Source organism: Mesorhizobium sp. M0185, from assembly GCF_040322175.1.
Lineage (GTDB): Bacteria > Pseudomonadota > Alphaproteobacteria > Rhizobiales > Rhizobiaceae > Mesorhizobium.
On sequence record NZ_JAMYSY010000005.1, the window covers coordinates 171,059 to 215,200 of the forward strand.

Genomic DNA, 44,142 nt, shown 5'->3' on the forward strand with positions numbered 1-44,142 from the left:
CACCCGGCCGGAAATGTCGAAAACCGGCACCAGCACGCCGAACAAAAGGATCAGCACCAAACCCCACAGGAAATCGGGAATCGAGAGCGCCGCACCGCTGGCGATGTCGATGCCAGCTTCGACCGCGGTGCCGCGTTCGCGCGCGCCGAGGATCGCCGTCGTGCCGCCGATCGCCAGCGCCATCACAAGCGCGACGATCGCGAGTTCCAGCGTCGCCGGCAGGCGGTTGAAGACCAGGCCCAGAACATCCTGCCGGAGCGAAATCGAAGTGCCGAAATCGCCCCTGACGACACCTGCCAGCCAGATGAAAAATTGCTGGACGATGGTCTTGTCCAGCCCGTAAAGCGCGCGCAGACGCGCGATGTCGGCATCGGTTGCACCGGGCGGCAGCATCATCGCGATCGGATCGCCTGGCGCGACACGGATGACGACGAAGACGACGACGGCCACGCCGAACAGCGTGATCGCCATCGTCAGAAGACGGATCAGGAATCTTTGCAGCAGCATGGTCGCCCGTGGCGGAAAATGCGCGCCGTCATTCCGGACGGCGCGCGACAAGCCGAAGACTGTCTCAGGCCGGGCTCATCAGCGCCGGCAGAAGTGCGCCCGACACATGCTGCACGACATTGACGCCCTTGGCATGCACGATCGGCTGCGCATACTGGATCAGCGGCAGCACATAGGCCTGTTCGGCGATGTATTTGTCGACGGCCTTCCAGCCGGCAATGCGCTTGGCCTCGTCCTTCTCGCCCCATAGTGGATTGATCATGTCGATCAGATCCTGACTGTCCCACACCGAATGCGGGCTCGGGCCATACATGGCAAAACCGGTCGAGGTGGTCGGGTCGCCGATGGCGTTGCCCCAATTGTAGAAGGCCGCCGGCGCCAGCTTGTCGGCGGCGCGCAGCTCGTAGTGCTTGGCGATCTCGTAGACCTCGATCGTCGCCTCGATGCCGACCTTGCGCCACATGCCGACGATCGCCTGGATCATCTCGTAGTCCTTGGGCTTGAAGCCCTTGGTCGTCTGTATCGTGAACTTGACCGGCTTTTCCGGCGAATAGCCGGAGGCGGCCAGCAGTTCCTTGGCCTTGTCCGGATTGTGCTCCACCTTGATCGACGCATCGTAGGCCGCGTATTCCGGCGTCTCCAGCGTATCGATGGGCTGGCCGTAACCGCGCAGCAGCCGGTCGACCAAAAGCTTTTTGTCGACGGCCATCACCGCTGCCTGGCGCACGTTCTTGTCCAGCATCACGTCGATGTCGTTGAAGAAGATCATGCCGATGTCGGAAACGTTCTTGCACGAGCCGGCAAGTCCATCCTTGGCGATCAGGCGGTCATATTCCTCATAGGGGATTTCCAGCGTCACCTGCGAGGAACCGGACTCGATCTCGGCGACGCGGCTCGCCGCATCGGTGACGAACTTGATGGTTACGTTTTCGAAGGCCGGCTTGCCGCCCCAGTAGTTCGGGTTGGCCTTGAGCCGCAGGAAGGCGTTGCGCTCGAATTTGTCGACCATATAGGGCCCGGTGCCGATCGGGGCTTTCTCAAAACCCTCGGCGCCGACCTTTTCGTAATAGGTCTTCGGCATGATGTAGCCGGTCAGGAACGACATCCACTTGAAATACACCGGGTCGAATTGCACGACGTCGCCGGTGATCTTGTTGCCGTCGATCTTGAAGTTGTTGACGTTCTTCCAGACGAACTGGATCGGGTTGCCGGTCTTTTCATCGCCCGCCCGCTGCAGAGACCAGACCACGTCTTCGGCCGTGAATGGCGAGCCGTCATGCCAGGTGACGCCCTCGCGCACCGTCATCATGATCTTGCTGCGACCCTCGTTCCAGCCCCATTCGGTGAGCAGGCCGGGCGCGAAAGAAAGATCCGGCTTCTGCGGGATGAACTGGTCGAACACCGACTGGTACAGACCCTGGATGGTCGGGTTGACCGCCGAAGGCCCGGTGGTCGGGTCCCAGGACGGCAAATTGACATTGTAGGCGATGGTCAGTTCGCCGGCAGCCTTGGCGATTTGCGGCAGGCCGAGCGCCGTGGCGCCAAGTGCGGCCGCGCCATATCCGAGCAATTCTCGTCTGTTGATTGTCATGGTCGTTCCCCTGTTGCTTTTATGCGCGGTGTCGTTGTCAATCGGTGGGTTCAGGCTCCTTGGGCAACCGCGCCTTGTCCTCCTTCACCCTAGATGAAAAATGGAGCCTACCTCCCGCCAAGTTGTTGCGCGAGCATGAAGCCCGACGCCGCCCCGGTGCCGGCGCCGGGCCATGTTGCCGCCCCGGTCAGGTGCAGATTGCCGACCGGCGTGTTCCAGCCAGCGTAACCGCGCGCCGGCCGGAACAGGAAATTCTGCGCCAGATGATGGCTGCCGCAGATCTGGTCGCCGCCGACAAGGTTCGGGTTCTCGCGTTCGAGGTCGATGGGCGAGAACACGGCGCGGCCGAGGATCTTCCGACGAAGGCCGGGCGCATGGCGCTCGATAATGTCGAGGACGCGCTCGGCGTAGTGCTCCCTAGCCTCGTCCCAGTGAGCCGCCGCTATCGTGCCCGCCGCATCGCCTGCAATCTCGGCTGGCAGCATGCGCACCTGCACCCAAAGTACGTGCTTGCCGTCCGGCGCGCGCGAGGGATCGACGGCCGTCGGCTGGCCGACGACCAGCACCGGTTCGTCCGGCAGCACCCCTGACATCGCCTGCTGATAGGTCCGCGACATGGCATCGAGCGACGGCGACAGATGCACATAGGCGAACTGCCGAAGCTCGGCGCCGGCGCGCCAGTCCGGCAGGTCGTCGAGCGCCAGATGGATCATCAACGTCCCCGGCGCGTGGCGGAATTTTTTCACGGCCGTGTCGAAGCCGGTGTCGCCCGATCCGTTAGGCAACAGTTTCCCGGTCAGCGCCTTGGGCGCGACACCGGCGATGACGGCCTTGGTGGCTGTGTGGGTCTCGCCGGAAGCGAGCCGCACGCCGGTTGCTTTGCCGGCCGAAATCGTGATCTCGGCGACGTCAGCCCCAGTGACGATCTTGCCGCCGGCCGCCGTGAGCATGCCCGACAAAGCGCGGATGATGGTGTCGGCGCCGCCTCTGCCGAGCACCATGCCGAAGCACTGGTTGGCCATGGATTCGAGGTAAGGAAACACCGCGCCGCCGGCGATATCGGGGGCGAAGTCGAGATGCATGCCCCAGGGGGCGAGCGTTGCCCTGATATGCGGTGACTGGAAAGTCTCCTCGAGCCAGGCGCGGGGTGAGGAAAGCAGCAATCGACCGGTATCGAGCGCGCCGCCAATACCCTTCTTGCGCCACAGGTTCCAGGCGGTGCCGGCGAGCCCACGGCCGCTCATCGGCGAGCCCAGCAGCCGGAACAGATGCTCGGCCTCCGCCGGGAATGCCGCAACCAAACGGCGCCATGTCTGTGCGTCGGCGTCGGAAAAAGCGGCCATGCGCGAGGCGGTCTTCTCCAGGTCGCTGCTGACGCCGAACCAGCGACCGTCGGGGAAGGCGCTGGCAAAACAGTCGGCCACCGGCACGAATTCAAGCCCGTGGGTTTTCAATTCATTTGCATATTTCTTGTGAAAGGCCGAGCCGGCGAACAGGCTGAGATTCATCGCGCCGAAATCGTGCCGGAAGCCCGGAAGCGTCAATTCACGCGTCTGGACGGCGCCGCCGATTGCTGCATTGCGTTCGAAAACCGCTGTTTTCCAGCCCTTGAGCGCCAGATGCGCGGCGCATGCCAGACTGTTGTGGCCTGCCCCGACAAATATGGCGTCGAACTCGCTCACGCCCCGTCCCATTTCCTTTATGCTTAAAGATAATTGCAGATGCATATGTTTTCGTCTAGTAGGATATTAAGGGCCGCGAGAGCCTTCAGCACCATCGAGAAAGAGGGAACAGAGACCATGGACACACAACAACTTCTAGGCGAAGTCGCCGGCCAGCTGCTTTCAGGCGCCATCCAGGTGGTCGACCTGACGGCGCCGCTCGGGCCCAACACGCCACTGATCAAGCTGCCGCCGGAACTGGCGGTCGACACGCCGAAGATCGAGATCCACGCCATCTCCGCCTATGACAAGAATGGCCCGTGGTGGGCGTGGAACTGGCTCAAGCTCGGCGAGCATTCGGGCACGCATTTCGACGCACCCAACCACTGGATCACCGGCAAGGATTATCCGGACGGCGCCACCGACACCATTCCGGCGCAGAACTTCGTCGGCCCGGTCAACGTCATCGACTGTTCGAAGCAAGCGGCAGCCGATCACGATTTCCTGCTCACCGTCGATCACATCAAGGCATGGGAAGCCGAACATGGCGCTATCAACCCCGGCGAGTGGGTGGTGATGCGCACCGACTGGTATAAGCGCAACGGCTCGGAAGCCGAGTTCCTCAACGCCAATGAGACCGGACCGCACACGCCTGGCCCGACCGCCGAAGCCATCCAGTATCTGATTAGCAAGGACATCAAGGGCTGGGGCAGCGAGACGATCGGCACGGATGCTGGAAAAGCAGGGGGAATGGAGCCGCCGTTCCCGGCGCATAGCCTGATGCACAAGGCCAACCGCTACGGCCTCGCCAGCCTCTGCAACCTCGACCGGCTGCCGCCGAAAGGCGCGATCCTGATCGCGGCGCCGCTCAAGATCGAGCACGGCACCGGCAGCCCGATCCGCGCGTTGGCGTTGGTGCCAAGGCAATAGGGTAGCTGCGGTCTTCGGGAGAAGATCATGTGCGGAAGTGGCACTGTGGTGACGGAGTGGGAGCGGCAGCCTTGCAAAGCTGCGGCTCTACGGCGCCGTAGAGCGCCAATCTCTGCAATTGAACTCCTGCCGGCTAGGAGCACGCATCGATGAGCGCTCCCGATCACATCGTCGTCGGCAGCGGCATCAACGCGCTGGTCTGCGCGGCGATGCTTGGCGGCAAGGGGGCGAAGGTGCTGGTGCTCGAGCGCAACGACCGCATCGGCGGCTGCATGCGCACCGAAGAAATCACCGCGCCCGGCTTCATCCACGACGTGATGGCGACGACCTTTGTCCTGTTCATCACCTCGCCGGCCTATGCGGCGCTGGGCAAGGATCTGGCGCGGCACGGCCTGGAGTTTTGCAACACCTCCACGCCGACCGGTGTGCTGCGCCCGGACGGCAGCCATGCCGTCCTGCGCACCGATCGTATCGCCAATGTGGCGGCGATCAATGCGCTTGCCGCGGCCGACGGCGACCGGCACGCAAACGATGTCGGCGAGATCGAGCGCAACGCCGGTCTGCTGTTCGGACTGCTCGGTGGCAGCCTGTGGTCCTACCCGACGGCCAGGCTGCTGGCGGGTGAAGCCTGGCGGCGCGGCCCGCGTGGCCTTGCCGCCTTTCTCGGCAGCGCGCTGGTGCCGGCGCGCGGTTGGCTGGAAAGCACCTACCAGTCGGAAACCATGCGCGCGCTGTGGGCGCCCTGGGTGCTGCATGCCGGCCTCGGGCCTGAGGACGCGTTCTCCGGCCAGATCGCCAAGGTCATCGCCTTCGCGCTTGAGGCGGCCGGCGCGCCGATCGTCAAGGGCGGTGCCAGGAATCTGCTGGCCGCCTTCGAAGCCCTGATCAGGGAACGTGGCGGCGAAATCCGCACCGGCGCCGACGTCGCGGCTATTGTCCAAAGCGGAGGCCGCGCCGCCGGCGTGCGGCTGGCTTCGGGCGAAACGATCAACGTGAACAAGAGCGTCATCTGCTCGGTCACGCCAACCCAGCTCTACGAGCGGCTGCTCGGCGACGCGGCGCCGAAAGCCGACGTCGAGGCAGCGCAAAAATACCGCTACGGCAAGGGCAATTTCCAGATCCACTATGCCTTGGACAAGCCGCCGGCATGGCGCGGCGAGGGCCTGGACAAGGTCGCGCTGCTGCATCTGACGCCGGGGCTCGACGGCGTCTCGAAGGCCTGCAACGAAGCCGTGCGCGGCATGCTGCCGGAGGTGCCGACCATGTGCGTCGGCCAGCCGCACGCACTCGACCCATCGCGCTGCCCGGACGGCAAGGCGGTCCTGTGGCTGCAATTGCCCGAGGCGCCACGGCATATCAAGGGCGATGCCGCCGGCAAACTGCAGACACCGGTGGACGGCCACTGGACCGAGGCGCTGCGCGAGGCCTATGCCGACCGTGCCGAAGCGATCCTCGCCAGCCATATCGAAGGATTCAAGGACAGCATCATCGCACGCCGCGCCTGTTCGCCGGCCGACCTGGAAGCGATGAACATCAATCTGGTTGGCGGCGACCCCTATGGCGGTTCCTCGGCCATCGATCAGTCGTTCCTGTGGCGGCCGTTCAAGACGAGCCGCAATCACGCCACCGGGATCAAGGGCCTCTACCATATCGGCGCCTCGACCCACCCCGGCGCCGGGCTTGGCGGCGGCTCCGGTTTCCTGCTGGCGGGGAGGCTGTGATGGAACAGAAGGTTGAAAAGCGCCAGCGCATCTCGACCCTGGGCCAGATCGGCTTGCAGCAGTTCGCGCCCTATCTGATGAACCGCATCATGGGCCGCTACAACGCCACTTTGCGTGACAATTTCCGCAGGCAGGGCCTGACCATTCCGCAGGTGCGTACGCTGGCCGTGTTGTCGGTCACCGATGGCGTCACCGTCAACGATCTCTCGGTCTATACCGTCATCGAGCAGTCGACCTTGAGCCGGACGCTCGACACGCTGGAGGGGCAAGGGTTTGTGCGGCGCGAGCAGGGGGTCACCGACAGCCGTATCCGCCATGTGTTCCTGACCGACGATGGCCGCGCCGAGTTCGCGCGCGCCTGGCCGGCCATGCACGACGCTTTCGAGGCAATGTTCGACGATGTCGACGATGCCGAATACGCGGCGCTGATCGCGACATTGCAGAAGATGCTGAAGAACATTCGCAAGCACGACATCTGATCTTACGCGCCGCCATCGGGGCGGTAACGGAAGGAGCCCAAAATGGCCGAACGGTCTTTTGCCAAGGAAGTCGAAAAGCTCAGGCTCGGCACCGGCGAGGAGTTTTCCGGCGAAGGCATTCTCGCCATCACCAAGGCGCTGCTGCAATGCGGCGTCGGCTATGTCGGCGGCTATCAGGGCGCGCCGATCAGCCATTTGATGGACGTGCTGGCCGACGCGCAGGATATCCTGGGCGAGCTCGGCGTGCATTTCGAGGCGAGCGCCTCGGAAGCGACCGCCACCGCCATGCTGGCGGCATCGGTGCACTATCCGATCCGTGGCGCGGCCACCTTCAAGTCGACGGTCGGCACCAATGTCGCCTCCGACGCGCTCGCCAATCTCGCTTCCGGCGGCGTCACCGGCGGTGCATTGATCATCGTCGGCGAGGATTACGGCGAAGGCTCCTCGATCATGCAGGAGCGCAGCCACGCCTTTGCCATGAAGAGCCAGGTCTGGCTGCTCGACCCGCGACCGAACCTGCCGTCGATCGTCAAGGCGGTGGAGGACGGCTTCGAGCTGTCCGAGGTTTCCAACACGCCGGTCATGCTGCAGGTCCGTATTCGCTGCTGCCATGTCCACGGCCATTTCATCGCCAAGGACAACAAGCGCCCGGCAATGACTGTGGCCGATGCGCTCGAGGCGCCGCGCCGCGACACCGGCCGCATCGTGCTGCCGCCCGCGTCCTTCCTGCACGAGAAGGAAAAGGTGCAGAAACGCTGGCCGGCGGCGGTGGATTTCATCCGCACCAACAAGATCAACGAATTCTTCGGCCCGGAGCACGGCGCAGTCGGCATCGTCATGCAGGGCGGCATGTACAATTCCGTCATCCGGGCGCTGCAGCGGCTCGGCCTCGCCGACACCTATGGCGATACCGACGTGCCGCTCTATGTGCTCAACGCCGTCTATCCCTTAGTCGACGACGAGTTCCTGTCTTTCTGCGAAGGCAAGGACGCCGTTCTCGTCGTCGAGGAAGGCCAGCCCAACTACATCGAACAGGCCTTTGCCGCGATGCTGCACAAGGCCGGCCGCGGCACCAAGCTCGTCGGCAAGGAACATCTGCCTATGGCCGGCGAATATACCGGCCAGGTGATGCTCGACGGCATCGGATCGTTCCTGCGTTCCACCATCCCGCATCTGCTGCCAAGCGAGGTCCGCGCGCCGAACAAGATCGGCGACGGGCTCGACACCGCCGACCTGATCAACGTCGTTCCGGGCCGGCCGCCCGGCTTCTGCGTCGGCTGCCCGGAGCGGCCGATCTTCGCCGCCACCAAGCTGGTCGAACAGGAGTTGGGCAAGCACCACATCGCCTCCGACATCGGCTGTCATTTGTTCTCGATCATGCCGCCTTTCGAGCTCGGCGCCACCACCATGGGCTACGGGCTGGGACCGGCCTCGGCCTCGGCGTTCAATTCGCCCGATGCCAAGCGCCGCTCGATCTCCTTCGTCGGCGACGGCGGCTTCTGGCACAACGGCCTGACCTCCTCGGTCGGCAATGCCGTGTTCAACAAGAATGACGGCGTCATCGTCATCGTCGACAATTTCTATTCGGCCGCGACCGGAGGGCAGGACATCCTGTCGTCCCGCGCCGGCAACAAGACCAAGTCGACCAAGCACCCGATCACCGAGGCGGTGAAGGGCATGGGCGTCAAATGGCTGCGCCACATCGACCGCACCTACGACGTAACCAAGATGCAAGACACGCTGCGCGAGGCGCTGACGACGGACGAGAAGGGCCCGAAAGTCATTGTCGCCTCGTCCGAATGCATGCTCAACCGGCAGCGCCGCGAAAAGCCGCTGGTCGACAAGGCGATCAAGGGCGGGACGCGCATACTCAAGCCGAAATTCGGTGTCGACGAAGATATCTGCACCGGCGACCATGCCTGCATGCGGCTGTCCGGCTGTCCGTCGCTTTCGGTGAAGTCGCTCGACGATCCGTTGCGCGACGATCCGGTGGCGCATATCGACCAAAGCTGCGTCGGTTGCGGCAATTGCGGCGAGGTCGCCGATGCGGCGGTGCTCTGCCCGTCCTTCTACCGCGCCGATGTCGTGCACAATCCGAGCCGCTGGGACCGTTTCCTTGAAGCCGCGCGTCGCGCCACGATCGGTCTCTTGCAGCGGCGCCGTGAAAGCCGGCGCCTGATATTCGCCGATGCTTGACGCCGTTCCATCAACCCGTTCAAAGGCCGGCGCGCCGGACGACGAGCGCGTCATCAAGCTTGCCGTGCTGGCGGTCGGTGGCCAGGGCGGTGGCGTGCTGGCCGACTGGATCACCGACGTCGCCGAGCGAAACGGCTACGTCGCGCAATCGACCTCGGTCGCCGGCGTCGCCCAGCGCACCGGCGCCACCATCTATTATGTCGAAATGTGCCGCGACACCGGCCGCCTGCCGGTCTTCGCGCTGTCGCCGTCGCAGGGCGACGTCGACATCCTGATTGCCGCCGAGTTGATGGAGGCCGGCCGCGCCATCATCCGCGGCTTCGTCACGCCCGAGCGCACCACGCTGATCGCCTCGTCGCACCGCATCGCCGCGGTCTCGGAGAAGATCGAGCCCGGCGATGGCCGCGCCTCGTCCTCGAAGGTGCATGCCACGGCGGAAGCCGCGGCCAAGCGCTTCATCGCCTTCGATATGGAGAAGATCGCCGCCGACAATGGCTCGATGATCTCGGCCAGCCTGCTCGGTGCGCTGGCCGGCTCCGATGCCTTGCCGTTCAGTCGCGAAAGCTATGAGCAGGCGGTCAGTGCCGGCGGCCGTGGTGTCAACGCCAGCCTCGCCGCCTTCGGCGTCGCCTACGATCGGGCGCGCGGCATCGCGAGTGCGCCTTCGGGCGACAAGACTGCAGGGCCGGCGGCCGCTGAAACCGGCTCGGGCGCCGCGACAGAAGTCAGCGGCCCGGAAAGCCTGTTGAAGGGCTGGCAACAATTGGCGGCGCGCGTCGCCACGCTGCCTGTACCCATGCGCGACATGGCGCTTCGCGGCCTGAAAAAAGTGGCCGACTATCAGGACGTTGCTTATGGCGGCGAGTATCTCGATAGGCTCGACAAGGCAGTCGCGCTGGACGATGCCGAACACGACTACGCGCTGTCGATCGCCGCCGCCAAGCATCTGGCCAACGCGATGTGCTACGACGACATGATCCGCGTCGCCGACCTGAAGACGCGCTCTAGCCGCGACCGACGCGTACGCCGTGAGGTTGGCGTCAAGGACGGCTCGGTCCTGCAGGTGACCGAATATTTCCATCCGCGCATCGAGGAATTCTGCGGCACGCTGCCGGCTGGGCTCGGCAGCTACATCGAGGCGCGGCCGAAGCTCGCCGCCTTCCTCGACCGCCGCATCAACCGCGGCCGCCATATCCGCACCGACAGTTTTGCCGGCTTTGCCGCATTGTGGTTCATCGGCGGCCTGCGCCGCTGGCGCCGCCGGCTGCTGCGCCACAAGGTCGAGACCGCCCATCTCGAGCGCTGGTATGCGCTGGCGCTCGGCCATGTCGGCCAGGACTACGCGCTTGGCACGGAGATCCTCAACTGCCGCCGGCTGATCAAGGGCTACAGCGACACCCACGCCCGCGCCCAGTCGAAATTCGACCGGGTGCTGTCGGCGCTCGACCTGCTTAAGGGCCGTCCGGACGCCGCCGACTGGATCCGGCGCCTGCGCGAAGCCGCGCTGAAGGACGAGAAGGGCGACATGCTCGACGGCGCGCTGAAGACGGTGGCGTCGCTGGGCGACACCTCGCCGAGCTGAGGCGCTCGTTCGACCCGGCGACAACTCAGTCTGTCGTCCGTGTCGCCTTCGACGCGGCAGTCTGCACGGCAATTCTCAGGCCAATGATCTCGGCGATCGCCGCCTCCAGCACCAGGACGATCGTTTCCTTTGCCATATCATCGAAATTTTCGGCGACATAGCTCAGGTCGCTTAGGACATCGTCTTCCTTTTCCATTTTTCTCCCCCTGTTGAACGTCAGGCCGGAACCGCCGACGATGAGATGTTCGCCGTGAGTCAAGATCGCAGCGCGGAAAGCGGGCGTATTTCCTTGTTTAGCATTCAAGCCCAAATAAGTTTCTGCGGGGCGGGCCCTACGCAAGCGATTCTAAATGCTGGGAAATTGTTGGTGCCGCTTAGGTGACTCGAACACCTGACCCCATCATTACGAATGATGTGCTCTACCAACTGAGCTAAAGCGGCCCGGGAAGCCGAGCTTCCAAGCTGGGCTGCGTGATAGACCCAACCGGCCGCGAATTCAAGATGGCAGTCGCGATTTCAGGACGAGGCAATTCGTACCGCCTCCGGCCGGGCGCAAGGGCAGCCGCCGCGCGGATCTGCCGTTGGCCGCGTGATGCCGTCCCGTCCGCCACGTTGGCCGTGGCGGGAAAATCAGCGAAAAATGTTGATTCCTTTACCGAAAACCGCCGAAATGAGCTTTGTGCCCCTCGGCAAGGCAGAATGCGGCCGCTCGCTTGTTGATTGATTGGTCGCCTGCGGCTAACGATCATGGCAATGTGAGTGAAATTGCAGAGGGAATTCGCTTGGACGCGATCGAAAAAGCGATCCGCAATGCCTTCGAGAAAGGCAATGCCGACGACCGGGCGTTTCGCGAGCGGGTCTATCGATCGGCTTTCGCGGCACTCGACCGTGCCCTGCAGGCCAATCCAAACGTCACCGTGGAAGTCGCCATCAAGCGGCGCAAGGCGGTCCAGGCGAAGATCACCGAAATCGAATCGGAATTCCTGCCGGCGGTTGCCGACGTCGCCGCGCCGACCGACAGTTTGGAGGCAGCACCGGAGGTGGAGCCCCCGGCCGAAGCTGAAGCCGCGCCGTCGCCCGATGTCGTCGTTGACGGTCCGGCGCAGCCGCCCGAATCCGATGCGCCGCGGTCGCGCGTCCTGCCGGTCGTTCCCGACATCATGCCCGATGCGCCTGTTGCCGAGGCGCCGGTGATCGACATGGGGGCCTCGGTTCCGACCGAAGCCGACGCCGAAACCGACGACGCGGAAGTGACGCCCGACCGCGACGACCGGCGGGCGAGGCGGCGGCGCCTGCCGTTGACCGCGATCTTCTTCGGTGTGACGCTGCTCGCAGCCGCCGGCATCGGCCTTTATTTCGCCAACCAGACTGGCGTCTTCAAATCGGCGACCGAGCTCGACACGGCGCCGCCGGAAGCGCCGCCAACGGTCGACGGCGATGATTTCACGCCGGACGACACCGCTTCGCCGCCGAAGCAGGGCGAGGCGGACCAGGCGCACGACTGGATCAACGTCTTTTCGCCGGGTGACCCGACGCAGGTCAATGCACCGTCGGACGCCAAGGCCGACGTCATCCAGGACGAAAGCGGTTCCTTCCTGCGCATCCGCTCGGGGGCATCCGGCTCGGCCATCAGCTTCGACGTCGGACAAGGCGTGCTGGAAAAACTAGCCGGCAAGCATGCCACATTCGACATCATCGCGCGCTCCGAGGAGGGGCAGGAGACGCAGATTTCCGTCGATTGCAATTTCGGCGAACTCGGCGACTGCGGCCGCAAGCGCTATGCGGTCGGTCGCGAGCGCAATGAATATCTGTTCGACGTGCGCTTTCCCGACAAGCGTCCGGGTGCTGCCGGCACCATCGCCATCAATTCCGACTTCGACAAGCAGGGCAAGTCGGTCGACATCTACGAGATCCGCGTTTCAGTCGTTCCCTAAAGCACGTCGCGTTCGGACCGGCCTCATGCGACGCGCTTTAGGTTCTTATTTTGATGCATGTCGTTACCGCAAAACCGCTGCACACTTTTTGCGCGACATGCATTAACTATCGAGCAGCGCCTGCAGCGTCTCGATGCGGTCGGCTTCTGCCACCGGCTTGTCCCAGCGCAGCCGCGAAATGCGCGGAAAGCGCATGGCAACGCCGGATTTGTGCCGCGTCGAGCGGTTGAGCCCTTCGAAGGCTACCTCAAGCACCAGCCCGTTCCTGCGGTCGGCACGCACCGAGCGCACCGGGCCAAAGCGCTCGATCGTATTGTCGCGGACATATTTGTCGATCTGCCTCAGTTCTTCGTCGGTGAAGCCGAAATAGGCTTTTCCCACCGGCACCAGCTCTTCCGATCCTTCCGGCCCGGACCAGACGCCGAATGTGTAGTCGGAATAGAAGCTCGAGCGCTTGCCATGGCCGCGCTGGGCATACATCAGCACCGCGTCGACCGTGTGCGGATCGCGCTTCCATTTGAACCACGGGCCCTTCGGCCGCCCGGCCACATAGGGCGAATCCCAGCGCTTCAGCATGACGCCTTCGATGACCGGATGCAGCGGCTTGCGGCGCAATTCCTCGAGTGCCTGCCAGTTGGTGAATTCGACCAGCGGCGACAGATCGAAGCGGCTCGGATCGAGTGTCCTGACGAAGGCCTCGAGCCGGCCGCGCCGTTCGCGGAAGGGAAGTCCGCGCACATCCTCGTCACCAATCTGCAGCGCATCGTAGCAGCGCATGAAGGCGGGGTATTGCTGCTGGATCTTGGGTGACACGCTCTTGCGGTTCAGCCGCTGCTGCAGGTCCGAGAACGTGCCCGTCGCCTGCCTGGGGTCACCGACCAGAAGCTCGCCGTCGAGGGCGCCTGAAAAATCCATCGCCTCCGCAAGATCCGGAAAGGCGCCGGAGACATCGTCACCGGTGCGCGAATAGAGCCGGCGAATGCCGCCTTCGCAAACCGCCTGGACGCGGATACCGTCCCATTTCCATTCGGCCGCGTAGTCGGCCGGGTCGAGCTTTTCGAGGTCGCCGTCGCCGACGGCGTTCGACAGCATCACCGGCCTGAACAGCGCCAGCGCCGTCTTCCTGGGTTTTTCGGCCTTGCCTTCCAGCCAGGCGAACAGCCCGGTATAAGGCGGCGTCAGCCCGTGCCAGAGTTCCTCGATCTCGGCGATTTCGACCTTGCCGAAATCGGCCAGCGCCTGCTTGGCAAGCCGCGCCGAGACGCCGATGCGCAGGCCGCCGGTGACCAGCTTTATGATGGCAAAGCGCGCCGAAGTGCTGGCGCTGTCGAGCAGCCGGGCCAGCACCTGCGGCCCGTCGGAACGGCTCGCCGCCTGCAGCTTCGCCACCACCTCGGCCAGCGTCGGCGCGTGGCTCGCAATGTCGACCGGCGCTCGCGGCCAGACCAGCGACACGGTCTCGGCCAGGTCGCCGACATAGTCGTAGGAATAGCCGAACAGCACCGGATCCATGCGCTCGACGACCAGCGTCCGCAGCATCGCCGGCTTGATCGCGGCGATGGACAGATCGCCGGTGATGGCAGCCAGCGCCAGCCCGCGGTCCGGATCCTCGACGCTGCGGAAATAATCGGTCAAAAGCGTCAGCTTGCCGTTGCGCGACGGCGTCAGCACCAGCCGGTCGAGAAGCTCGGCGAAGCGGTTCATGAGCGGCGCGCCAATGGGAAAGGCTTGCGTTCTGTCGCGCCCCCCTCTGTCCTGCCGGACATCTCCCCCTCAAGGGGGGAGATTTGCTGTCGCGACTGCTTTCGCCAATTTCCAACGTTGCAGGATGAGCGGCAAAACCAAAGCTGCCGATCTCCCCCGTTGAGGGGGAGATGGCCGGCAGGCCAGAGGGGGGCGCCGTAGAGCGCCGTACCGGCGATTGCTGGATCCAAAAACACCATCAATCGCCCTCGTCCTCATAGCCGACGAGATGCAGCGGCCGGGCGGCAATGCCTTCGAGCTCGCACCAGCGCACCAGCGCCTCCTCGCGGCCATGCGTTACCCAGATTTCTTCGGCGCCGGTCTCCTTGATCGTTGCCGTCAACTCGTCCCAGTCGGAGTGATCGGAAATGATCAGCGGCAGTTCGACGCCGCCCTGCTTGGCGCGCTGGCGGATGCGCATCCAGCCTGAGGCGAAGCACGACATCGGATCGGGAAAACGCCGCGCCCAGCGATCGGCGAAGGCGGATGGCGGGCCGACGACGATGGCGCCGGCAAAGTCGCTTTTTTGGCCGGTCTCGACGGTCGCCGGTTCCAATGTGCCGAGATCGATATTCTGGCTCTGGTAATACTCGCTGAGCTTGGCCAGCGCGCCGTGGATGTAGATCGGCTTTTCGTAGCCGGCATCGCGCAGCAGCCGCATGACGCGCTGCGCCTTGCCCAGCGCATAGGCGCCGACCAGATGCGTGCGCTCGGGAAACTGCTCGGTCGATTTCAGCAGCCGGGCGATCTCCTCGGTATCGGGCGGATGCCGAAACACCGGCAGACCGAACGTCGCCTCGGTGATGAAGACGTCGCATTTGAGCGGCTCGAACGGCTCGCAGGTCGCGTCCTTCTGGCGTTTATAGTCGCCGGACGCGACGATGCATGTGCCCTGATGCGCGACCTTGATCTGCGCCGAGCCCAGCACATGGCCGGCCGGGTGAAAGCTGACGGCCACACCGCCAAGCGCAATCGTCTCGCCGAGCACGGCGGCTTGCGTCGTTCCGGCAAAACCTTCGCCGTAACGCAGCCCCATAATATCGAGCGTCTGCTGCGTCGCCATTACCGAGCGGTGGCCGGAGCGGGCATGGTCGGAATGGCCATGCGTGATCAGCGCCCGGTTGACCGGCCGCACCGGGTCGATGAAGAAATCGCCGGGCGGGCAATACAGCCCTTCCGGCCGGGGATGAAGCAGGTCGCTGGCGCGCATGGCCCCAAGATAGGCGCTAATTCCGGCGCGGGAAGCCTGTTGTAAGTCACTGCTGACTCCAGCATAGAGCGCAAGCCGGCTGCAAACACCCGGCGGAACTCGACCACGATGAAACCGCTCCAGACCTCGTCCGGCGATTTGACCGCCGACCGCCGCGCCGACTATGCCGAAATGCTCTATGCATCCGGCGATCATGCGGCAGCCGCGGAATTGCTGCTCGGCGCGCTCGAACTGGCGCCGCAATGGCCAGCCGGATGGTTCCGCCTCGGCGAGATGCAGGAAGCGGCGGGCGCGCCCGATCGTGCCGCGCAGGCCTGGACGACGGCGCTGCGGCTCGACCCGGCGGACAGGCTCGGCGCGGTGCTCAAGCTGCAATTGATCGGCAGGGCAGCGGCGGCCCAGGCGCCGCCCAGCGCCTTTGTCGAGACGCTTTACGACCACTATGCCGGGAGCTTCGAGGGTGAGCTGGTCGACAGGCTCGGCTACCGTCTGCCCGAATGCCTCGACCGCGCCATCCAGGCAGCACGGCCGGGCCGGTTTTCGCTGGCGCTCGATCTCGGCTGCGGCACCGGCCTCATGGGCCAGAAGCTGCGGCCGATCGCCGATCGGCTGGAGGGTTACGACATCTCGGCCGGCATGCTGAGGCAGGCGCACGCCAAAGGCGTCTACGATCTGCTCGTCAAGACGGACCTGCAGGATTTTTGCTATTCTGGCCCGAAAGCCGATCTGGTGACGGCGGCCGATGTGTTCATCTATGTCGGCGCACTCGACAAGGTGGTGAACAAGATTGCCGGAATGCTTGCCGGCGGCGGTCTGTTTGCGTTCTCCGTCGAGACGCTCCCGGGCGGAGAATCGTCTGACAGCGCCGGCTTCGCCCTGCAGCCGTCGCGCCGCTACGCGCATTCGCAAGGCTATGTAGAGCGGGTTCTGGATGCCGACGGCTTTTCGATCCTGTCGCTGCAGGCAACGATCATCCGGCAGGATCGCCGCGAACCGGTCGAAGGGCTGGCCGTAGTGGCAAGCTTGCTTTCCGGCAGCGTAAAATCTGGCTAAGACTTCTGCCGCTGCGCATGAGAAGCCGCAGCTGCGAAAGACAAGGAGCACGTTCATGCGCTGGAACATGACGGTCTTGGCATCTTGCCTGGCGATGGCCGGCTGCGTCGGCAATTCGATGTCCGAACGGCAGGACGAAAACGTCCAGTCCTCGCTGCTATATGACAAGGTGCCTTGCGATCAATTGCTGGCGCAACGAAACGGCCTGGCGCAGCAATATCATCTGCCGGTGGACACCAAGCCGTCCTTCTCCAACCCGGCGACGGGCTTTGGCCCGTTCACGCCGGATATGCGCTCGAAAGCCAAGCGCGACGCCGACCAGGCAAGCGGCAAGATCGACGCCATGAACCGGTCGATTGCCCGCCGCGAATGCGGCAAGCCGGCCAAGCAGAACAAGCTCGGCCTGACCTGACCGGAACCTAATCCGCCACCTTCCACTGCTCGCGCGAGGCGCTGGCGGGATAGACGCCGAGAATGCGCATTTCACGCGAGAAAAAGCGCAACTCGTCGAGTGCCAGCTTCACCAACGGATCGTCGGGATGGCCCTCTATGTCGGCGTAGAACAGCGTCGCTGTAAACGCGCCGAGCTGGTAGCTTTCCAGCTTGGTCATGTTGATGCCGTTGGTGGCAAACCCGCCCATCGCCTTGTAGAGCGCCGCCGGCACGTTGCGGACGCGGAAGATGAAGGTCGTCATCATCCTGGCGTCGGCCGAGGGACGTTCGGCCCATTGCTTGTTCTTGGTCAGCACGACGAAGCGGGTGACGTTGCTGTCGGTGTCCTCGACATTCTCTTCGATGATGTCGAGCCCGTAGAGCGTCGAGGCCAGCGCCGGCGCCAGCGCGGCCATGGTGCGGTCCTTCATCGCGGCGACCATCTTGGCGGCGCCCGCGGTGTCGCCGGCCACCGTCGCCTTCCAGCCGTTCTTGCGTATGTATTTGCGGCATTGGCCGAGCGCGTGGATGTGGCTGTGCACGGTCCGGATCTCGTCGCGCCTGACGCCGCGCAGCACCATCAGTTGGAAGTGGATCGGCAGAAAGTATTCGCCGATGATGTGCAGCTTCGATTCCGGCAAGAGGTGATGGATGTCGGCGACGCGGCCGGCAATGGTGTTCTCGATCGGGATCATCGCCAGATCGGCCTTGCCGGTTTCGACCGCGTTGAAGGCGTCCTCGAAGGTCGGGCACGGCAACGGCTCCATCGACGGGAACATGTTGCGGCAGGCGGTGTCGGAATTGGCGCCCGGCTCGCCCTGGAAGGATATTTTGTTGGTCTTTTCAGGCATGCGCAGTGTCTCGGGATTGGGGGAGGAATTTCTTAGTTGGAAAGGAGCGCCCTGGCGCGTTCGAGATCGTCCGGCGTATCGACGCCAAGCGGCACCGACTGCACGATCTCCGCATCGATGCGCATGCCGGCCTCCAGCGCCCGCAATTGCTCCAGCCGCTCGCGGCGCTCCAGCGGCGACGGCCTCAGCGCAACGAAGCGTTCTAGTGCGGCGCGGCGATAGGCATAGAGGCCGATATGATGGTAGAGCGGGCCTTCGCCCCAGGGGGCGGTGGCGCGGGTGAAATAGAGCGCCCTGAGCCGTGTCGCCGAGAGTGGCGAGCCGACCAGCTTGACGACATTCGGATTGGTCTTTTCCTCGTCGCGGACGATCTCGACGCAGAGCGTGGCGATATCGACCGCTGCGTTCTCGAAAGGCTTCAGCGCGGCGCCGATAACAAGGGGGTCGATGGTCGGCAGATCGCCCTGCACATTGACGAGGGTCTCGACGCTGTTGCCGGGGTCGAGAATGGTCAGCGCTTCGAAGATGCGGTCGGAACCGGTTTCGTGGTTCGCCCGCGTCATCACCGCCTCGAAACCATGCGCGCGCACCGCCTCCGCAACGCCTTGCGTATCGGTGGCGACGACCACCCGGCCGAGCCCGGCCTCGGCAGCACGGCGGGCGACGTGGACGATCATCGGAGTGCCGGCAATGTCGGCCAGCGGCTTGCCCGGCAGGCGTGTCGAGGCCATGCGGGCCGGGATCAGGATGAGCGTGGACATGAGGCGGGCAAAGGGCTCGAAAAAGAGGAGGACAAAAGTGGCAAAAGGTCTCACTGGCAGCGCCCTTATAGGTGTTGCAACGCCGGAGCAAAAGACCTAGTTTCCGCGCGATTTGGCCGGTTCCACCGGGTGGATCACGATACCGACGGACGGAGTGGACGGATCGGTCCGCCGGAAAAGGGAGCCTGGGGCGTATGGATTCCAACGAAGTCAACAAGTTGCTCGCCGGTCTCCTCGGAACCGTGTTCATCGTCTTTTCCGTTGGCATCGTGTCCGACGCGCTGTTTGCCTCGCCGGCGCCGGAAAAGCCCGGCTTCGCCATCGAGGCGACCGAGCCCGCCGAAGGCGGCCCGGCCGCTCCCGCCGCGGCCGTGAAGCCGATTGCCGAGCTGCTGACCACTGCCAACGCCGAAGCGGGCGCCGCCATCTTCAAGAAATGCCAGGCTTGCCACTCCGGCGAAAAGGGTGGCCCCAACAAGGTCGGCCCCGATCTCTGGGATATCATCGACCGTCCGGTCGCCGAGCATGAGGGCTTTGCCTATTCGGCCGGCATGAAGGAGTTCTCCAAGGGCGGCAGCGAGAAGTGGACCTACGACAATCTCAACCACTTCATCACCTCGCCGAAGAAGTTCGTGAAGGGCACCGCGATGGGCTTCGCCGGCCTGCCGAAGGATGAGGACCGCGCCAACGTCATCGCCTATCTGCGCACGCTGTCGGACAATCCGAAGCCGCTGCCGGCGCCCGGCGCCTCGGCCGAAAATGAGCCCGCCAAGCCGGCCGAAGGTGCGGCCCCTGCCAAGCCGGCAGAAGGCGCGGCGCCAGCCGCTCCGGCCGCACCCGCAAAATAACAAAACCGTAATGACATAATCCTTGAAAAAGCCGGGTTCAGCCCGGCTTTTTCGTTAGGAAAAATGCATAAGCGACGACAAAGCCGCTCGGTTGCGGTTTTCAGCGCCGCCAAATGATCTAGATTGGGCCCAGACGCTATGGTGACGGCGCTATATCGCGAAGAGGAGAACGCATGACGGTTGGCCGAGCGCGGACGCTTCTGAAATCGGTGCTGATGCTGGCTGCCTTTGCCGGCGGCCTGCAGGCGGCCTTTGCGGACGAATGGCGCACGACCTCGTCGCTGATCGGCGAATCCAAATACGGCGACAATTTCCAGCATTACGATTACGTCAATCCGGATGCACCGAAGGGCGGCACAGTGAACTCAGTGGTGCTCGGCACGTTCGACAGCTTCAATCCTTACATCGTGCAGGGTTCGCCGGCCGCCGGCTTCGCGCAGTTCGGCGGCGGCCTGCTCTACGACACGCTGATGGAGCAGGCGACGGACGAGGGCAGCACCAGCCATACGCTGATCGCCGACGGCTACAAATATCCGGCCGACTATTCCTCGGCGACCTACCGGCTCGATCCACGGGCCAAATGGCATGACGGGCAGCCGATCACCACCGAAGACGTGATCTGGTCGTTCCAGGTGCTGAAGGCCAACAGCCCGATGTACAGCCGCTATTTCGAAAACGTCACCGACGCCGTCGCGGTGTCCGACCGCGCGGTCGAATTCCACTTCAGCCAGAAGGGCAACCGGGAGCTACCGAAGATCATCGGCGATCTCGTTGTGCTGCCCAAGCACTGGTGGGAAGGCACCGACGCCAACGGCAAGAAGCGCGACGTCACAAAGCCGACGCAGGAGCCGCCGCTCGGCTCCGCCGCCTACAAGATCGCCAGCTTCAAGCCTGGCTCCGAAATCATCTGGCAGCGCGTGCCCGATTACTGGGCGGCCAAGCTGCCCGTAAAAATCGGCCGCGAGAATTTCGACAGGCAGCGTTTCACCTATTTTCTCGACGACAATGCCGCCTGGCAGGCCTTCACCAAGGGCGGACTGGACGACATCAAGCCGGAGAACAGTTCGAGGCGCTGGAACACGGCCTATAATTTCCCGGCAGTTCAGGCCGGCGACGTCATCAAGAAGGAATTCAAGACCGCGTCGCCCGAACCGATGCAGGCCTTCATGCTCAACACCAGGCGCCCGCTGTTCCAGGATAGCCTGGTGCGCGCCGCGCTGATGTATCCGTTCGATTTCGAGACGATGAACCGGACCCTGTTTTTCGGCTCCAACACCCGCACCAGCAGCTATTTCCAGGGCACTGAACTGGCGTCGAGTGGCCTGCCGCAGGGCAAGGAACTCGAAATCCTCGAGCAGTACCGCGACAAGCTGCCGCCTGAAGTCTTTACCCAGGAATTCAAGCTGCCGGTCTACGACAACCCGCAGGCTGAGCGCAAATACCTGAAGACCGCGGTCGATCTGTTCGCCAAGGCAGGCTGGATCATCAAGGGCGGCAAGATGGTCAACGCCAAGACCGGCGAACCGTTCAAATTCGAGATCCTCGGTTGGAACGACACCGACCAGGTCATCGCCAGCCCGTATATCGCCAATCTGCGCAAAATCGGCGTCGACGCAACGCTGCGCCTGATCGACCAAACCCAGTATATCAACCGAGTCACCCACTTCGACTTTGACGTGGTCACTTCGATACTCGGGCAGTCGGACTCTCCCGGCAATGAACAGCGCGATTTCTGGAGTTCCAAGGCCGCCGATTCGCCGGGATCGCGCAATTACGCCGGCATCAAGAATCCGGTCGTCGATGCGCTGGTCGACCGCATCATCTTTGCCACCGACCGCGATGATCTGGTTGCCGCCACACATGCGCTCGACCGGGTGCTGCTGTGGAACTACTATGTCGTGCCGCAATATTACCGCGCCGTGGTTTGGCTGGCCTACTGGAACAAGTTCGGTATGCCGGAGAAACAGCCCGCCTATAGCGGCGTCGACCAGAATTCCTGGTGGATCGACCCGGACAAGGAAAAGGCGCTGGCGGCCAAATACAAGAGCGGCAATTGATGGCAGCGCTGCCTCGTCGCGACTTCCTGGCCCTTGGCGGTGCTGCCGCCGCTGCGGCACTGCTGCCAGGCCGAGCTTTCGCCGCCATTCCGACCGGCGTGAAACTGCACGGGTTGTCGGCTTTTGGCGATCTCAAATACGGGCCGGATTTCACGCATTTCGACTATGTCAATCCAGACGCTCCCAAGGGCGGCCGGATGAATTTCGGCCCGCCGAACTCCACCCTCAATCAGAGCTTTCTGACTTTCAACACGTTGAATTCGCTGGTGTTGAAGGGGGATTCGCCGCCGCGCACCGAGCTCTGCTTCGATTCCCTGATGGCAAGGGCAGTCGATGAGCCGGATGCGGTCTACGGCCTGCTTGCCGAATCCGTTACCTTGTCGCAGGACCGCAACGGCTTCCGCTTCAGCCTGCGGCCACAAGCGCGCTTTCATGACGGCTCGCCGCTGACGGCTGAGGACGTTGTCTTCGCATTGAACCTCTACAAAGACCGAGGACACCCGAACCTTTCCCAAGCGCTGCGGCATATGACGGATGCGGCCGCAATCGATCCGCTTACAGTCAGCCTTACCTTCAACGGCCAGCAGTCCGCGCAGAATATCCTCGCCATCGTCGTAATGCCGATCGTGTCCAAAGTTTTCTACACGGCCAATGATTTCGACGCCTCGACGATGACCCCACCGCTCAGTTCCGGACCGTACAGAGTGGGGCGGGTGGTGGCCGGGCAGACCATCGAATATGAACGCGTCGCCGACTATTGGGGCCGCGATCTGGCCGTGAACCGCGGCAGCTACAATTTCGACCGTATCCGTATCGATTTCTACCTTGATCGCCAGGCAGCCTTTGAAGGGTTCAAGAAAGGGGATACGCATTTTCGCGAGGAGTTCACCGCGCGGGTATGGGCGACCGGCTACGACTTTCCAGCGCTGAAGGATGGCAGGGTCGTCAAACGCGAATTTCCCGGCGAGAAAACGCCATCCATGCAGGCTGTCGCACTCAATCAGCGCCGTCCGCAGTTCCGCGACATTCGCGTGAGACAGGCAATCGCCTATTGCTTCGACTTCGAATGGACCAGGCGGGTTCTGTTTTTCGACTCCTACGAGCGTTCGCAATCGAACTTCGAGCGGTCGGATTACAAGGCCAAGGGCCTACCCTCACCCCAGGAATTGAAACTGCTGGAGCCGTTTCGAGCCGAGTTGCCGCCGGAGACCTTCGGCGATCCGGTGATGCAACCCGTCTCTGACGGTTCGGGCCACGACCGCAAGCTGCTGCGCGAGGCTTCGAGACTGCTTGCGGAAGCCGGCTGGAAGCGAACGGGCAATTTCCTCGTCAATGAAAAGGGCGACCGGCTGCGGGTGGAAATGCTGGCCGAGGACGATGGCCTCGTTCGCATCTTCCTTCCGTGGTCCGAGAATATGAAGGCGATCGGCATCGACGCTTCGGTCCGCCAAGTCGATTCGGCGCAGTTTGAAGCGCGGCAGAGCAATTTCGACTTCGACTTCAACATGCTCGCATGGTCGATCGGAGCGACGCCAACCGCCGATGGTTTGGAGATCCTCTATGCTTCCCGGATGGCGAAAACGCCGGGGATGCGCAACTATCCGGGCACGGAAAGCAAAGCCATCGACGCGCTGATCGAGGCAGCCGGCAAGGCGCAGAGCCGGATCGAACTCGTCACAGCGCTCAACGCGCTCGATCGGGTCTTGCGCGCGCGGCTAGACTGGATTCCAACATATCATCTGGCGAATCACCGGGCAGCCTTCTGGGACATGTTCGGCTTTCCCGCTCAAAAGCCGGATTACGACTTTCCGGTCGAGACGCTGTGGTGGTTCGACAAAGACAAGGCGGCAAAAATTGGCAAAGCCTGAGATTTTCGCACAAGCGAGGCAGAGAGCCTGATGGGCGCCTATATACTGCGCCGCATCCTTTTGATGATCCCGACCCTGTTCGGCATCATGGCGGTGTCGTTCGCCGTCATCCAGTTCGCGCCGGGCGGGCCGGTCGAGCAGGTCATCGCCAGGCTGACCAACCAGGGCGGCAGCGATCGCCTCGGCGGCGGCGGCGGCGATGCCGGCGGCGCCAATGTCGACGTCGCCGGCGACGTCGGCTCGAAATACCGCGGCGCGCAAGGGCTCGATCCGGAATTCATCAAGAAGCTGGAGAAGCAGTTCGGCTTCGACAAGCCGCCGCTCGAGCGCTTCGGCATGATGCTGTGGAACTATCTCCGCTTCGATTTCGGCGACAGCTACTTCCGCGACATCTCAGTGCTCGACCTGATCCTGGAAAAGATGCCGGTGTCGATCTCGATCGGGCTGTGGATCACGCTTTTATCCTACCTGATCTCGATCCCGCTCGGCATCCGCAAGGCGGTCAAGGACGGCTCCACTTTCGACGTCTGGACCAGCGGCGTCGTCATCGTCGGCTACGCCATTCCCGGGTTCCTGTTCGGCATATTGCTGATGGTGCTGTTTGCCGGCGGCTCGTTCTGGGACTGGTTTCCGCTGCGCGGCATCACCTCCGACAATTGGGACCAGCTGTCGTGGCCGGCGCGGATCGTCGACTATTTCTGGCATATGACCTTGCCGCTGACCGCGCTGGTGCTGTCGGCCTTCGCCACGACGACGCTGCTCACCAAGAATTCCTTCCTCGAGGAAATCCGCAAGCAATATGTCGTCACCGCCCGCGCCAAGGGCCTGTCGGAGCGGCAGGTGCTCTATGGCCACGTCTTCCGCAACGCCATGCTGATCGTCATCGCCGGTTTTCCCGGTGCTTTCATCTCGGCCTTCTTCACCGGCTCGCTGCTGATCGAGAACATATTTTCGCTCGACGGCCTCGGCCTGCTCGGCTTCAACTCGGTGGTGCAGCGCGACTATCCGGTGGTGTTCGCCAATCTCTACATCTTCTCGCTGCTTGGCCTGTTCGTCGGGCTGCTGTCCGACCTGATCTACACCTGGGTCGATCCGCGCATCGATTTCGAGCGGAGAGACGTCTGATGGCGCGGACCATGGCCGAAACGGCGCCGGCTCGGATCGCGCGGCCCTTTCTGTCGCCGCTCAACCAGCGGCGCCTGCAGAACTTCAAGTCCAACCGGCGCGGCTACTGGTCGTTGTGGATATTCCTGTTCCTGTTCGTGCTGTCGCTGGTTTCGGAATTGGTCGCCAACGACAAGCCGATCATCGCCTCCTACAAGGGCGAGATCCTGTTTCCGGTCCTGGTCGCTTATCCCGAGGAGAAGTTCGGCGGCTTCTATGCGGTCACCGACTACCGCGACCCGGTGATCCAGGACGAGATCAACGCCAATGGCTGGATGGTCTGGCCGCCGGTGCGCTACTCCTACCAGACCGTCAACAACGCTATTCCCGAAGCAGCACCGACCAAGCCGTCCTGGCTCTACGACAAGAAGACGCGCTGCAACCAGTATCCGAAAGGCGAGGCAGACCCCAATTGCAACGTCGGCAACTGGAACTGGCTGGGCACCGACGACCAGGCCCGCGACGTGCTGGCGCGCGTCATCTACGGCTTCAGGATATCGGTGCTGTTCGGCCTGATCCTGACCGCCGGCTCGGCGCTGATCGGCGTGGCGGCCGGCGCTCTGCAGGGCTATTTCGGCGGCTGGACCGACCTCCTGTTCCAGCGTTTCATCGAGATCTGGTCGGCGATCCCGGTGCTGTATCTGCTCTTGATCGTCGCCGCCATCCTGCCGCCCGGCTTCTTCATCCTGCTCGGATTGATGCTGCTGTTCTCCTGGGTGGCACTGGTCGGCGTGGTGCGGGCCGAGTTCCTGCGCGCCCGCAATTTCGAATATGTCAACGCGGCGCGCGCGCTCGGCGTATCCAATGTCACCATTATGTTCCGGCATCTGCTGCCCAACGCCATGGTGGCGACGCTGACCTTCCTGCCCTTCCTGCTCAGCGGCTCGATTTCGACGCTGACCTCGCTCGACTATCTCGGCTTCGGCCTGCCGCCCGGCGCCGCCTCGCTGGGTGAGTTGCTGAAGCAGGCACAGCGCAATCTCAACGCGCCCTGGCTCGGCATTTCCGGCTTCGTCGTCATCTCGCTGATGCTGTCGCTGCTGGTCTTCGTCGGCGAGGCCACCCGCGACGCCTTCGATCCGCGCAAGACGTTCAGATGAGCGACACCCCGCTGCTCTCGGTCCAGGATCTCAGCGTCGCCTTCACGCAAGGCGGCGACCAGTCGATCGCCGTCGACCATATTTCCTTCGACCTCGCCAGGGGCGAGACGGTGGCGCTGGTCGGCGAATCCGGCTCCGGCAAGTCGGTCACCGCGCTGTCGGTTCTGAAGCTGCTGCCCTATCCGACCGCCAGCCACCCGTCGGGAAAGATCCTGTTCCTCGGCGCCGACCTGCTTGCCGCCGACGAGAGAGACCTGCGCCGCGTGCGCGGCAACAAGATCACCATGATCTTCCAGGAGCCGATGACCTCGCTCAACCCGCTGCACACGATAGAGCAGCAGATCGTCGAGGTATTGAAGCTGCATCAGGGCCTGGGCGATCGCAAAGCCAAGGCGCGCACGCTGGAACTTCTGCACGAGGTCGGCATCCGCGAACCGGAAAAACGGCTCGACGCCTATCCGCACCAGCTTTCCGGCGGCCAGCGCCAGCGCGTCATGATCGCCATGGCGCTGGCCAACGAGCCTGAACTTTTGATCGCCGACGAGCCGACGACGGCGCTCGACGTCACCGTCCAGGCGCAGATCCTCGAGCTGCTCGCCGGCCTGAAAAGCCGCAAGAACATGTCGATGCTGTTCATCACCCACGATCTCGGCATCGTCAGGAAGATCGCCGACCGGGTCTGCGTGATGACCAAGGGCAAGATCGTCGAGACCGGCCCGACCAAGGAGATATTCGCCAATCCGCAGCACGCCTACACGCGGCATCTGCTTGCCGCCGAGCCGAAAGGCAAGCCGCCGGCGGCCAACCAGGCCGCCAAGCCGGTGATGGTCGGCAAGGACGTCAAGGTCTGGTTTCCGATCAAGAAGGGCTTCTTCCGGCGCACCGTCGACAATGTGAAGGCGGTCGACGGCATTGACGTCACCGTGCGGGCCGGCCAGACGCTTGGCGTCGTCGGCGAATCCGGCTCAGGCAAGACGACGCTCGGCCTGGCGCTGGCCAGGATGATCTCGTCGACCGGAAACATCCAGTTCGACGGACGCGGCATCGATCAGCTGTCCTTCAACGAAATGCGGCCGTTGCGGCGCGAGTTGCAGATCGTCTTCCAGGATCCGTTCGGTTCGCTCAGTCCGCGCATGTCGGTCGCCGAGATCATCGAGGAAGGGTTGAAGATCCATGAGCCGAAGCTGTCTCCTGATGCGCGCGACGAGCGTATCGTCGACGTGCTCGGGGAAGTCGGCCTCGATCCGGCGACGCGCAACCGCTATCCGCACGAATTCTCCGGCGGCCAGCGCCAGCGCGTCGCCATCGCGCGCGCAATGGTGCTCAACCCGCGTTTCGTCATGCTGGACGAGCCGACCTCGGCGCTCGACATGAGCGTGCAGGCGCAGGTCGTCGACCTCTTGCGCAGCCTGCAGGCCAAGCACGACCTCGCCTACCTCTTCATCAGCCACGATCTGAGGGTCATCCGCGCGCTCGCCAACGAAGTCATCGTCATGCGCAACGGCAGGATCGTCGAGGCCGGTCCTTCCGAACAGATTTTCGGCAACCCGCGGACCGACTATACAAAGGCGTTGATCTCGGCCGCCTTCAAGATCGAAACGGCGCCGGTCGGCATCGTCAGCGAGTAGATTTTCGCCAGAGATCATGCACAAAATCAAAACGCTGCCGCGCCTTGCGCGTCGGAACGCGAACGCTGTTGGTAAAAAGGGAAAAACAATCCACAATGGAAAAAGGCCGCATCCTGCTTGCCCTCACCGGTATTCATCCGCTGCGCTGGCGCGAACTGCTGTCGGCGGAGCGCGAGGTGGTGCTCGAGCCGAATGGCGCCGGCGATCCCTCGATTACCTATGCTGTGGTGTGGAAACAGCGGCCGAACCTGTTGTCGTCGCTGCCCAATCTGCGCGCCATCTTCTCGATCGGCGCCGGCGTCGACCACATCTTCGCCGATCCCACCTTGCCCGACGTACCGGTCGTTAAGGTGGTGGCCGACAACCTGACCCAGTACATGACCGAATACGTCGTCTGGCGGGTGCTCGACCACCATCGCCAAGGCATGCTCTACCGCGCCCAGCAGCAGAAGAAGATCTGGCATGAACCGCAGCAGCGGCCGGCCAGCGACATCTCGGTCGGCATTATGGGGCTCGGCACGCTTGGCCGCGCGGCGGCATCGGTGCTGTTGTCGCTCGGCTTTCCCGTCAATGGCTGGTCGCGCAGCGATCGGCCGATGCAAGGTGTCTCGACTTACGCGGGCGAGGCCGGCCTGATCCCGTTCCTCAACGCCACCGATATCCTGGTGGTGCTGCTGCCGCTGACGCCAGAGACGCACGGTATCATCAACCACGGCGTGCTGAAGGAGCTGCGGAAGCGCAACGGCCTCGGCGGCTCAGTGCTGATCAATGCCGGGCGCGGCAGGCTGCAGAAGGACGCCGACATTTTGCGCGCGCTGGACGACGGCACGCTGAAGGAAGCCAGCCTCGACGTGTTCGAGGTCGAGCCGCTGCCGAAGACCAGCCCGCTATGGAGCCACCCCAAAGTGTTCGTGACGCCGCACGCGGCCGCAACCTCCGATCCGGTCCACCTGGCGCCGATCATGCTGCGTCAGATGGATGCTTTCGAGCGCGGCGAAGCGCTGGAAAATGTGGTGGATCGCGACGCCGGGTATTGATTTGTTAGAGCGCCGCTTTCCAGTCTCAGCCCCAGCCGAGCGGCACGTAGTCGATCTCCATAAACGCCTCGACTTCCGGGATCCAGCGGTCGCGGACGAAGGCGACGTGATCGGGATGGTCGTTGTAGCCGGAATAGGCCCGCTGATCGGCGAACTCCATCGAGAAGCCGAAGCGGTAGTCGTTCTTGGGACTGACCTGCCGCAACTGCTCGAAATGCGTGACGCCCTTTATCGCCGTGAGAATCCTCTTGGCGTCGGCGAGGAACCGTTTTTCCTCGAGCGAATGCGGCGGGTGTTTCAGCGTGAACACGACGGTGTGACGGATCATTTTTTGCTCCTGCGATGTCTTCGTGTCACGCGCTGTCAGCCCAGGCGCGGATGAGGTTATAGGCGATCGCCCCCTTCGGCGGCGTCACCAGGCCGCCCGGATGCTCGCGGGCCAGCATCGAGAGCACCTCGTCGCGAAAGAACCAGCGGCAATCTTCCAGCTCGTTGAGGTCGGGCTGGATATCGTCGTTGAGCGGTTCGCCGAAGCAGCCGATCATCAGCGAATAGGGAAACGGCCAGGGCTGGCTGGCGTGGTAGACGACGCGGCCGAGCCTGATGCCGGCTTCCTCCAGCGTTTCGCGGCGCACCGCCGCCTCGATCGTCTCGCCCGGCTCGATGAAACCGGCGAGCGCCGAATACATGCCGGGCCCGAAATGCCGGCCGCGGCCGAGCAGGCATTTTTCGCGTGTTGCCGTCAGCATGATCGCCACCGGGTCGGTGCGCGGAAAGTGCTCCGTACCGCAGGCCGGGCAATGCCGCTTGTAACCGCCCGCCCGCATCTCGGCTTCGGTGCCGCATTTGCTGCAGAAGCGATGGCTGGCATGCCAGGCGAGCAGCGCCGCCCCTTGCGCCAGCGCGCCGGCCGCTGCTTCGTCGATCAGCCCCTGCATATAGACCGTGCGATAGTCGATCGCCTTGATCGTCTCGGGAAGCTGCTCGGGCTCGACCCCGGCCGGCACCGCCAGCACCGGGCCGCTTTCGGAAAAACCGAGCAGGACGCCGTTTTCGAGCGATGCTTCGAGCGGCCGGCATTCGGCCACGCCGAACCAGGGATCGAATGCGCCTTGCGCAAGCTTCAGATAGAGCCGACCGCCACGCATCAGCAAAAGCCGCGCCGAGGGATCGGCGAGTGCCTTTTCGACGGAATCGTCGGCGCGGTTTTCGGACTGCCGGTCGATAATGTTGCCGGCGAAGCCGACGAACTGGCTCGGCTCGCGCAAGGGCGCGTCAAACAGGCGAAAGCTCATGCAGACTCGGGAAGGTTCAAGATGGACACGGGAGAGGCTTATAGCGCTGCCTTGATCTTTTCCGCAAACTTGCGAAGGTCGGAGCGCTGATAGGGCTCGCGCAGGCCGTGCCCCCACACCGGGCCGGGCCAGCCGGGATCGCCTTCCGAGCGCGCAATGACGTGTACATGCAGCTGGCGCACGATGTTGCCGAGTGCGCCGGTGTTGATCTTGGTGCAGCCGGTCACCCGCTTCAGCGCCAGCGCCACCATGTTGGTCTCGAAGGTCAGCATCGCCTGGTCGAGCGGCGTCATGTCGTGGATTTCCTCGATGCCCGGCCGCTGCGGCACCAGCAGCAGCCATGGCCAGCGGCGGTCGTTCATGACGCGCAATTCGCACAGGCCGAGCCACATCAGCTGTTCGCTGTCGGCTTCCAACTGGGCGTCAAGCGTGAATCCGGCCTTGAGGCCCGGCAGCATCGGCGTTTCCCTCACTTTTTGACGTTTTTTGAACTCCATCGACGCTAGAGCGGCTTCCGAAGGGCCGCAAGGGGCAGCAACCAACATTGGCCGTCGCGGCGCTGATTGTGCGCGAAGAAGTGAGGGCCCGGGCAAATTGCATCAGGTTGGCGCTGCCCCGCCGAGGTCGACGATTTTGATCGCGGCCACATTTTGTTCTTGCTTTGTGCCGGCAGCTATGCTACTAATCTCGCTATGGTGATTATTCGCACCAACGACCCGCCCGCCGAGGCGGGTTTTTGGTTTCAGCTTTCGCCGTCGCTCAAGGCCCCTATCATCCGCACTTGCATTTCATCGCCGGATTGCCGATATGGGGGCTGGGAGGTTGGTGGTGGACGGTCCACTCGCCAACCGGGTCAGGTCCGGAAGGAAGCAGCCCTAACGAGCCCGGAACGGGTCATTGTTCCAGCCTCCCGCCTCTTCGCCTTTTGCCCTGACATTGACGGCGCCAAGCCGTGCGGGCGAAACTATGCGCAGGAATCGGCCGCCTCCAGTGGCAGCCCTTGGAGCTTAACGGGCGAATGAGCGAAGCCGGAAACGAGGCCGGGAAATTGGACAAGCCTGCCGCCTACCGCGTGCTGGCGCGCAAATACCGACCGTCGAATTTCTCCGAACTGATCGGCCAGGAGCCGATGGTCCGCACGTTGACCAATGCCTTTGCCACCGGCCGCATCGCCCAGGCCTGGATGCTGACCGGCGTGCGTGGCGTCGGCAAGACGACGACCGCGCGCATACTCGCGCGGGCCCTGAACTACAAAACATCGACCGTCGACCAGCCGTCCGTCGACCTTGCCGTGCTCGGCGAGCATTGCCAGGCGATCATGGAAGGCCGGCATGTTGACGTCATCGAGATGGACGCCGCCTCGCATACCGGCATCGACGACATCAGGGACATCATCGAGCGTGTGCGCTACGCCCCGGTGTCGGCGCGCTACAAGGTCTACATCATCGACGAAGTGCACATGCTTTCCAACCAGGCCTTCAACGGCCTGCTGAAGACGCTGGAAGAGCCGCCGCCGCACGTCAAGTTCATCTTCGCCACCACCGAAATCCGCAAGGTGCCGATCACCGTCCTGTCGCGCTGCCAGCGTTTCGACCTCAGGCGCATCGATGCGGCAATGATCAAGGCCGACCTTGCCAGGATAGCCGGTCTGGAGGGCATCGAAGTCGAAGACGATGCGCTGGCGATGATCGCGCGCGCGGCCGAAGGCTCGATGCGCGATGCGCAGTCGATCCTCGACCAGGCGATCGCCCATGGCGGCGGCGCGGTTAGCGCCGAAGCGGTGCGTGCTATGCTCGGCCTTGCCGACCGTGCCCGCATCGTCGACCTGTTCGAACATGTCATGAAGGGCGACGTCGCCGCCGCGCTCGCCGAATTCCGCGCCCAGTATGATACCGGCGCCGATCCGGCCGCGGTGCTGACCGATCTTGCCGAGTTCAACCATCTGGTCACCCGCCTGCGTTTCGTGCCGGCGGCCGTCGACGACGCCTCGCTGTCCGAGGACGAGCGCCGGCGCGGCGCCGATTTCGCCAGCACGCTGTCGGTCAAGGTGCTGTCGCGGACATGGCAGATGCTGCTGAAAGGCATTCCCGAGGTGCAGACTTCCAACCGCCCGGTCAGCGCCGCCGAGATGGTGCTGATCCGGTTGGCCCATGCCGCCGACCTGCCGACGCTGGACGAGGCGCTGAAATCGCTGGAGAACGGCGGTACCCTGCCGGGCACTGCGCCGCGCGTGAATGGCACGCCGGCAAGCCCCGGCCCCGCAAACCATGCGCCTGCAAGCGGTGGTGCCGGCGCCGTGGCGCAGGCGCGGATGCCGACGGCCAATGGCGGCGCCCAGACAATGCGCCTGGTCGAGGCCGAGCCGGTGCCGACCAACTTCGTTGCTCCGCCGGAGCCGGCGGTCGAGGCGCCGCCGGTGCCGGTGAAATCGCTGGCCGACATTGTCGCCCTTGCCGACGCCCAGCGCGACATGGCCTTCAAGGTGCTGGTGAAGCGTTGCGTGCGCCTGGTGCGCTTCGAGCCCGGTCGTATCGACGTCAGCCTGACCGACGATGCGCCGAAGATGTTGCTCAATGATTTGACCGCCAAGCTGCGCGCCTGGACGGGCCGCAACTGGCTGGTGTCGCTGTCGAAGGACGAGGGCGGCCAGACCTTGGCCGAGCTGGAATCGACAAAGCGCGAAAACGCCTTCCTCGATGCCAAGAGCGACCCGACGGTCGCCGCCATCCTGGCGCGCTTTCCCGGCGCCAAGATCATCGACGTGCGCATTCCCGACGCGCCGGAAGCCGACGAGGCCGAAGTGCCGGTCGAGCCGCCGGCCGACGACGACGAAACCTGAAACAACCAGCACCAACTGCAAAGGATCGTGCGATGAAAGACCTTCTCGGCATGATGGGCAAGGCAAAGGAAATGCAGGCCAAGTTCCAGGCCATGCAGGATGAGATCGCCACGCTGGAAGCCACCGGGCAGGCCGGCGGCGGCCTGGTCAGCGTCACGCTGACCGGCAAATTCGAGATGAAGTCGCTGAAGATCGACCCGTCGCTGTTCAAGGAAGACGAGGTCGAGATTCTCGAGGACCTGCTTCTCGCTGCCCACAACGACGCCAGGACCAAGGTCGAGCAGATCATGCAGGAGAAGACCAGGGCGCTGACCGCGGGACTGCCGATCCCGCCGGGAATGAAGCTGCCATTCTAAGGCTAGTGCATGTCGCGCAAAAGTGTGCAGCGGTTTTGCGATAACGACATGCATCAAAACAAGAACCTAAAGCGCGTCGCATGAGGCCGGTCGAACGCGACGCGCTAGTCAATCGGTATGCCGTTACAGTGGCCGAAGAGTGCAGCGGCCCAGTGCTCGCTCTACCGCCAGCTGTGTCTATTAGGCAACTCCCCACACTTAATAACGCTTTAGCCATCTTTTTGCCTGAAAGTGTCTCATTCTTGCCGCAACCAGGGGCGGGCTGGCAGCAGAATTGAGGGGACACCTGTTGATCTCTACCCGATGGAAGACGCCGTTGCGGCTCGGCGTCGTTATCTCGCCGCTGTTTTTGGCCGCTTGCAGTCAGACCGCCTCGCACGGCATGTCCAGCCTGACCGATGCCATTACGCCGAGTTTCCTGAGCTCGCGCTCCTACAATTCCACGCCGAAGGAAAAGGAGTGCCTGGAGCGGGCAATGTTCTTCGAGTCCAACCGCTCGAGCCGTGACGGCATGATTGCGGTCGGCACGGTGGTGATGAACCGGCTGCGGTCCGGCAATCACGGCAACACCATCTGCCAGGTCGTCGGCGAGCGCGGGCAGTTCGCGCCGGGCGTCATGACACGGCCGATGAATTCGAAGGCGATGCCCGACGTCGAGGAAGCCGCCGAGGCGGTGCTCAAGGGCGAGCGCAAAGCCAAGCTGAAGAACACCATGTTCTTCCACACCGCCGGCCTGCGCTTCCCCTACAAGAACATGCACTACACCATGGTCGCCGGCGGCAATGCCTTCTATGAAAAGCGCGGCCGCAACTGGCAGCCGCTGCCGGACGAGCCGGTAGTCGCCGTTGCCCACGCCAAGCCGCAAGCGCCTGCCGCTCAGGCCATACTTGTCGCCTCGGCGGAGCCGGCTCGCGAGGTCAAGCCGACATTCGCCAAAGCGACTTATGTGACCGCCGCGGCATCGCAGCCGGCAAAGCAGACAAGAGTGACTGCCGGGATAGCAACCGCGGCGAGGGCGACACCGGAGAAGCCGATGCTTGTAGCGCTGCAAGAGCCAATGCAGGAGCCGGATGCGGCCCGTTTTGGCGGAACCGTGAGCGAGCGGCCTGTCACCTCCTTCCAGGCCGCGCCGGCAGAGCCGACAATGTCGTTCGAGACGACGCCCGAGAACACTGACGCCATCGGCGCGATGATCGCCGGCCAGACCCGGCCACTGGAAGAAAACTGACGGCCCTAGTGGCTTGCAGTCGCTTCGGACAGACAAATACGTGGAGTCGGCGCCGCCCCTCATCGCCCTGCCGGGCACTTCTCCCCGTATAGTGACGGGGAGAAGGGGGACGGCCGCAATCCTGGCGTACATTCTGCAACGATGATGATTGGCGAAACCGTCGATAAGAGCGTTCCTCTCCCCGTCACTATACGGGGAGAGGTCGCCGGCAGGCGGGTGAGGGGCAGCGCCAACGCCCGGAAAAGGGTGACGGGCGAATTCAAGCCTGAAGCGATTGCCCGGTCGCCCGCCTCAGCAGAGTTCCAAAACGCGTTGAAAAATCCTAAACCGGTGCGATGTCGAAGCGAATCGCCGGTCCCGAGATCGAACGCCTGATCCAGCTGCTGGCCAAGGTGCCGGGGCTTGGTCCGCGTTCGGCACGGCGCGCCGCGCTCCACCTCATCAAGAAGAAGGAACAGCTGCTGGCGCCGCTCGCCGCCGCCATGGGCGAGGCGGTCGACAAGGTGCGCATCTGCTCGACCTGCGGCAATGTCGATACCTCGGATCCATGCATGATCTGCACCGACCCCCGCCGCGACCCCACTATGCTCATCGTCGTCGAGGACGTGGCCGACCTTTGGGCGCTGGAGCGGGCGACAGCCATGAACGTGCGCTACCATGTGCTCGGCGGTACGCTGTCGCCGCTCGACGGCATTGGTCCTGATGAGCTAAACATCCGTTCGCTGGTCGATCGCGTCGCCGGCGGCGAAGTCAAGGAAGTGATCCTCGCCGTCAACGCCACGGTGGAGGGCCAGACCACCGCGCACTACCTCACCGACCAGCTTTCCGGCTTCGACATCAAGGTGACGCGCCTGGCGCACGGTGTTCCGGTCGGCGGCGAACTCGATTATCTCGACGAAGGCACGCTGGCCGCGGCACTGAAGTCGCGGACAGTGTTTTGAGGCGAGTTGCGGGGAGAGTGCTTCCGAGATGATTGCGTTCCTTCGCGCCCCCCTCTGTCCTGCCCTCTTTGCTACCACTTGGCATCTCCCCCACGAGGGGGGAGATTGGCTGTCGCGCTGGCTTTCGCCAACCTCCAGCGCCGGAGAAAAGGCGCCATCGTCAAAGCTGCCAATCTCCCCCCTCGTGGGGGAGATGTCCGGCAGGACAGAGGGGGGCGCGACAGAACGCCGAACTCGCACACTAGCCTGCCTCTCGTTTCTAGCAGCCCTACTTGGGTTGATCCTCGCCACTCCCGCCTCCGCCGCAACAATCGACGACCAGTTCCACGCCTGGCTCAGCAACGACCTCTGGCCCGAAGCCAAGGCCAAAGGCATCGGCAAGAAAACCTTCGATGCCGCCTTCGACGGCGTCAAGCCGAACCTGAAGCTGCCCGACCTGGTGAAGCCGGGCGAGAAGGCAACGACGCCGCAGAAGCAGCATCAGGCCGAATTCGGTTCGCCGGGCGCCTATTTCGCTGAAAAGATAGTCCGAGCGGTGACCGCCGGCGGCCGCACCCGCGAGGCGACCAACGCCAGGACGCTTGCCGCGATCGAGAAACGCTACGGCGTGCCTGGCGAAGTGCTGCTGGCGATCTGGGGCCGCGAGAGCGGCTTCGGCGCGGCGAAGATGCCTTATGACGCCTTCGAGGTGCTGGGCACCAAGGCGTTCATGTCGACCAAGAAGGAATTCTTCCGCACCGAGCTCTTGGCTGCGCTCGAGATCGTCGAGCGCGGGCTTGCCCCGGTCGGCGCGATGAAATCGTCTTGGGCAGGCGCGCTTGGCCAGCCGCAGTTCATGCCGACATCGTTCCTCAAGCATGCCGTCGATTTCGATGGCGACGGCCGCACCGACATCTGGAATTCGACGCCCGATATACTGGCATCGATCGCCAATTATCTCGTCCATTATGGCTGGGTCAGGGGCCGCGGCTGGGGCTTCGAGGTGACTGTGCCGGACAGCGTCTCGTGCTCGCTCGAAGGTCCGGACCAGGGCAAGAAGATATCCCAATGGGCTGATATGGGCATCAGGCGTGTGTCGGATAAACCGTTCCCGGCGAGCGAACTGAAAGCCGAGGGCTTTCTTTTGATGCCGGCCGGGCGTAGCGGCCCGGCCTTCATCGTCACCCCCAATTTCTATGTGCTGAAGCAGTATAACACCAGCGATCTCTATGCCCTGTTCATCGGCCATGGCGCCGATCGCATCGCCCATGGCGACAGCAATTTCTCGGGCAATTGGGGCGCGGTCGGCGGGCTCTACCGCTCCGACATCGCCGCCCTGCAGCGGGCGCTGGAAGCTAAGGGCTACGATGTCGGCAGCGCCGACGGCCTGCCTGGCTTCAAGACGCGCCGCTCGATCGGCAAATGGCAGGCCAGCAACGGCCGTTCCGCTACCTGCTTTCCCGACGCCGACCTGGTTACCGCGCTGAAATAGCCGGATTTTCGCACCGCCGGTCTGGCCCAATCGACCGTTCTGCAAATGCTCGTTGCCGCGCTCGAAACCGCCGGATATGGTGAACCGGAACCGCACAAAAAATTGCCAAGACAACGGTCCGGGGATCACCGTTCGACGCGGCAAGAAATGCCACAACCCTGAGCCGGGAACTCAGGTCAACAAAAACAGGGAACAGTTAAAATGATGATGGAAAAGTTTGCTCTACGCTCCCGCTTCTTGCTCGCGGGCGCGGCCATGTCCGCGCTGCTTCTGGCCGGTGCGCCTGCCTTCGCGGTCACGCCCGCCGACACGCTGGTCGAGGGTTTCGCCATCGACGACATCATCACCATGGATCCGGGCGAAGCATTCGAATTGTCGACCGCAGAGGTCACCGGCAACACCTATAATCTTCTGGTACGCCTCGACCTCAGCGACACATCCAAGGTCAAGGGCGATCTCGCCGAAAGCTGGAGCGTCTCCGACGACGGCCTGACCTACACGTTCAAGCTCAAGCCCGGCCTCAAATTCGCCTCCGGCAATCCGATCACAGCGGCGGACGTCGCCTATTCGTTCGAGCGCGCCATCAAGCTCGACAAGAGCCCGGCCTTTATTATCGGCCAGTTCGGTATCGATGGCGGCAACGTCACCGAGAAGGCCAAGGCCGTTGATGACACGACGTTCCAGTTCACCGTCGACAAGGCCTATGCGCCAAGCTTCGTCTTGAACTGCCTGTCGGCGACGGTCGCCTCGGTCGTCGATGCCAAGCTGGTCAAGGAGCATGTCGCCGCGGTCACGCCGAGCGCCGACTACAAATGGGACAATGATTTCGGCAATGCCTGGCTGAAGACCGGCTATGCCGGCTCCGGTGCCTTCAAGCTGCGCGAATGGCGCGCCAACGAGGCCGTCGTGCTGGAGCGCAACGACAATTACTACGGCGACAAGGCCAAGCTTGCCCGCGTCATCTATCGCAACATGAAGGAAAGTTCGGGCCAGCGCCTTGCGCTCGAAGCCGGCGACATCGACGTTGCCCGCAATCTCGAGCCGAACGACCTTGATGCCATTGCCAAGAATGCCGACCTCACCACCACCAGTGCGCCGAAGGGCACGGTCTATTACATCAGCCTCAACCAGAAGAACCCGAACCTCGCCAAGCCCGAGGTTCGCCAGGCTTTCAAATATCTGGTCGACTACGACGCCTTGAGCTCGACCATCCTCAAGGGCATCGGCGAGATCCATCAGACCTTCCTGCCGAAAGGCGTGCTTGGCGAGCTGGACGAGAATCCGTTTAAGCTCGACGTCGCCAAGGCCAAGGAACTGCTCGCCAAGGCCGGCCTCGCCGACGGCTTCAGCGTCACCATGGACGTGCGTACCGGGCAGCCGACGACGGGCATGGCGGAATCGATCCAGCAGACGCTGGGACAGGCCGGCATCAAGCTGGAGATCATCCCCGGCGACGGCAAGCAGACGCTGACCAAATACCGCGCCCGCAACCACGACATCTATATCGGCCAGTGGGGCCAGGATTATTTCGATCCGAACTCCAACGCCCAGACCTTCGCCAGCAACCCCGACAATTCGGATGAAGGCAAGACCAAGACGCTGGCCTGGCGCAACGCCTGGGACATCCCGGACTTGACCAAGCAGACCGAAGCGGCCCTGCTCGAGAAGGACGCGGCCAAGCGCGCCGCAATGTACCAGGATCTCGAGAAGAAGATCCTCGATACCAGCCCCTTCGTCATCATCCACCAGCAGCTGGAAGTGGCCGGCCTGCGCAAGAACCTCAAGGGTTTTGCGCTCGGCCCGAGCTTCGACACCAACTTCGTCGGCCCCGTCTCGAAAGAGTGATGCCGGGGAGTGACGCCGGCGGACGCGCCGTATGAGTGTGGCTGAAAGCGAGGTGACGGCAGGGCGCGGCGGCGCCCGCGCCGTTGCCGTGGCCTCATCTATCGCCCGGTTCCTGGTCATCACGATAACGACTTATCTCGGTCTGCTCGCGGTGACCTTCTTCATCGGCCGCGTGATCCCGATCGACCCGGTGCTGGCGGTGCTCGGCGACCGGGCGCCGGCCAACGTCGTCGAACGAACGCGCCGCGAGATGGGCCTCGACCTGCCGCTGGTCGAGCAGTTCTACATCTATGTCAAACATGCCCTGAACGGTGATTTCGGCACCTCGGTGCTGACCACCAATCCGGTGATGACCGATATCCGCCGCGCCTTTCCGGCGACGCTCGAACTGGCGACACTGGGGACACTGATCGGTTCGGTCATCGGCGTGCCGCTCGGCGTGCTGGCCGCCGTGCGGCGCGGCAGCGTCATCGACCAGATCGTGCGCATCATCGGCCTTGTCGGCTATTCCGTGCCGATCTTCTGGCTGGGGCTGCTGGCGCTGGTGCTGTTCTACGCCAAGCTGCAATGGGTCGCCTTTCCCGGCCGGCTCGACGTCGTCTACGAATACACCTTCACGCCGATTACCGGCTTTTACCTGCTGGATGCGCTCTGGCAGCGGCAGTGGGACGTATTTGCCGATGCCTTCCGCCACATCATCCTGCCGGCCTCGCTACTCGGCTATTTCTCGCTCGCCTACATCAGCCGCATGACGCGCTCGTTCATGCTGAACGAACTCACCCAGGAATACATCGTCGCAGCGCGCGCCAAGGGCCTGTCGGAAACGCGCATCATCTGGGGTCACGCGCTGCGCAACGCCGCGGTGCCGATGGTCACGGTGATCGCTCTGTCCTATGCCGGGCTGCTCGAAGGCTCGGTGCTGACCGAGACAGTATTTTCGTGGCCGGGCATCGGCCTCTACATCACCAACTCGCTGCAGAACGCCGACATGAATGCCGTGCTTGGCGGCACGATCATCATCGGCTCGGTCTTCATCGCCATCAATCTATTCTCCGACCTGCTCTACCGGCTGCTCGATCCAAGGACCAAGGCAGGATGAGGACCAAGGCAGGATGAGCACGGAAGCGATTCAAACCCGCCGCGACTGGCTGCTCAGCGAGCGGCCGGCGTCGCGCGTGCAGGCGAGGCTCGGCCGCGCCTATGTGGCGTGGCGGCGCTTTTCCGCCAACCGGCTGGCGTTTGCCGGCCTGCTCATCATCGTCGCCCTGCTGGTGGTCGCGGCATTCGCCGATGTGCTGGCGCCCTATTCGCCGACATTCGGCGACCTCAAGGGCTCGCGGCTCCTGGCGCCGAGTGCGGCGCACTGGTTCGGCACCGACGATCTCGGCCGCGATATCTATTCGCGCATCATCTTCGGCTCGCGCTGGACACTCTACGTCGTCATTCTCGTTGCCATTATCGCCGCGCCCATCGGCTTGCTGGTCGGCACCGTCGCCGGTTACGCCGGCGGCTGGACCGATGCGATCCTGATGCGCATCACCGACATCTTCCTCGCCTTTCCGAAGCTGATCCTGGCGCTGGCCTTTGTCGCCGCGCTCGGCCCCGGCATCGAAAATGCCGTGCTTGCCATCGCCATCACCTCGTGGCCGCCCTATGCGCGCATTGCCCGCGCCGAAACGCTGACGGTGCGCAATTCCGATTATATCAAGGCGGTGCAATTGATGGGCGCCTCGCCGTTTCGCATCGTGCTTCGCCACATCATGCCGCTCTGCATCTCCTCGCTGATCATCAGGGTGACGCTCGACATGGCCGGCATCATCCTGACCGCGGCCGGCCTCGGCTTCCTCGGCCTCGGCGCGCAGCCGCCGCTGCCCGAATGGGGCGCGATGATCGCGTCGGGCCGCCGCTTCGTGCTCGACCAGTGGTGGGTGGCGGGTGCTCCGGGCTTTGCCATCCTCATCGTCAGCCTCGGCTTCAACCTGCTCGGCGACGGACTGCGCGACGCGCTCGATCCCCGAAGTGGCGACCAATGAGTGGCGACCAATGAGCACGCTTCTCGAAGTCAACGACCTGCGCGTTACCTTCCCGACGCGCACCGGCCTGATCGAGGCGGTGCGCGGCGTCTCCTTCTCGCTCGGCCGCGAGCGGCTCGGCATTGTTGGCGAGAGCGGTTCGGGCAAGTCGCAGACCGGCCGCGCCATCATGGGCGTCACCCCGCCGCAGGCCGAGGTGACCGCGAAGACGCTCGCTTTTGACGGCATCGACCTGCTGGCCGCCTCGCCGCGCGAGCGCCGCGCGCTGCGCGGCAAGCGTATCGCCATGATCCTGCAGGATCCGAAATATTCGCTCGACCCGGTGATGAGCATCGGCCGCCAGATCGTCGAGACGCTGCGCACGCATGAGAAGGTCTCCAAGGCCGAAGCCCGCGACCGCGCGCTGGCCATGCTGGAGGCTGTGCAGATCCGCGATCCGGCCCGTGTCTTCGACCTGCATCCGCACGAGGTTTCCGGCGGCATGGGCCAGCGCGTCATGATCGCCATGATGCTGATCGCCGGGCCGGAGATGATGATCGCCGACGAGCCGACCTCGGCACTCGACGTCACTGTCCAGCTCGACGTGCTCGGCATCCTCGACCGGCTGGTCAGCGAGCGCGGCATGGGGCTGATCTTCATCTCGCACGATCTGCGCCTGGTCTCGTCCTTCTGCGATCGTGTCATCGTCATGTATGCCGGCAAGGTGGTCGAACAGCTCAAAGCCTCGGAGCTCGGCCGCGCCCAGCATCCCTATACGCGCGGCCTGCTCAACTGCATGCCCAAGATCGGCGCCGACCGTCACCCGCTGCCGGTGCTCGACCGCAAGCCGGAGTGGGCAGCATGACGGCAGCCCTTTCCGTCGACAGGCTGGAGGTGGTCTTCGACCGCTTCCGCGCGTTGAAAGGCGTCAGCCTCGAGGTCGAATCCGGTGAATCCTTCGGCCTGGTCGGCGAGTCCGGCTCCGGCAAGTCGACGTTGCTCAGGGCAATCGCCGGCCTGGCGCCGGCCGCATCAGGCACCATCGCCGTCAACGGCAAAACGCTCGGCGCGCGTCGCGACAAGGCGTTTTACCGCGAGGTGCAGATGGTCTTCCAGGACCCGTACGGTTCGCTGCACCCGCGCCAGACCGTCGACCGCCTGCTGCAGGAGCCGCTCGCCATTCACGGCTTCGCCGACGGCGAAAAGCGCATCCAGCGGGCACTCGACGAGGTCGGCCTCGGCACCGGGTTCCGTTTTCGCTATTCGCATCAATTGTCCGGCGGTCAGCGCCAGCGCGTGGCGATCGCCCGCGCCCTGATTCTGGAACCGTCGGTCCTGCTGCTCGACGAGCCGACCTCGGCGCTCGACGCTTCGGTGCAGGCGGAGGTGCTGAACCTGCTGGAAGAGATCAGGCGCCGCCGCAAGCTGACCTTCCTGATGGTCAGCCACGACCTAGCCATCATCACCCACATGTGCGAACGGCTGATGGTGATGCAGAACGGCGAGGCGATGGAGAATCTGACCGCGGACGATCTTGTCGAACGCCGTGTCACCAAAGATTATACGCGCAATTTGCTGAGGGCCAGCGAGGGGTTCGTGAGAACCGCTTGAACCTTCTCACGGTGCGCAGGACCAACTGTCTTCGGGAGATTCCCATGCAGCAATGGACGTTCCCAGACCCGCCCAATGTCGCGGTGTTTTTGGATCGGGTCATAATTACCCGCGGCGACTGGATTGCACACGTCTCGCATGACGATGACGACGGCAGTTGGCAATTCCACAACAGCGAAATTGGACCTGTTGACGAAGGCGACATAATGATTGTCAGCTTGCAAAACGTTGTGCAACGGGATGAAAGTATCCTTGCGTTGGCCGACTTGCCGGAAGGCTGGCATGCTTGGCGCGAGTCAAAATCGTCGCCATGGCAGCGCGCCAGGTCGCGCCCTATACCTTCCAACGATAACGAATGATCCGGCAAAGCCTTAAGTCGGACCTTGCACCGGTTCGCCGGTCTCCAAAACGGGTAGCTCGTTCCAGCCTTTCGGCTCCTTGACCTGAACCACGCCGCATAGCGCGCCGGCAGGAACAGCAGCATGATCGCTGCGCCGGCGATAGTGCCGGCCATCATCGCGTAGCTGCCGGACCGCAGGCCCAATCGCCCGCCGCCAGTGCCAACTTGAGGAAAACCTGAAATAAGCCCAGAAGAGTATCAACAGCCATCAAACGAGAGCGGGCGCCGGCCCGGTGAGGGATACGATGACAAATTCAGCCATTTCCGAACGCAAGAGCCAGTCGATTTCGCGCGGCGTCGGCATGACGACTCAGATCTATGCCGATCGCGCCGAAAACTCGGAGATCTGGGATGTGGAAGGCCGCCGCTACATCGATTTCTCGTCCGGCATCGCCGTCGTCAACACCGGCCACCGTCACCCCAGGGTGATCGAAGCGGTCAAGGCGCAGCTCGACCGCTTCACCCACACCTGCTATCAGGTCGTGCCCTATGAGAGCTATATCAGGCTGGCCGAACGGCTGAATGGCATGCTGCCCGGCAAGTTCGACAAGAAGACGATTTTTGTCACCACCGGCGCCGAGGCGGTCGAGAACGCGATCAAGATTGCCCGCAACGCCACCGGCCGGCCGGCGGTCATCGCTTTTTCCGGCGGCTTTCACGGCCGCACCTTCATGGGCATGGCGCTGACCGGCAAGGTCGTGCCCTATAAGGTCGGCTTCGGCGCCATGCCGGCGGATGTCTTCCATGCGCCGTTCCCGGTTGCGCTGCACGGCGTGTCGGTCGCCGATTCGCTGGCTGCGCTCGACCGGCTGTTCAAGGCCGATGTCGATCCGGCCCGCGTTGCCGCCATCATCGTCGAGCCGGTCCAGGGCGAGGGTGGCTTCTACGAGGCGCCGCGCGACTTTATGACCGCATTGCGCAAGATCTGCGACCAGCACGGCATGCTGCTGATCGCCGACGAGGTGCAGACCGGCTTTGCCCGCACCGGCAAGATGTTCGCCATGGACCACCATGAGGTGGCAGCCGACATCACCACCATGGCCAAGAGCCTGGCCGGCGGCTTCCCCTTGGCGGCGGTCACCGGGCGTGCCGAGATCATGGATGCACCGAACCCCGGCGGACTCGGCGGCACCTATGGCGGCAGCCCGATCGGCGTCGCCGCGGCGCATGCCGTGCTCGACGTCATCGACGAGGAGAAGCTCTGCGACCGGGCCAACACGCTGGGCAACCGTCTGAAGCAGCGCCTGCAATCGATCCGCGACGAAGCGCCGGAAATCGTCGATATCAGAGGCCCCGGCTTCATGAACGCGGTCGAGTTCAACGATGTGACGAAGGGGCTGCCGTCGCCGGAACTCGCCAATGCGGTCCGGCTGAAGGCGCTCGACAAGGGCCTGATCCTGCTCACCTGCGGCGTCTACGGCAACGTCATCCGCTTCCTCGCGCCGATCACCATTCAGGACGGAGTCATGAACGAGGCGCTCGACATTCTGGAAAGTTCGATCCGCGAGGCCCGCGCCGCCTGAGCGGCGAGGATATCGCCTAGATTCAACTGCGGCGAAGGCCGAGATAGGTGGCAAGCCGCCGTTCAACGCCCTATGCGAGCACGAAATTCGGCAGTCGAATTGGTGCGTGGAAACGGTTCGGAAGGCAACTGTACACCGAGAAAGGCACAAAGCGGCTCCCACCCTTCGGAGGCCTGATAAGTAAGAAGGCGTTCAGGTGGCAGCGTTGATTTCACGGAAGCGTTATGTGCTTCATAGACAGCGATTGCGTGATCACGGTTATCAAATC

39 protein-coding genes, 1 tRNA gene and 1 other RNA gene (1 of these 41 running past the window's edge) are annotated in these 44,142 nt (G+C 63.6%); 28 read left to right on the plus strand and 13 right to left on the minus strand.

Going from position 1 to position 44,142, the window contains the following annotated elements; translation table 11 throughout:
* The 3 genes from NKJ20_RS06530 to NKJ20_RS06540 all read right to left on the minus strand — a co-directional run.
* Positions 1 to 507 carry the 5' portion of an ABC transporter permease gene (locus NKJ20_RS06530; protein ID WP_352448553.1) on the minus strand. The gene continues 501 nt to the left of window position 1, outside the view, so the window shows 507 of its 1,008 coding nt (coding positions 1-507); it begins with the start codon at positions 505 to 507; the stop codon falls past the left edge of the window.
* Between the two features lie 64 nt (positions 508 to 571).
* Positions 572 to 2,098: an ABC transporter substrate-binding protein gene (locus NKJ20_RS06535; RefSeq protein ID WP_352448554.1), complete on the minus strand. Its 1,527-nt coding sequence runs from the start codon at positions 2,096 to 2,098 to the stop codon at positions 572 to 574.
* Between the two features lie 107 nt (positions 2,099 to 2,205).
* Complete coding sequence (locus NKJ20_RS06540) at positions 2,206 to 3,780, minus strand: phytoene desaturase family protein (RefSeq protein WP_352743142.1); 1,575 nt, start codon at positions 3,778 to 3,780, stop codon at positions 2,206 to 2,208.
* A gap of 117 nt (positions 3,781 to 3,897) precedes the next feature.
* Between NKJ20_RS06540 and NKJ20_RS06545 the strand changes: the two genes are divergently transcribed.
* The 5 genes from NKJ20_RS06545 (at position 3,898) to NKJ20_RS06565 (ending at position 10,667) form a co-directional block, all read left to right on the plus strand.
* Positions 3,898 to 4,689, plus strand: a complete 792-nt coding sequence (locus tag NKJ20_RS06545) for a cyclase family protein (RefSeq protein WP_023676844.1) — start codon at positions 3,898 to 3,900, stop codon at positions 4,687 to 4,689.
* Positions 4,690 to 4,838: 149 nt separating this feature from the next.
* Complete coding sequence (locus NKJ20_RS06550) at positions 4,839 to 6,410, plus strand: phytoene desaturase family protein (protein ID WP_352743144.1); 1,572 nt, start codon at positions 4,839 to 4,841, stop codon at positions 6,408 to 6,410.
* Complete coding sequence (locus NKJ20_RS06555; protein ID WP_023676846.1) at positions 6,410 to 6,889, plus strand: MarR family winged helix-turn-helix transcriptional regulator; 480 nt, start codon at positions 6,410 to 6,412, stop codon at positions 6,887 to 6,889. The genes NKJ20_RS06550 and NKJ20_RS06555 overlap by 1 nt, the downstream gene beginning before the upstream one ends.
* 42 nt (positions 6,890 to 6,931) lie before the next feature.
* The gene (locus NKJ20_RS06560; RefSeq protein WP_352743146.1) at positions 6,932 to 9,085 is read left to right on the plus strand and encodes a thiamine pyrophosphate-dependent enzyme; all 2,154 of its coding nucleotides are present in this window, start codon (positions 6,932 to 6,934) and stop codon (positions 9,083 to 9,085) included.
* On the plus strand, positions 9,078 to 10,667 hold the full coding sequence (locus tag NKJ20_RS06565) for an indolepyruvate oxidoreductase subunit beta family protein (RefSeq protein ID WP_352743148.1): 1,590 nt from the start codon (positions 9,078 to 9,080) through the stop codon (positions 10,665 to 10,667). Before NKJ20_RS06560 ends, NKJ20_RS06565 begins: the two co-directional genes overlap by 8 nt.
* Positions 10,668 to 10,692: 25 nt before the next feature.
* On the opposite strand, the gene NKJ20_RS06570 is transcribed toward NKJ20_RS06565, so the two are convergent.
* Both NKJ20_RS06570 and NKJ20_RS06575 read right to left on the minus strand, forming a co-directional pair.
* A complete protein-coding gene (locus NKJ20_RS06570) occupies positions 10,693 to 10,863 on the minus strand; it encodes a hypothetical protein (protein WP_352743150.1) in 171 nt (56 codons plus the stop codon).
* A 169-nt stretch (positions 10,864 to 11,032) separates the two neighbouring features.
* Positions 11,033 to 11,108: transfer RNA gene (locus tag NKJ20_RS06575), tRNA-Thr, on the minus strand.
* Positions 11,109 to 11,449: 341 nt separating this feature from the next.
* On the opposite strand from NKJ20_RS06575, the gene NKJ20_RS06580 reads away from it, so the two are divergent.
* The gene (locus tag NKJ20_RS06580; RefSeq protein ID WP_352743152.1) at positions 11,450 to 12,601 is read left to right on the plus strand and encodes a hypothetical protein; all 1,152 of its coding nucleotides are present in this window, start codon (positions 11,450 to 11,452) and stop codon (positions 12,599 to 12,601) included.
* Between the two features lie 102 nt (positions 12,602 to 12,703).
* On the opposite strand, the gene NKJ20_RS06585 is transcribed toward NKJ20_RS06580, so the two are convergent.
* Both NKJ20_RS06585 and NKJ20_RS06590 read right to left on the minus strand, forming a co-directional pair.
* Positions 12,704 to 14,305 (minus strand): cisplatin damage response ATP-dependent DNA ligase, encoded by a 1,602-nt coding sequence (locus NKJ20_RS06585; protein ID WP_352743154.1) that lies wholly within the window; start codon positions 14,303 to 14,305, stop codon positions 12,704 to 12,706.
* A gap of 238 nt (positions 14,306 to 14,543) precedes the next feature.
* On the minus strand, positions 14,544 to 15,554 hold the full coding sequence (locus NKJ20_RS06590) for a ligase-associated DNA damage response exonuclease (RefSeq protein WP_352680520.1): 1,011 nt from the start codon (positions 15,552 to 15,554) through the stop codon (positions 14,544 to 14,546).
* Positions 15,555 to 15,662: 108 nt separating this feature from the next.
* Here NKJ20_RS06590 and NKJ20_RS06595 point away from each other — a divergent pair, with 108 nt between their 5' ends.
* Positions 15,663 to 16,607, plus strand: coding sequence for a class I SAM-dependent methyltransferase (locus NKJ20_RS06595; RefSeq protein ID WP_352743155.1), 945 nt, complete (start codon positions 15,663 to 15,665; stop codon positions 16,605 to 16,607).
* Positions 16,608 to 16,662: 55 nt separating this feature from the next.
* Positions 16,663 to 17,019 (plus strand): hypothetical protein, encoded by a 357-nt coding sequence (locus tag NKJ20_RS06600; protein ID WP_352743157.1) that lies wholly within the window; start codon positions 16,663 to 16,665, stop codon positions 17,017 to 17,019.
* A gap of 7 nt (positions 17,020 to 17,026) precedes the next feature.
* Here the strand turns inward: NKJ20_RS06600 and NKJ20_RS06605 are convergent, their stop codons facing one another.
* Positions 17,027 to 17,890 carry a prephenate dehydratase gene (locus NKJ20_RS06605; RefSeq protein WP_023676855.1) on the minus strand — a complete coding sequence of 288 codons (864 nt, stop codon included), beginning with the start codon at positions 17,888 to 17,890 and terminating at the stop codon, positions 17,027 to 17,029.
* Between the two features lie 32 nt (positions 17,891 to 17,922).
* Positions 17,923 to 18,651, minus strand: a complete 729-nt coding sequence (locus NKJ20_RS06610; RefSeq protein WP_352743159.1) for a 3-deoxy-manno-octulosonate cytidylyltransferase — start codon at positions 18,649 to 18,651, stop codon at positions 17,923 to 17,925.
* 194 nt (positions 18,652 to 18,845) lie between these two features.
* Here NKJ20_RS06610 and NKJ20_RS06615 point away from each other — a divergent pair, with 194 nt between their 5' ends.
* The 7 genes from NKJ20_RS06615 to NKJ20_RS06645 all read left to right on the plus strand — a co-directional run bounded on the left by NKJ20_RS06615 (position 18,846) and on the right by NKJ20_RS06645 (position 28,353).
* Positions 18,846 to 19,499: a c-type cytochrome gene (locus NKJ20_RS06615; protein ID WP_352680515.1), complete on the plus strand. Its 654-nt coding sequence runs from the start codon at positions 18,846 to 18,848 to the stop codon at positions 19,497 to 19,499.
* 173 nt (positions 19,500 to 19,672) lie between these two features.
* Positions 19,673 to 21,556 carry an extracellular solute-binding protein gene (locus tag NKJ20_RS06620; protein ID WP_352743161.1) on the plus strand — a complete coding sequence of 628 codons (1,884 nt, stop codon included), beginning with the start codon at positions 19,673 to 19,675 and terminating at the stop codon, positions 21,554 to 21,556.
* Complete coding sequence (locus NKJ20_RS06625; protein WP_352743163.1) at positions 21,556 to 23,424, plus strand: extracellular solute-binding protein; 1,869 nt, start codon at positions 21,556 to 21,558, stop codon at positions 23,422 to 23,424. Before NKJ20_RS06620 ends, NKJ20_RS06625 begins: the two co-directional genes overlap by 1 nt.
* 30 nt (positions 23,425 to 23,454) lie before the next feature.
* Entirely contained in the window at positions 23,455 to 24,549 is a 1,095-nt protein-coding gene (locus NKJ20_RS06630; RefSeq protein ID WP_352470038.1) for a microcin C ABC transporter permease YejB, read from the plus strand.
* A complete protein-coding gene (locus NKJ20_RS06635) occupies positions 24,549 to 25,688 on the plus strand; it encodes an ABC transporter permease (RefSeq protein WP_352743165.1) in 1,140 nt (379 codons plus the stop codon). Before NKJ20_RS06630 ends, NKJ20_RS06635 begins: the two co-directional genes overlap by 1 nt.
* Positions 25,685 to 27,316, plus strand: coding sequence for an ABC transporter ATP-binding protein (locus NKJ20_RS06640; RefSeq protein WP_352743166.1), 1,632 nt, complete (start codon positions 25,685 to 25,687; stop codon positions 27,314 to 27,316). The genes NKJ20_RS06635 and NKJ20_RS06640 overlap by 4 nt, the downstream gene beginning before the upstream one ends.
* A 95-nt stretch (positions 27,317 to 27,411) precedes the next feature.
* Positions 27,412 to 28,353, plus strand: coding sequence for a 2-hydroxyacid dehydrogenase (locus NKJ20_RS06645; RefSeq protein ID WP_352448574.1), 942 nt, complete (start codon positions 27,412 to 27,414; stop codon positions 28,351 to 28,353).
* Between the two features lie 25 nt (positions 28,354 to 28,378).
* Here NKJ20_RS06645 and NKJ20_RS06650 read toward each other — a convergent pair whose 3' ends face one another.
* Genes NKJ20_RS06650 through NKJ20_RS06660 form a run of 3 tightly spaced genes read right to left on the minus strand, consistent with a single transcriptional unit; the run spans position 28,379 to position 30,106 of the window.
* Positions 28,379 to 28,681 (minus strand): Dabb family protein, encoded by a 303-nt coding sequence (locus NKJ20_RS06650; protein ID WP_023676866.1) that lies wholly within the window; start codon positions 28,679 to 28,681, stop codon positions 28,379 to 28,381.
* 25 nt (positions 28,682 to 28,706) lie between these two features.
* A complete protein-coding gene (nudC, locus tag NKJ20_RS06655) occupies positions 28,707 to 29,648 on the minus strand; it encodes an NAD(+) diphosphatase (RefSeq protein WP_352743168.1) in 942 nt (313 codons plus the stop codon).
* Positions 29,649 to 29,686: 38 nt separating this feature from the next.
* Positions 29,687 to 30,106 (minus strand): HIT family protein, encoded by a 420-nt coding sequence (locus NKJ20_RS06660; protein WP_023676868.1) that lies wholly within the window; start codon positions 30,104 to 30,106, stop codon positions 29,687 to 29,689.
* Positions 30,107 to 30,465: 359 nt separating this feature from the next.
* On the opposite strand from NKJ20_RS06660, the gene ffs reads away from it, so the two are divergent.
* The 13 genes from ffs to NKJ20_RS06725 all read left to right on the plus strand — a co-directional run bounded on the left by ffs (position 30,466) and on the right by NKJ20_RS06725 (position 43,874).
* Positions 30,466 to 30,562: signal recognition particle sRNA small type (gene ffs / locus NKJ20_RS06665), an RNA gene on the plus strand.
* Positions 30,563 to 30,666: 104 nt separating this feature from the next.
* Positions 30,667 to 32,487, plus strand: a complete 1,821-nt coding sequence (locus NKJ20_RS06670; protein WP_352743170.1) for a DNA polymerase III subunit gamma/tau — start codon at positions 30,667 to 30,669, stop codon at positions 32,485 to 32,487.
* A 32-nt stretch (positions 32,488 to 32,519) separates the two neighbouring features.
* On the plus strand, positions 32,520 to 32,843 hold the full coding sequence (locus NKJ20_RS06675; RefSeq protein ID WP_023676870.1) for a YbaB/EbfC family nucleoid-associated protein: 324 nt from the start codon (positions 32,520 to 32,522) through the stop codon (positions 32,841 to 32,843).
* A 289-nt stretch (positions 32,844 to 33,132) separates the two neighbouring features.
* On the plus strand, positions 33,133 to 34,071 hold the full coding sequence (locus tag NKJ20_RS06680; RefSeq protein WP_352743172.1) for a cell wall hydrolase: 939 nt from the start codon (positions 33,133 to 33,135) through the stop codon (positions 34,069 to 34,071).
* A gap of 335 nt (positions 34,072 to 34,406) precedes the next feature.
* Positions 34,407 to 35,012: a recombination mediator RecR gene (gene recR, locus NKJ20_RS06685; RefSeq protein WP_352743174.1), complete on the plus strand. Its 606-nt coding sequence runs from the start codon at positions 34,407 to 34,409 to the stop codon at positions 35,010 to 35,012.
* Between the two features lie 193 nt (positions 35,013 to 35,205).
* Positions 35,206 to 36,483 (plus strand): lytic murein transglycosylase, encoded by a 1,278-nt coding sequence (locus NKJ20_RS06690; RefSeq protein WP_352743176.1) that lies wholly within the window; start codon positions 35,206 to 35,208, stop codon positions 36,481 to 36,483.
* A 201-nt stretch (positions 36,484 to 36,684) separates the two neighbouring features.
* Complete coding sequence (locus tag NKJ20_RS06695; RefSeq protein ID WP_352743178.1) at positions 36,685 to 38,328, plus strand: ABC transporter substrate-binding protein; 1,644 nt, start codon at positions 36,685 to 36,687, stop codon at positions 38,326 to 38,328.
* Between the two features lie 31 nt (positions 38,329 to 38,359).
* Complete coding sequence (locus NKJ20_RS06700) at positions 38,360 to 39,427, plus strand: ABC transporter permease (RefSeq protein WP_352743180.1); 1,068 nt, start codon at positions 38,360 to 38,362, stop codon at positions 39,425 to 39,427.
* 13 nt (positions 39,428 to 39,440) lie between these two features.
* Complete coding sequence (gene nikC / locus NKJ20_RS06705; RefSeq protein ID WP_352448584.1) at positions 39,441 to 40,361, plus strand: nickel transporter permease; 921 nt, start codon at positions 39,441 to 39,443, stop codon at positions 40,359 to 40,361.
* Between the two features lie 10 nt (positions 40,362 to 40,371).
* Positions 40,372 to 41,205, plus strand: a complete 834-nt coding sequence (locus NKJ20_RS06710) for an ABC transporter ATP-binding protein (RefSeq protein WP_352743182.1) — start codon at positions 40,372 to 40,374, stop codon at positions 41,203 to 41,205.
* Positions 41,202 to 41,951 carry an ABC transporter ATP-binding protein gene (locus tag NKJ20_RS06715; protein WP_352743184.1) on the plus strand — a complete coding sequence of 250 codons (750 nt, stop codon included), beginning with the start codon at positions 41,202 to 41,204 and terminating at the stop codon, positions 41,949 to 41,951. The genes NKJ20_RS06710 and NKJ20_RS06715 overlap by 4 nt, the downstream gene beginning before the upstream one ends.
* Positions 41,952 to 41,995: 44 nt before the next feature.
* Positions 41,996 to 42,310 carry a hypothetical protein gene (locus tag NKJ20_RS06720; RefSeq protein ID WP_352743186.1) on the plus strand — a complete coding sequence of 105 codons (315 nt, stop codon included), beginning with the start codon at positions 41,996 to 41,998 and terminating at the stop codon, positions 42,308 to 42,310.
* Positions 42,311 to 42,596: 286 nt separating this feature from the next.
* Positions 42,597 to 43,874 (plus strand): 4-aminobutyrate--2-oxoglutarate transaminase, encoded by a 1,278-nt coding sequence (locus NKJ20_RS06725; protein ID WP_352743188.1) that lies wholly within the window; start codon positions 42,597 to 42,599, stop codon positions 43,872 to 43,874.
* A 62-nt stretch (positions 43,875 to 43,936) separates the two neighbouring features.
* On the opposite strand, the gene NKJ20_RS06730 is transcribed toward NKJ20_RS06725, so the two are convergent.
* A partial coding sequence (locus NKJ20_RS06730) for a sulfotransferase (protein WP_352743190.1) occupies positions 43,937 to 44,142 on the minus strand: 206 nt, incomplete at its 5' end.

Coding starts and splice junctions, on each gene's coding strand:
- NKJ20_RS06615 (WP_352680515.1), top strand. CDS start 18,846: ATGGATTCCAACGAAGTCAACAAGTTGCTCGCCGGTCTCCTCGGAACC.
- NKJ20_RS06550 (WP_352743144.1), top strand. CDS start 4,839: ATGAGCGCTCCCGATCACATCGTCGTCGGCAGCGGCATCAACGCGCTG.
- NKJ20_RS06690 (WP_352743176.1), top strand. CDS start 35,206: ATGTCCGGCAGGACAGAGGGGGGCGCGACAGAACGCCGAACTCGCACA.
- NKJ20_RS06605 (WP_023676855.1), bottom strand. CDS start 17,890: ATGCCTGAAAAGACCAACAAAATATCCTTCCAGGGCGAGCCGGGCGCC.
- NKJ20_RS06535 (WP_352448554.1), bottom strand. CDS start 2,098: ATGACAATCAACAGACGAGAATTGCTCGGATATGGCGCGGCCGCACTT.
- NKJ20_RS06590 (WP_352680520.1), bottom strand. CDS start 15,554: ATGCGCGCCAGCGACCTGCTTCATCCCCGGCCGGAAGGGCTGTATTGC.
- nudC (WP_352743168.1), bottom strand. CDS start 29,648: ATGAGCTTTCGCCTGTTTGACGCGCCCTTGCGCGAGCCGAGCCAGTTC.
- NKJ20_RS06640 (WP_352743166.1), top strand. CDS start 25,685: ATGAGCGACACCCCGCTGCTCTCGGTCCAGGATCTCAGCGTCGCCTTC.
- NKJ20_RS06660 (WP_023676868.1), bottom strand. CDS start 30,106: ATGCTGCCGGGCCTCAAGGCCGGATTCACGCTTGACGCCCAGTTGGAA.
- NKJ20_RS06595 (WP_352743155.1), top strand. CDS start 15,663: ATGAAACCGCTCCAGACCTCGTCCGGCGATTTGACCGCCGACCGCCGC.
- NKJ20_RS06695 (WP_352743178.1), top strand. CDS start 36,685: ATGATGATGGAAAAGTTTGCTCTACGCTCCCGCTTCTTGCTCGCGGGC.
- NKJ20_RS06560 (WP_352743146.1), top strand. CDS start 6,932: ATGGCCGAACGGTCTTTTGCCAAGGAAGTCGAAAAGCTCAGGCTCGGC.
- recR (WP_352743174.1), top strand. CDS start 34,407: ATGTCGAAGCGAATCGCCGGTCCCGAGATCGAACGCCTGATCCAGCTG.
- NKJ20_RS06625 (WP_352743163.1), top strand. CDS start 21,556: ATGGCAGCGCTGCCTCGTCGCGACTTCCTGGCCCTTGGCGGTGCTGCC.
- NKJ20_RS06645 (WP_352448574.1), top strand. CDS start 27,412: ATGGAAAAAGGCCGCATCCTGCTTGCCCTCACCGGTATTCATCCGCTG.
- NKJ20_RS06670 (WP_352743170.1), top strand. CDS start 30,667: ATGAGCGAAGCCGGAAACGAGGCCGGGAAATTGGACAAGCCTGCCGCC.
- NKJ20_RS06700 (WP_352743180.1), top strand. CDS start 38,360: ATGAGTGTGGCTGAAAGCGAGGTGACGGCAGGGCGCGGCGGCGCCCGC.
- NKJ20_RS06650 (WP_023676866.1), bottom strand. CDS start 28,681: ATGATCCGTCACACCGTCGTGTTCACGCTGAAACACCCGCCGCATTCG.
- NKJ20_RS06720 (WP_352743186.1), top strand. CDS start 41,996: ATGCAGCAATGGACGTTCCCAGACCCGCCCAATGTCGCGGTGTTTTTG.
- NKJ20_RS06610 (WP_352743159.1), bottom strand. CDS start 18,651: ATGTCCACGCTCATCCTGATCCCGGCCCGCATGGCCTCGACACGCCTG.
- NKJ20_RS06565 (WP_352743148.1), top strand. CDS start 9,078: ATGCTTGACGCCGTTCCATCAACCCGTTCAAAGGCCGGCGCGCCGGAC.
- NKJ20_RS06725 (WP_352743188.1), top strand. CDS start 42,597: ATGACAAATTCAGCCATTTCCGAACGCAAGAGCCAGTCGATTTCGCGC.
- NKJ20_RS06570 (WP_352743150.1), bottom strand. CDS start 10,863: ATGGAAAAGGAAGACGATGTCCTAAGCGACCTGAGCTATGTCGCCGAA.
- nikC (WP_352448584.1), top strand. CDS start 39,441: ATGAGCACGGAAGCGATTCAAACCCGCCGCGACTGGCTGCTCAGCGAG.
- NKJ20_RS06630 (WP_352470038.1), top strand. CDS start 23,455: ATGGGCGCCTATATACTGCGCCGCATCCTTTTGATGATCCCGACCCTG.
- NKJ20_RS06555 (WP_023676846.1), top strand. CDS start 6,410: ATGGAACAGAAGGTTGAAAAGCGCCAGCGCATCTCGACCCTGGGCCAG.
- NKJ20_RS06545 (WP_023676844.1), top strand. CDS start 3,898: ATGGACACACAACAACTTCTAGGCGAAGTCGCCGGCCAGCTGCTTTCA.
- NKJ20_RS06715 (WP_352743184.1), top strand. CDS start 41,202: ATGACGGCAGCCCTTTCCGTCGACAGGCTGGAGGTGGTCTTCGACCGC.
- NKJ20_RS06635 (WP_352743165.1), top strand. CDS start 24,549: ATGGCGCGGACCATGGCCGAAACGGCGCCGGCTCGGATCGCGCGGCCC.
- NKJ20_RS06675 (WP_023676870.1), top strand. CDS start 32,520: ATGAAAGACCTTCTCGGCATGATGGGCAAGGCAAAGGAAATGCAGGCC.
- NKJ20_RS06600 (WP_352743157.1), top strand. CDS start 16,663: ATGCGCTGGAACATGACGGTCTTGGCATCTTGCCTGGCGATGGCCGGC.
- NKJ20_RS06585 (WP_352743154.1), bottom strand. CDS start 14,305: ATGAACCGCTTCGCCGAGCTTCTCGACCGGCTGGTGCTGACGCCGTCG.
- NKJ20_RS06620 (WP_352743161.1), top strand. CDS start 19,673: ATGACGGTTGGCCGAGCGCGGACGCTTCTGAAATCGGTGCTGATGCTG.
- NKJ20_RS06710 (WP_352743182.1), top strand. CDS start 40,372: ATGAGCACGCTTCTCGAAGTCAACGACCTGCGCGTTACCTTCCCGACG.